Here is a 57,671-nt window from a genome sequence, read left to right on the forward strand (position 1 = left end):
GGGGCCACGTCAAGCAACATTTTTTTTGCAGTTCTTGCGCTCAGTCAGTTTACTTACTACAAGTAATGAGTACTATGTACGCCGGCCAGTTTCTCTTTTCCGAGAGATGGCTATTTAATAGAAAGTCCTTGAAGGGGAACACGATGAACAACGTTCTGAAATTCTCTGCTCTGGCTCTGGCCGCAGTTCTGGCTACCGGTTGCAGCAGCGTCTCCAAAGAAACTGAAGCTCGTCTGACTGCGACTGAAGACGCAGCTGCTCGCGCTCAAGCCCGTGCCGATGAAGCCTACCGTAAGGCTGACGACGCACTGGCAGCCGCTCAGAAGGCTCAGCAGACCGCTGACGAAGCCAACGAGCGCGCTCTGCGTATGCTGGACAAAGCCAGCCGCAAGTAATAATCCTTAAGGATTGTTAAGAAGCCGACCCACTTGTGGGTCGGCTTTTTTTTGCCTGCTCTTTGCCGGGCGTTGCGACTGTAACGAAAAGGCCCGCACAAAGGCGGGCCTCCCTGTACCGCCACTACCTTACTGCAGTTCTGGGGGAATGCTGGAAACCACCGGTGTGCCTGCCTGGTTTTCCACCGGTACGGCAATTTCTACCGGCATGCCATCTTCTGCAGCCACCACATCACGCACCATGTCCCAGTTCATGCGCAGGTTGTTGGCCAGGTCTTCGCGCTTGAGCAAGGCATTGATGACAGCGGTATGCTTGTCGACTACCGACGGATTGCCTTGGTCATCCAGCGGGGTGTGTGCCTCGAGGTACACCTTTCCGCCACTGATACCAAACTTGTAAGGCTCGTTGATGATGCGCACCGGCGTACCCACCGGCACCAGCTTGGACAGTTCCAACACGTTGTTGTTGAGCATGCGGAAGCAACCGTGGCTGGTGCGCATGCCGATACCGAACTTCTTGTTCGAACCGTGGATCAGGTAGCCCGGCACGCCCAAGGTGAACTTGAACGGCCCCAGTGGGTTGTCCGGGCCTGCCGGCACCACCGCAGGCAGGATATCGCCGTCTGCCGCGTGCTCTTTGCGGATGGATGCGGGCGGGGTCCAGGTCGGGTTCGGCGTCTTGGCGATGATCTTGGTGTTGGCGATCGGCGAACCCCAGCCTTCACGACCGATACCGAGCGGGAAGGTGTACACCACGTTTTGACCTTTCGGGTAGTAGTACAACCGGTACTCGGCCAGGTTGATGACCACGCCTTCGCGCGGGCCCGGTGGCAGGATGTAGCGGGTGGGCAGGATGATCTCGGTGCCGGCGCCCGGCAACCACGGGTCCACACCCGGGTTGGCAGCGATCATTTCCAGGTAGCCGAGGTCGTTGGCGGTGCCGATATCGGCGAAGGTGTCCTCGTACTTGGCCTTGATCACATGCACCTGGCCGACGATGTCTTCACCAGGAGGTGGCAGTGGCAGCTCCAGCGCAGCAGCGGGGCCTGCTACCAGCAGGGCGGCCAGGGACAGGCTACGGGTGACGGCAGGAAAGCGCGGCAACATCCGGTAAATCCTTCGAAAGGTGGGTCAAGATAATCGATTGTACACCTGCACTGGTGCCAGCGGGAGGCATTGCTGAGCGGCAAGCGTTTCAGATGATGAAAGGTGCGAGTCGTTCAGCTGCCGTGCAGCTCAGGCCACACCGGGCGCATGCCCCGCCGCTGGGCATCGAGGATGGCCCGGCACAGCTCGCACAGGCGGCCATCGCGATAGATCGAGCGCGGCACCCCCGACCAGCGCGGTTGCGCGGGCAGCAGCCCACCGCACAAGGTACGGTCTACCGGCACACCCAACTCGAGCTGCCGGGCCACCAGGTGCACGCGGACCTCCTGGCAGGCAAACAGGTCAAGCTGCTCATCGGGCTCGATCAATTGGTAGGCGTACAGGGACCAGGCGGGGCGCGGCATCGGTGGCACTCGAAACGGGGGGCGCAACATTAGCCGAAAGCTGCCCCCGTTTAAAGCATCACAGCAAGGGTTTTATCGCCGGCCAGGCATTTTCCAGCAAGCGCTGCTGGGCACCCTGGGCCGGATGAATGCCATCAGCCTGCATCAACTCTGGCACACCCCCTACCCCTTCAAGGAAAAACGGCACCAGCGAGACCTTTTTGTCCGCCGCCAACTGCTCATACACGTTGGCAAACGCACGGGTGTAGCGCACGCCGTAATTGGGCGGCAGGCGCATGCCCAGCAGCACCACTTTGGCGCCAGCCTGCCGCGAGCGCTCGATCATCGAAGCAAGATTTTGTTGCAATTGCGCAGGCGGCTGCCCGCGCAGACCATCGTTGCCGCCCAGCTCCAGTACCACCAGGCTGGGCTTATGCGCTGCAAGCAGCGCGGGCAAGCGCGCCTGGCCACCCGCACTGGTGTCGCCACTGATCGACGCGTTGACCACCTTGGCGTCGAAACCTTCCTTCTCCAGCCGGGTCTGCAACAGAGAGACCCACCCCTGGCGGCTATCCAGGCCAAAACCGGCGCTGATACTATCGCCAACCACCAGCAACGTTCCCGCCGCCGCGCTCTGGGCCAGGCAATACAGGGCCAGACCGGCACTCAGCCACCTTATTCGCATCGGATTCTCCATGGGCCCCAGCATTCTCGTTGCGCAGAACCTTAGCAAAGTGGTCCCCAGTGCGGAAGGTGACCTCGCCATCCTGCACGCCCTGTCCCTCGACCTGGCCCAGGGTGACAGCCTGGCCATCGTCGGCGCTTCGGGCTCGGGCAAGTCGACGCTGCTTGGCCTGCTCGCCGGCCTGGACCAACCCAGCGCTGGCAAGGTGATACTTGCCGGGCACGACCTCGGGCCGCTGGATGAAGACCAGCGCGCCCGGGTGCGCGCCGAACACGTCGGCTTCGTGTTCCAGTCATTCCAACTGCTGGACAGCCTCAACGCCCTGGAGAATGTCATGCTGCCGCTGGAGCTTGACGGGCGCAGCGATGCCCGCGAACAAGCACGCAACTTGCTTGAACGGGTCGGCCTTGGCGCGCGCCTCAGCCACACGCCACGCCAGCTGTCCGGGGGCGAGCAACAACGGGTGGCCATCGCCCGCGCCTTCGCCGCGCACCCTGCCGTGTTGTTCGCCGATGAACCCACCGGCAACCTGGACAGCCACACCGGCGAGCGTATCAGCGACCTGCTGTTCGAGCTGAACCAGGAGCGTGGTACCACGCTGGTGCTGGTTACCCATGACGAACGCCTGGCCCGCCGCTGCCGCCGCCAGATCCGGCTGGACGCAGGCCGCCTGGTGGCAGCGGTGGAGGCCTGATGAAGCACATGCCGCTGTCCCGCCTGTGCGGCCTGGCCCTGCGCCAGTTGCTTCGCGACCTTCGTGCCAGCGAAGTGCGGGTATTGTTCTTCGCCCTGCTGGTAGCGGTGGCAGCCAGCACCGCCATCGGCTATTTCGGTGCCCGCCTGAACGGCGCCATGCAACTGCGCGCCAGCGAATTCCTTGGCGCCGACCTGGTGTTGCAAGGCAGCGCCCCGGCCCGAGAACAACAACTCGCGGCCGGCCAGGCACTGGGCTTGCGCCACGCTCAGGTGGTCGAGTTCACCAGTGTGGTCGGCGGCGATAGCGGTATCCAGCTGTCCAGCGTGAAAGCGGCCGACAGCGCCTACCCCCTGCGTGGGCAGCTGCGCAGCGCCGCGGCCCCATATGGTGCTGAACGCCCGGGTGGCGGGCCGGCGCCCGGTGAAGCATGGGTGGAACCGCGCCTGTTGGCGGCCTTGGGGCTGTCGATAGGCGACAGCATCGACGTCGGCATGAAAACCCTGCGCATGAGCCGGGTACTGACCTATGAGCCGGACCGCGCCAACAACTTCTACAGCCTCACGCCGCGGGTGATGATCAACCTGGCCGACCTGCAGGCGACCGGGGTGATCCAGCCCGGCAGCCGGGTTACCTACCGCGACCTGTGGCGTGGCGACAGCGAAGCACTGGCGCAGTACCGCCAGGCAATTGAGAAAGGCCTGGCCGCCAACCAGCGCCTGCGCGATACCCGCGATGGCAACCAGCAGATCGGCGGCGCCCTGGGCAAGGCAGAACGCTACCTGAACATGGCCAGCCTGGTGGCAGTGTTGCTGGCCGGCGTGGCCGTAGCCTTGTCGGCCAGCCGCTACGCTGCACGGCGCCTGGACGCCAGTGCCCTGCTGCGTTGCCTGGGCCTGTCGCGCCGGCAGGCCCTTGGCCTGTACTGCCTGCAACTGGCCATGCTCGGCGTAGTAGCGGCGCTGGCCGGCGCGCTGCTGGGCTGGCTTGCCCAGCTGGGCCTGTTCCGCGTACTGCACGGCCTGCTTCCCAGCGTGGTCCCAGCCGGGGGCGTAATACCGGCCCTGGCCGGCATCGCCACAGGGCTGGTAGCACTGGCCGGCTTTGCCTTGCCACCGATCGCGGCGCTGGGCCAGGTGCCGCCATTGCGCGTACTGCGCCGCGACCTGTTGCCGATACCGCCCAGCAGTTGGCTGGTTTACGGTGCAGCCCTGTTCGCGCTAGGCGTGATCATGTGGCGGCTGAGCCTGGACCTGCTGCTGACCTTCGCCCTGCTGGCTGGCGGCCTGGTTGCTGCGCTGTTGCTCGGTGGCCTGCTGCTGCTCGGCTTGCGCAGCCTGCGCCGCTTGCTGGCCGGCGCCCCGCTGACCTGGCGCCTGGGGTTGGGCCAGTTGCTGCGTCACCCCATGGCCGCCGCTGGCCAGGCGTTGGCGTTCGGCCTGATCCTGCTGGCCATGGCCCTGGTCGCCCTGCTGCGGGCGGAATTGCTCGACACCTGGCAGGCCCAGCTACCCAAGGATGCGCCCAACTATTTCGCCCTGAATATCCTGCCAGACGACCGCGAGCCGTTCGCTCAGCACCTGCAGCAGGTCAACGCCGTCGCGGCCCCGCTGTACCCGGTGACACCGGGGCGGCTGGTGCAGATCAACCAACAACCGGTGCAGCAGATCGTCAGCAAGGATTCGGCAGGCGAGCGCGCCGTGCAGCGCGACCTCAGCCTGACCTGGGCCGCCGAACTGCCCGAAGGCAATGCGTTGACAGCCGGGACCTGGTGGCAAGCATTGCCCGGCGAACACGACACCCCCGGGGTATCGGTGGAGGCAGAGCTGGCCAAGAGCCTGAAGCTTCAGACTGGCGACCTGCTGACGTTCGATATCGGCGGCCAACAGCGCCAAGCCAGGGTCAGCAGCTTGCGCAGTGTGCATTGGGACAGCTTCCAGCCCAACTTCTACATGATCTTCCAACCCGGCACCCTGCAAGGTCTGCCGACCACCTACCTGACCAGCTTCTACCTGGCGCCGGGGCACGACCTCGACGTGGTGACCCTGTCACGTGCGTTCCCGGCAGTGACCATCCTGCAGGTCGATGCCCTGCTCGACCAACTGCGCAGCATCCTCGCCCAGGTGACCCTGGCCGTGGAATATGTGCTGCTGTTCGTGCTGGCGGCAGGGCTGGCGGTGCTGTTCGCCGGTTTGCAGGCAACGCTGGATGAGCGCATTCGCCAAGGCGCCCTGCTGCGTGCACTGGGCGCGCCCAGGCCGCTGCTGGTCAGGGCACGGCGGATCGAGTTCGGCCTGCTCGGGGCAGCCAGCGGGTTATTGGCGGCCGTGGGTTGCGAACTGATCACCCTGGTGCTTTACCGCTATGCCTTCAATCTGCAGTGGGGGCCGCACCCCTGGTTGCTGTTGCTGCCATTGACAGGGGCTTTGCTGGTAGGCGGCGCGGGGGTGATAGGCACGCGGCGGGCGCTCAATGCCAGCCCTTTGGCGGTACTGCGGGACACTTGAGGCTGCATGTGCCGGCCCGGCATCCGGGCCGGCACATGCAGCCGCAATTCACTGGCCGTAGCTGATGCTGTTCACATACCACGTGGCGTCACCGGTAGGTGTGTGTACCACCACCTCGTCACCCTCCTGCTTCTTCAGCAAGGCGCGGGCCATGGGTGAGTCGATCGAGATGTAGTCATTGCGGCCGTAGATTTCGTCATAACCCACGATGCGAAACTTCATGGTCTCGCCGTCGTCGTTCTCGATCTCGACCCAGGCGCCGAAAAACACCTTGCCTTCCTGCTCGGGCGAATAGGCCACCACCTTCACATCCTCAAGACGCTTGCGCAAATACCGCACCCGGCGGTCGATCTCGCGCAGCAGCTTCTTGTTGTACTGGTATTATCACCCCAACCTCAGAACTACTATTTCCCCTCCGATGGGCAGAATTCTCCGTAGCCGCGCACCCAATTCCTCCCCAGAAAGCCAGCCCCCTTCCCCCCTGGGCTGATGATTCCCCCGACCAGAACGCTCCGCAAGAAAGCACCCGCCACCACGGCGCGATGCGCGACCATAGAAAGAGTCGCCTGGGAGCACAGCCCTACGCCCAGACCATACGCTCGATCACTCTGCTAAAACATGATTCGCCATGAATGTCATTTTTCTGACGATCCGCCACGAGCGGCAAAGACTCAAAGCCCTACCTAAGCAACCCTGAGAAAAGCGGCTTCAGACGCAGCACCACGCCACCAGCCACCAGCCCCCCTTTTTAGAAATCTCTTCCACCCACCGGTGGACAGCGCCCTGCCGTAGCGCAACCTCTCTATATAGAGAAGCGCTTGTGGGTCAGGTGCGGTGGACGGATTGCATTCTCAAAGACTACGCGAACGGTTCCTCCTCCAAAACTCTACCTGAGGTAAGTGAGCATCAGCGATCCGACCGTGCAGCACTTCCACACTGGACGTACCCAGCACTTGCCGAACCCATCCAAGCAGCCTGAGGCGGCTTCACCCTGCCCGCATATTCTGGTGCGTCAAAGAGGGAGAGCTATTAAGCCAACCTCTGCAGCAGCAGGCGAACACCCATTCAGCAGCTCCGCTCGCACTAAAAAGCCGCTGAGTCACTCAAGAAGCGGTACCTCAGAAAGCCACCCGGAAGGTCATAGGCATAAGCCGGCAGCTCGATCGCAGCCGACACCTGAAAGACCTCGAGATTGCATCAGTGACCACCCCTGCTCCCCCCGGAGGCCATGGCATGACGCGCGCCTGGATGAGCCACCCACTGTTGAACAGACGCAAGTGAGGCACCCCGCTATCAATGACTCCAAGCCAGTGTTACCCCCCTCAATACCAACCAGACGAGACGGGCTCAGATCAGAGAGCAGAGGCTAAAGAGAGCGAGTGATCGAGGTGAGCCAGGCGCATAGGGACTAGGGTGCGGGTGCGGGTGCGGGTGCGGGTGCGGGTGCGGGTGCGGGTGCGGGTGCGGGTGCGGGTGCGGGTGCGGGTGCGGGTGCGGGTGCGGGTGCGGGTGCGGGTGCGGGTGCGGGTGCGGCAAAAAGTAGCCCGGACGGACTGTCTTTTGATGGCGCGCAATGATAACATCTTATACCAATGGACATTTGAATAGTACACCGAGTGTACTTAAGGCGTCAAGCATGTCAGCTGAGATTTTTTTCAGTGCAGCACGTCCCCCAGAGAAATCTGCCCTCCCCCACACCCAATCTGTGGTTGTTGAGACCAGCGTGCGCGCCCAGGGTGCTCGCCCTCAGCTTCAGCGACTGACTCGCTACCACGGCAAAAGCCAGCGTCGCCACGAGCAACGAGACGAACGCGAAGCAGGCCTACTCTCCATCCGCCAGGGGGAGCAGCGCTGAATGCATATTGTGCAGATGCCATTGCTGACATCCGTCAGATTGAAGGTCGACTACCAGAGCCCCACCCAGCTGAACACGATCCGCCTTCCGGCCTTGATGACCAGCCAGGGAATTCTTGTCTCGTTGCTGCAGTACCTGAGTGAGAAAAACAGGAGCAACTCATGGCGAGCGAAGGTGACCACTGCTGTAGGGACGCTCCTGGACTTCATCGCGCTGAGCGGTATTCCATTCGAAAACCCTACCATGCTTCTGAAATCGTTCCGCACCGCATTAAAGAGCGGCACCATTGATCTCGACCTGGAAGATCCGACCGGCCTGTATTGGCCCAACCGGAGCCATGAGCATGTGGATGACATTGTCAGTCTACTGACTGGGTACACGGACTGGTTGATCCTGCAGCCGGGACACAGCGGCGTTGTTCTGAACCCAATAAGGGAAGCTACAAAGCATGAGGAAAAATTAAACTGGTGCGCTTACCACCACCGCCAAGACAACAAGCTGCTCAGCCACCTGACATCAGATGAGGAGCGAGATCAGAATCGATTCAGACGTGAAGTAGGAAGAGAAAAATCCTCCCCTGTGATCTTGGACGAGGTGAAGCGTTTTCCGCAAGAGCACCTCGACACCCTACTTGATGAAGGCTTTGTAAGAGCCAGTTCTCGCAGTGTGCATAAGCACATGCGGATTGATTATAAAAGCCAAGCCATGACCCTTCTGATGAATGCTGGCGGGCTCCGTAAAAGCGAGCTGTTCCATATCTATCTTGACGATATCGAAATTGACGAGGAGCGCTGCGAGGCAATAGTTAGGGTACATCACCCCTCTAAAGGTAAAGCGCCTGAGAAAGGTTATAAGAACCGCCAAGACTATCTACTTCGCAAGTTCCGGATGAAACCGCGGACGGACTATCTCAAGTCCGAATCACTTCACGCTGGATGGAAAGCCCCGACGACCAACAAACGAATGTTTTTTGTCGTCCAATTCTATCCGCCACCCAGAGCCCAGGAATTTTTACTCGCCTTTCAAAACTATCTTTTGTATCAACGAGTGGATGCGAGAGGCAGACACCCCTATGCCTTTACCAACACAAAAGGTCGACCTGAGAGCATTAAAAACTTTCAACGCCTACACACACAAGCGGTAGAAAGAATTGGCCTTTCCTGTTGCAAATATCAAGGCACAAGCGAGCATGGCCACCGGCATGCCTACGGTTACCGGCTTGCAGAAATCGGGTTTACCCAAATCGACATTAAACATGCAATGCATCATGCACACCCTGACTCTTGTCTCGTGTACCTACAAAAAACAGATAAAGAAGTAAGGGAGACAATGCGCAAAACCGAGACCAGAAACAACTTCACCCCATCTGCCGAAACCTTCGAGCCGGAAGAGACGGAAACCTTTGGTCGCCCTATTGCCAGCTACCGAGGCATAACAAGATCTAGGAATTAGCGCGCCCTAAGCGCCAACCAACTTCTCAATCTGATGACCATTAGTGCCAAAAACTTCTGGCCAGAATAGCTTATAACCACTTTTGCGCACAAGGCTCAAGAACGAACCTGTTCGACTGAATTTTAGCTACATCTACCTGAGGAATAACAGCCATGAAACCCAAGCAAAAATTTTACGAAACATACAAAGAGGCGCGAGCAGCGTGCATTAAGCTGGAGATAAACACAGTTGTTGAGTACAATAAACGGCGCTATGAAGACCCCATGCTCCCTTCAGCTCCCTACCAAAAGTACGTCAATGACTGGAAGGGCTATGGTCATTATTTCGGCAGATCAGAAGTAAAAATATACGATTATGAAGAAGCTAAGGCTGCCGCACTTAGGCTGGGTATAACGTCTGCACAAAGCTATCAAGATACGTACAAACAAGATCCGCATCTACCCTCCCGCCCGGACGTGCAGTACGCAATACACTGGACGAGCTGGGACGAGTTTCTCGACAAAGAGGAAAAATACCAAGATTTTTTCGAAGCACGGCTGATTGCTCGTTCGTATAACTTCAGGACTATTCAAGACTACAGAGACACTTGCGCAAGTATTGACCCACAACTTTATGCAGCCCCTCATCTGATTTACAAAGAGTGGAACGGCTGGTATGACTATCTGGGCATTGAAAAACGCCCTACGCTGCTGACCTACGAAGACGCCAAGGCCTTTATTATTAAGAATGCTATCAAAACTCGTCGCCAATACATCGAATATAGGCAACTTCACCCAGAACTTCCTTCGAACCCTGACCTTTGTTACAAAAAGCACTGGGTGGACTGGCATACGTTCCTTCAGCAAAAGCCTGCCCCCTACAACCATTATCTCGAAGCACAACAGGCCGCAAGAGCCGCCGGCATAAGCACTCCTGAAGAATACGCTGCTTGCTATTTGGAGGAAGATCCGAAGCTCCCAAAAAACCCCGCCAAAACCTACAAAGATTGCTGGAGGGGCTGGGAAGAATTCCTAGGGACAGCACCAAAATACAAACATATTAATCAAGCGACTGAGGCCATTCAGACTCTTGGTATCAAAACCAAAGCCGAATACCTCAACCGATTCCGTGAGGATGCTCTACTGCCACGGTGTCCAGAAATTATCTACAAAGATCAGTGGCCCGAATCCGGCTGGAGAGTATTCCTTCACGGCGCATTCTATTCAACAATGCAATCTGCAGGTGCAGCTGCCAGGAAGCTTGGCGTTGTGACAATGAAAGATTACGCAGAGCTTGCGCATCTTGACCCTAAGCTTCCTCTTACTCCTTGCGCAGTGTACAAAGAGTGCAAATCATGGATTCAATTTATCCTTCCCGAACGATGCGGCAGCTATGAGGAAGCAAAGTTCGCCGTTAAAGTAATTGGCATAAAAAATAGTGCCGAGTATCGCCAGAAACAGTCACTCTACCCCTGCCTGCCCGCAAACCCACATCGTGACTTCTCCAACGACTGGGTTGATTGGTATGAGTTCTGCGATATCACTCAACCCTATTCTTTCGATGAAGCTAAAGAACTACTGAAAAACCTAAACATCACCTCCGCAGCTGATTACAAAAAGCATATCGTAGCCAGCAATGATCGCCGCTTTCCGCTAACACCAGATAAAGTATACCAAGCATCGTGGATTAACTGGGCTGATTATCTTGGGCGAGAGCAACCGTATACCATTGTCACGATCCCGAAAAGCCACGCAGCATGGCAATATGTCCTCGGATCGCACCTGAAAGCAGTAAAATCCGGTGTTGTGAAAGAAAACTATTTGGTGCGATTCGTGCGTGATTTCCTTGTGCCATTGAAAATCGGGCAGGATCCAATAGCGGTGTTCACCACGGACAGATTCACGCTGACTGAATTCGAGTTATTCATTGGGAGTATCAAGGATACCCAACAACGCAAAACTGTGCACGCGCTTCGAGAATTTGCAGAGTGTTTTATCAAAGAGAACCTGTGCATCATTTGCGAGGATACCGGGGAGCGCACGTTGATCCCAGGCGCGCGCGATCCGTTCGCGCCATTGAACAAAGAAATTGGAATCGCCATCTCGCCCACTGAGACGGTTAAACCCGCTCTGGCCTATCATTTTGTTGACGAACTGAAAAACTGGATCATTCCTCCAACCGCCAGTAGCTTCTCCGACCTGACTCACCTTCATAAATTTCAAGCGGATTGGTTTGATATTGACGAAGATAAAATTGATCATGACGATCCAGACTGCATTTGGAAGTGTGAGAAAGGGAAATATAAAATCTGGTTCCCTGGCTCTTGGATGCATACCTATGCGCTGGCCTCTGTTCCAGTTCGCGGAATCCAACTCGCCTACGTTGATTCCGGTGAAGGTGACGATGAAATCCCTGTATTCGAAGACGGCAAAATTTCTTGGATTCCCAATCCATCGCCATTTCGCGGCTGTAAGAAAAATCAGGGGTTTGTAAAAAAGTATCCTGATAATGAGCTCGGGATGCACATAACGACCAACAAGACGTCGCGTAAGAGACCGGAGTACGATGTTCCTTGGATTCCGGAATCGCTGGCAATCTGGTGCATCCGACTTCGAAACTGGCAAACAAAATACAACCCCATCAGTAAGCCCATGCGATGGGAAGACTGTGAAAACACCAATTTAAATCTTGAAGATCGAAAAGCAAAGGAAGAAAATTGCTTTTTATTCAGAGATCTTCACAAGGAAGAGTGCATCGAAAGCTTTGGCGTTCGATTAGGATGCCGCATTGCAATTGCACTTTATAATATCCAGCCACCTGAAATTGAGCTAGCCACGCTTCATGGCGATCCGGACAAAGTTAGCTCATATTCGTCCCGATACACCGCTCACACAATGAGGGTCAGCCTCATTACTGCATATGTCATGGAGTTCAGGCTGCCTCTTGCTGACATTGTCAAAATTGCCGGCCACAGCTCAGTAATCATGACCATCTATTACGTCAAAGCGAATGGCGAAATGTTGCGCATGAAGTTTGAAGAGGGTGAGAAACGGGCGCTAGCCGATCGAGCCAAAGCGGTTTGGCAGAAGGTTCAGCAAGGACGAACCAATGCAGTCAAAGGCCAGCTCATCACTAACAACGAGGAAGCTATCAAGCGCTTTGTTGGCGACATTGCCGCTGGTAGTGCACTGTTCCGCGATTACGGCCTCTGCACCTTTGCCGGTGGCCGCTGCCACGACGGTTACCTAAATGAGATTGGCAAAGCAATCGCAGTACCTGCCGGTTACTTGGGAAGCGATAATTGCATCCGTTGCCGTCATTTCGTCACCGGGCCTGTTTTTCTGGGCGGACTTCTCTCGCTCGGCAACGAAATCTCGCTTTCTGCCCGAATGCAATTTGACCACCTTGACAGCATGGAACAGGAAGTCGCTAAGATCGAAGATCGCCTGCGGGAGCTGGGCTTCCAGCAACATGATGCGGAGGCTGCAGGACTGGTGTTTGACGAAACGCCGATCAGCGAGCTTGAAATTGAAAAACTAGCTATCAAGGGACAGATAGAAACTGCCTCCCAGAAAGCAAACATGTATTTGTCAGACATGAACTCTATCAACCGGCTCGCCAAGCAATGCCAGGCCATCATGAACGAGCGCATTGAAAACGACGACAACGCCGACTCAACTCAGCTCATTATGCACAGCGACCATGAGACCACGCTTCAAATTGAAGAAACCTCATTCTTCCACCAGCTGAACGAAGTTTGTGAAAACGCAGAAATATATATTTCCGCCAAAGCTGAACTAGCAGTCACGCCTCGAACCCAGCTTCTGGATCGAATGATTCAGTTCAACGAAATGAAGCCGTCGCTTTTCATGCTAGACGCCAAACAACAACTGGCCATCGGCAACCAATTAACAAAGTTCATGTTATCTCGACTCAAGTCTTGGACGAAGCTTGATGCGGTCGTCGATGGGCGCATCTTGATGCGCGATCTTCCTGAGCATGAGCGATTGTCAGAGCACTCTATCCAACAATTAATTTCTGGCGCCAAGGCCCAGGAGTTGCTGGGTATAGAAAGCGACGATGGGTCGCACTTTAGCCACTCCAGCCGTCAGTCCAAAAATGCAAACAGCACGCTCCAGTCTCGAGTATTGATCGAATACGAAGAGGAGGTTTTCGTATGATGTCGCCTGAAGAAGTCCTGGAAAGCCTTAAGGCCAGCAGCCCGCCTCGCGTGCACAAGACCCTTGATGCTGTGTATCTGGCATGCAAAGAGCAGAAGGAACGAAAGAGCACCGACTTCAGCTATGCGATGATCGCGAAAGTCGGCAAAGTGTATGGCGTCCCAGCTAAACAGAGCCTTCACAATGAAGGCGGTGCCCGGTACCGCACCTTGATCGACGCGTTTGCAGCGGAAGTACCGCCAAAGCCAAAACCGGTTTCTGGCAAATACGCTTGGATTGAAGGGCTGCCCATTGGGGAGCAGAAGCTGCTGACGAAGATGCTGCTCGCAGAGTTGAAAGCTGCAGAGTTTAAGCTTAGGGAAATCTTACCGCCGAATAAGATCGTCAGTCTCGATACTCGTCAACAGCCCTCTGAGCTATTCAAGCTTTTGCCCGGTGAAAGGCGCGCCCTTGAGTACTTGATTTCTAGCGATTTCCTGTCCGAACGCTCACTGACGCTTGGTTCTCGCGGCGATGCGTATGGCCCTAACGGCGAGCAGTTGTTCCGCCCAGGCACCTTCAATGCCTTGAAAAAAGCGCTCGAGCATCTCTGATGCCGGCATACGGGCCTGGTAGGCTCGTCTCTAGCGGTCTCTCGCAATCGAATTGACCGCTTGAAGTGGCCAGTGCCAACGCTGTAGCACACACAATCATACCCCCGAGAGAACAACCAGCCTCATCTATGAGGCCCTAAGCACTGCCCTATCGGATGCTGTTCGAACAGCGATCCAAGGCGTGGTAGTCTCGCCAGGATCTGACTTGGATCATCATCTCGGCGGCGATTGCCTAAGGACTCTCCTGGTGACTCTCTCACCATGGATCCGGGTGCCACCATATCTGTATCAGGAGTAGAGGTTGCCGACCAACATCATCACCAGAGAAGGGCACGCTGCCCTGAAAGCTGAACTAGATCACCTCTGGCACACCTACCGTCCCGAAATCACTCAGAAGGTTACCTGGGCTGCCTCTCTAGGGGATCGGAGTGAGAACGCGGATTACCAATACAACAAAAAGCTTCTTCGAGAGATTGATCGTCGGATCAGATACCTCCGGAAGCGGTTGGAGGATATCCGGGTTGTCAACTATGCCCCCGAGCAAGAGGGCAAAGTCTTCTTTGGCGCCTGGGTTGAGATCGATAATGAAGATGGTGAGAGCAAGCGATTCCGAATCGTCGGGTACGATGAGATCTACGGTCGGAAGGACTACATCTCGATCGATTCCCCCATGGCCCGCGCCCTACTGAAGAAAGAGGAAGGGGACGAGGTCGTGGTGCAGACTCCGACGGGCGAAGCGACTTGGTTCATCGCTAGCATTTCCTACGAACAGCCTGCCTAGGGGTAGCCTCCCCCACCAGGATTCAGCAGCCTTGCTTGCTCCACGTGAGAGCCAGGTGTCTACCAAGGTCAGACAGGATCGGTTATCAGCAGAGATCGATCCTCCGAGGCTAAATAGACACACTCGCCTAGGCCACGACAGCTGACTTAGCAGGCCTACCGTCGCACCTCGGCTTACGCTCCTCCTCCTCCCGCCCACGAATGCCTTTTTCGTCCTGTTCTTCTGCCCGAATCCACCCCGCGGCCTATCCACGCACCAGAAATCATTCGATTCGAACCAGCGACGATGCGCTGCCCGAGAGGCTGTACCAGAAGCTGTACCCCGCTGAGGGCAAGTCCCTCCTAGCCACCCACCGGGAGCATGCCGTATCTTGTAGCGGCACGGTGCCACCTCCTCACCATACCCTCGTGACTCAGAGCGAGCGATCAGGAGTAGCCGAAAGGAATCTCACCACATGAAGCTTTGCAGTCTGCGGATCAGCGGTTTTCAGTCTTTTGGACAAGACGTCGCTGACATAACCTTCGACGGCGTTACATACCTCCTAGGGCCAAACGGCGCCGGGAAGACTGCGACGCTGCAGGCATTGGCGCGCATGTTTGGTTTCGAGCCAAGCCTACGTCGCCTGCGTCGATCAGATTTCCATGTCCCCTTGAACGAGCAGGAGGTGCCCGCTCAGCGCTCGCTCTGGATTGAGGCGGACTTCACGTTCGACGAAACACTCGATGATGAGGAGGACGACACAGTACCGCCGTTCTTCACGCAAATGACGCTGCAGACGGCTGATGGGGTTCCTCGTATTCGCTACCGCCTGGAAGGCACTCTCCACCCTGATGGCGAGGTAGAGGAGCGTTTACATTACGTGACTCGGATGGACGAGCATGGGAATCCAACGACGCTCAAGCCCGTAGCGAAGCGTGAACGAGACGAGATACACGTTCACTACCTACCTGCTCGCCGGGATCCTGCTGATCATATTGCTTTTGGTGCCAGCGCGCTTCTGGGCCGCCTCCTTCGAGCCGTCAATTGGAGTGATGATCGGGACTCAATCAAGCAGCTCACTGAGCAAATCACTGAGTGCTTGTCCGAAAACGAGTCGATCAAGACCTTGAGCACTAGCCTTAGCGGCGCATGGCAACGTCTTCACAAAGGCGATTTTTTCGCGAATCCATCACTTACCTTCGCGAACTCTGAAATCGAGGCCATCCTGCGACACCTCTCGATTTCCTTCACGCCCGGCCATGGTGAAAGCCACGTGGACTACGCCAGGCTGAGTGACGGGCAGAAATCGATGCTGTATCTCTCGCTTGTTCTCACATCCCTGACCATTGGCCGCGAGGTCAGATCAGGGCAGAACACCTCGTTCGATCCCCTCAAACTGAAACCTGCTGCCTACACGATTCTGGCGGTCGAGGAGCCTGAGAACAGCCTGTCCCCGCACTATTTGGGGCGCATCGTGAGCTCCCTGAAATCATGCGTAGACGTAGACGCACAAGCATTGATCGCCACGCAGGCCCCGTCGATGCTCAGACGAGTTGAACCTGACCAGATCAGGTATCTGCGTCTGAATTCAAAGCGAGAAACGGATGTGTCGACCATCGTGCTTCCAGACAAGCGCAGCGACGCGTACAAGTTCGTTAGAGAAGCCGTCCAGGCGTTTCCCGAGCTCTATTTCGCGCGTCTTGTGGTGCTTGGGGAGGGTGATAGTGAAGAAATCGTGCTACCTCGAATCCTTCAAGCCAAGGGAGCTCCCGTTGACGAGTACGCAGTGGCAATAGCCCCACTTGGGGGCCGCCATGTCAATCATTTCTGGCGGCTGCTGAACGCGCTAGGTACGCCTCATATCACCCTGCTCGGCCTCGACGTGGGGCGCCATCAAGGTGGCTGGGGACGAGTGAATTACGTACGTGACCAACTCGACAAGTTTGATCCCGCGCGTAGCATCCCCAGTCATTGGGAGCGCCCTGCATGGAATAATCCTCATTACCTGATAAGGAGTGCGCACTGCTTCCCAACGGGCAGTGAAGGCTCAAGAAGCATATTTGTGGAGCTAGAAAACCGAGACGTGTTTTTCTCGGATCCACTGGATCTAGACTTCGCGATGCTCAAAGCATTTCCCGCTGCTTTTGGTGCCGAGCTTTCAGCCCCTACACCGCACGATCACGTAACCGTACTTGGCAAGAGCCATTTCAATCCGGGGCAGTACGATGCTGATGAGCAGCAACTCTTCGCGGCCTACCACAAGCTGTTCAAGCTCAGCAGTAAGCCTGCAGCTCACCTAGATGCCTTGGGCAATCTCACTGACGCGCAGCTGTTGGCCTCACTACCACCATCTCTCAATCGGCTAGCAGACCGGGTCAAAGCCAAGCTTGAGGAATCTCCCGAGTGATTTCTCATGATCAATGGGCTCCCTCGCCTGGCGTGCGCTTGGAGAAAAATGCATGGAGCGTGGTTCGCGAGCTTGATCGGTCGATCTTGCTTACCGCGGGGCCAGGCGCCGGCAAGACCGAGGTGCTGGCCCAACGTGCCGATTACCTTCTGCGAACCAACAGCTGCCGCTTCCCCAAGCGAATCCTTGCGGTGTCGTTCAAGACAGATGCCAGCCGTAACCTGAAGGAACGGATTCAGCTCCGCTGTGGCTGGAACTTCGCATCACGCTTCGACAGTGTGACGTTCCATGGCTTCGCAAAACGGATCATCGACAAGTTCCTCCCCATCATTGCGGAGGAAGGCTTGAGTCCGGATTACGCAATCGGTGCAGAGGCCATCCCCGGCAAGCAGATAACCTTCAAGCAGCTTCTGCCCCTCGCCATCAAGATCATTCAGCGCAGCGAAGTTGCCCGGAACGCAATCCGCAAAACCTACGCGCATGTTTTCTTGGACGAGTTCCAGGACTGCACCGCTGACCAGTACGAGCTCATTAAGCTGCTCTTCCTCGGTACCAGCATCCACCTCACCGCGGTCGGAGATCGCAAGCAGATGATCATGGGGTGGGCGGGAGCGCTGGAGGGTATCTTCAAGACGTATGCGACTGACTTCGATGCCCTTCCCCTTCACCTCTACGCGAATTTCAGATCAAAGCCCAATCTGCTGCGTGTTCAGAATGAAATCATCCGTGAAATTGCCCCCTCAGCAGTGACGCCGGCAGAACTGATCTCGGGTGATGAAGGAGAGGTCTTGGCGGTTAATTTCCAGCATTCTTCACAAGAAGCGACGGTGCTGGCTGACAACATTCGCCAGTGGATCGAAGCGGGCGTTCCACCGCGAGAAATCGCAGTATTGATGCCTCGTCAGGTAGACGACTACGGGTCAGCCCTGATGGAGGAGCTTGGCAAACTGGGCATTGCTTCAAGAAACGACAGCGAGCTGCAGGACTTGCTGAAAGAGCCAGTAGCACGACTGGTTATCGACTACCTCACCTGTCTGTATGGAAAAGGCCAATCGGATGCATGGGCGCGTCTGATGGACTTATTCACCCCCTATGAGGAGGCCAGTCGTGACCACCTTCACAGGTTGTTTGAAACCACCTACCGCGCCCATTTGCGCCAGGTACGGGCCGCTAGCAAAACCGCTTCCCCGTATGAGGACTGGTGGACGCTTACAAGCAGCTTCATCCGAGATGTAGGGTATCCAATTCTGACGGCCCTCTCTGGTGACTACGAGTCGAAACCACGCTTGCATGAAATAGTGCGTGAGGTCAGAGATCGAATCGGTACGCTGCTCAGTAGCGAAAACACCATTCCCGGTGCCCTTGCCCGGCTTTCAGACGACCAGGCCGTACGCTTTCTCACAATCCACAAAAGCAAGGGGCTTGAGTTTCACACGGTCATCATTCTCGGTGTCGAAACCCAGGCATTTTGGGGCAAGCTCGCCGAAGAGCGCTGTGTCTATTTCGTGGGCATTTCACGGGCCAAGGAACGACTTATGATCACAACAGCAGAGTACCGACCCAAGCCTCAGAAAGCGGGCCGATGGACGGAACACCGCACACCGCATGGAGAGTTCGTTTCCCAAGTGACAAGACATCTTACGGGCCGCCTATAGGCTCTCAAGGTACCAGTTCGATGTGCCACACCCGGGTAGCAACTACGGCTCATCCCCCCTGTACCTCGGAATCGATTTCGAATACTGTACGCACATACAGTACGGGTCGCAGGTGCCCCATGCACACTCAACCAACTAAATTGATCACCATTCCGGAGTGGTACCACCTGCTCCAAGACACTGATGCGCTGATCAAGGAACCTAGGAAGCACCATCGAGAGCTGTTGCACCAGGCGTACGCGCTGCGCGATGCACATGCCGTGGATGCGGGAACCCTAACCGAAATGCTTGAATTAGCGGACGAAGCACTGGTGCACGCACACGAGGCTAACCCCGGCGGTCAGTGGTGAGAGGCTTGTGTCGGTGCCTTGGTAGGTAATCGTCTTCGGTAGCGGGACAGAGAAAGTCCATGAGGTTAATGCGCATCGTAGTAGCCCTTGATCGGCGATCAGAATCGTTGATCGGAATGAGACAAGGCTATGAAAACTAAGCTTTAGCTTAGTTTTTGCGTTCGCTGGAGGGCTTGGCCAGAGAATCGAAACCATAGTTTAGTTTTTAACGTCACAAGCCTAGGTCTATCGCGAACATGGCGTTCCGTAGGACGGGCAAACCTGGGCGCTCATGGACGACTCGACGCAACAGATAATCGTATAGATACGACCGAAGGCGTGAGCGTAGCTCGATGTACACATCCGAATGACCAAAGTCTCCGTTGGGCCATCGTAGTATCAACGCTGCTCTCAAAGTCACCAGCGCCTCATTCCCCACTGCACTGCAATGCAGGCGGGTCAAAACATCGAAGCCAGCAGACCGGGTGTAGCCCGCCAGTGCCTCGTTCAAAATCATGCCCAGCTGATCTCCGTAGACCTGCTTAGCCCAGTACCACACTTGTGTCTCTACGTCACAGTCCAATGCCTAGCCTCAATTTCACCTCGCCTCTTCACGGTATGCTGCGGTCAACTCAACCTGGCGATTGCTCATGGAGCGTAGATATGCACATCGAACTTGACCTCAATCAAAATGACGCAGAAGCCCTTCTGCGCCACTGCCAAACCCACAAGCCTGCCAGCGGTGACGCTCGGGAAGACCGACGCCTGGAGGACGCTCTGCAGGCTCTGGCGGAGGCTCTGATTTCTGCGAATTCGCCGCAGTGAAGGCCACGGCCCGTTCAATAGACCGGTAATTCGATGCACCAGTGCTACGACGACTCATCTGCATGGAGCTAGCCTGCCGCTTGACGCCATACGGCTTATTTTTCGATCCTTCCCGGGGGGGCTGAGCATCGGTTCCTGCACAGCCCAAATCACAAGGTGAGGATCTGCCAGCGTGAGCAGTCTTTACTCGCGGAGCAAAAACCAGGCAACCCGATTCGGGAAAAGAAGTGATGCGCAGACGGCGCCGATCCGCGTCGCTGGGTCTCGAAGCGACGGATCATTATCCATCTGCGGCTTGCACACCTCTACCCAACGTTGAGCAACATCTGCGACCGTCCACACCTTATGACCGATTTGAAACACATGGTTTATGCCGTTAGGAACAAAAGGCTGGCTGAACTCCAGGTAGCTTTGTGGAATGAAAATGTTGAGGTGCGCGTGGTCGAGACTGGCAAGGTTGTAATCCAACTCCTCCTCCAGCGAGTGACGCCCACTGATGAGTAATACAAGGGCCAGCGTTTCAGAGGGTGAATTGCTCAAAGTGCGTAGAGCAGGTGGATCCTGGTCTGCGCGTGCTTTGAGATATGCGTATACATCCTCTGCCGGCAGTAAGGGCTGGGCGAGCTGCCCCTCATGCTCAACAAGCGCATTGATCAATGTGCTGACCACCAATTCACCCAGGCCATTGAGGTCATCGGTTTTGATGGCCGTGAGGAACGCTGCCCAGTATGGGGCTTCGTCTTCGCTCATGCCGGCACACGTGCTTGCATAGTGCTCCATCAGAAGGACGCTCAGGTTCTCCAGTGCTTCTTGGAGTGGAGTTTCGCTGATGCCGAGCTCCCGAGCCAAATGCACCGCTGCGCCGGCCCAACCCAAAATCCGCGATATGCGCTGAGGAAGGTAGAACAGGTCGGGAATGCCATGACGGCACAACGAGCCAGAATTCTCGCGAAGGCCATCGACGATATCGATTATCAGGTGTTCAACATCCCCAACGATCTCGTGGGCAAGCGCCACGATACAGTCCCGTGAGGCGCTGTCCCGTTGAGAGGACTGGAGCAGCAGAGCTATACAGGTTGCGCTTAGCTCTACTCGAGAGAAGCTATTGGCATGGCGCGCTGTGCCCTTCTCCAGTGATTGCCAGATCCCTCCGATGAATGCCCCTACGGAGTTGGGTATGTCGGCCAAGCTATCTACGAACTTGGTGAGGACAGGAAAAAGCTTGTCCGGAGTGAGCTCGTGCTCCGGAGCGAACAAGAGCGTATAGAGCTCGGTGGAGTGGCTGCTGATGGCTTGTCCAGCTGGAGACGTGGGTAAGATCCCAGTGAGTCCCAACAACGAGGACGCAGGGTTGTCGGAAGCATGCGGATTTCCGAACAACGGCATGTGGCCGTAGAGATTGACGCCCCATACGGATGGCATTTGCCTGCCTTGGGTATGCTCTGCCACATACTCCGCAGCCGGTCGACCTATATCCACCAGATCAAGCATCCTGGCTCGCGATCCCGTATCAATCTCCCCATCCAGTACTTTGAGCAATGCGAGGGTTCCATACCCTCCTCTACTGGTCTCGCCGGCGTACTGATCTGCCGCGGACGACACGAAAAATGAGACACCGAATGTCTTGGCCTTACCAATCACTTCAGGCTTCAGCAGGATGCCCAGGTTCGACACCATGCCGCCTGCGTTGCACGCATCGACGATGACGTTGCAATGCGCGGCCTTGAGCTCGTTGAAGTATTCGAACAAACGGCTGAGTGCAAACCCAGTGGTTGATAAGCGATCACCTCGGGTGTCGCTCAGACAGAGAAAATAGCTGTCATTTGCCTCGCCGCCGTGCCCCGCAAAGAAGAGCGTAAAGCTCTCGATTTCATCGTAGCGATCTTGGATATCCAGGAGCATCGCGTCTAGCTGTTGCCGGGTCGGAGAGTTCAGCAGATAGGCGTGCACTGGGTTGATACTGCTCAAAGGCCCAGTGGAAAGCGCAGCATGGATCGAAAGCGCGTCACGCTCAGCCCCAGAAAGTCTACTAAGGGACTGATAGTCGTCACATCCAATGCACAACAATACCTTAGCCATCACTGCTCCCTGCTACGAAATTTGGATTTCCGCGAGGCTTCCTCTTCCAGTGCCTGTGCGATTTTGAGCTGCTTTACCTGCTCGGCCCTCGCCAGCAGCACGGGATCTTTGAGCGATGGATCTGATTGCAGACGCTTGACGAGGGTGGGGTGCATGCGAAACTCTGGAAGCGATACTTGCCCATCCCGATCCACTGAGTATGTGACTTGCTCTATAGCCTTGAGCATTCGTTCGCCCAAGCTCCCTGTGGAGCCATCTATGACGTTGCCGCTCTCTTCACACGTATCAGAAAGCATCTGGTAGAAGGCTTTGGCATAGCTGTCCGCCATGCAGTTGGAAATCTCCTCAACCATGCGCTCAATGACGTCGAGCCGGCCCTCCATGATGTCCTCAAGTCGTAGGATTGTTTCGTGCTCAATCGTCTGCATCTGATCGACACGGTCTGGTGCATAGCTGTGATGTGACTGCCACGATCCACCGTGACTAAAGCGCTGGACGTTCTCCCCGCCTCCCACTTGCCTGCGCGCCTGATCGAGCCGCTCCCACGTTGCTTCCCGGAACGCTTGCATAACGAGTCCCGCCTGCACATCAAACGGGAAAGGATGGGCTTTATCCCTCATGTCTCATTCCTCACTGCTCAAGCTTGAGTTGATCTACTACACCGCGTGGCATCGGGGCCAGAAACCTGCAGCTGCTTCCAACTCATGGCCGGTGCGATTGACGACCACGTCGGTCGCGCAAGCATCTGCATTTGCTTTGGAAAGAGATGGCAATTGTATGGCATCTGACGATGCATCGCCCGTTATCGAAAGGCACCAGAGCGCCCCTGATTACCGGAGCACTCATAGTGGGATCATCGATTGGGCGGCCTGGTCACACCGATCATGCTGAGCAATACCTTTGTGAGTACCGCAGTTGATGGTGAGCTGCACAACAAATGGCCAAGCTGAACCAACATGGCTGACATCTAGCAGGAAGTGCCGTCTTGGGGGATGGACGACCTGGCTCGGCAGCTCACCCACCGATACGGCAGCAGCAAAGCATGTGCCCGCTGCGTCGGCAGTCGCGTGAGAATATCCTTTCCGAGAGCATACGGGTCATGTCCATCAGGCTAAACAAAGGGATCTGAAAATACCCGTGCTAGACACATCTTTGGGTAATCCCCCTTGCACCCTTGCAAGGGGGTTGGTAGATTTCGACTCGCGTCAGGTAGGCGCATCTCACTCGTCAGTGGCAGCTGGAAACGGCACTACCTGCAATACCTCTTATGCATAGGCCGTGTTTTATCTGGCCCCTAGCGACGTAGACGAGTGGCGTAGCTCATGGGGAGGAGAAGAACATGAGCACTACTGATACACCCCCCTCTACCCTTCGTGGTATCCGGCGAAAAGCTACAAAGCTTAAGCGCGAAAAACACATCCCCCACAATGAAGCTCTTGATGCTGCTGCGCGTGAGTCTGGCTTCCAGGACTTCCATCACGCTCGGCGCTCGCTACAGCGCGGCTTTCCTGCGCCAGACCCAAAGCCAAACTCAACCCCGACCGAACCCCAAACATCCCCTGAAAAGACGCGCGAACAAGGAACAGTCATGGGCATCAAAATGAATCTCGCCAAAGACCAACATGGACGAGAGTGGGACGCAAACACCTACCACCGCGGGATGGGTGCGGAGCCCTTGATGTGCACGCATTGCGGTGTCGCGGTCACTCACAATCCATCTCACACGCGCGAGATGTACGACAAATCTGTTCTGGTGCCCGGGTACTTCCGACTGCTTCCGAAAGGCGCTCATGCTTCGCATTGTCGCTTTGGAGTGGACGAAGAGGTCGACAAGATTGCAATGGAATCTGAAGGTCTGATCGAAAGCATCCAGCGGAACAAATATCGTATGCGCCTAGTGATGATCAAAGAGGCATTGGAAGGAGGTAGCATCGCACAAGACCAGAATTCTGATGGTTCGCGAGCGAAGACGGGCCGCACCTACACCCGCAATCCCAACCTCCTGCCCGCCTACATCAACTCCGCGACCCGCGCCCTCAAGTTGAGGGCTCTCTGCGCGAGCAACCAAGACATCGAGCAGCATTTGGAGCTGATTTTCGAAGGCAATGTCAAGGTTAGCTGGGATCAGTTTTACTACGAAACGGAACGGCACATGGAAGCCTTCCACGCGGTATCACAAAACGTCGTTCAACACCCTATCGCCATCCAGGGCAATGTTAAAAGCGTTCGTAGGGGGCTAAAAGGAGATGCAAGCAAGAATGTGCTTAACCTGCAGATGAACCCCTTCCGCATCGATCAAGACGATGCTGATAACGGTATCGGCTTGGAAGTCAGCGTGTGGTCAAGGGAGACAGCCTGGTTCAATGGCATTGAGGATGGCGACGACGTTGTAGTGCTAGGCGTGTGGAAATCCAGCATTACCCCACCCTCTGCTGCGCCACGAGAAGGAGGAAGATTCAAGACCCTCACTAAGCGCAGGCTCAGCTTGAGCTTGGTACTCAAACCGCAGATATCGAAGGTTCAATGAGAATCCTGTTACTCGACCCAGTCTAACCTGGTGCAGGCCTCCCCAATATCGCCCCGGCTACGTCGGGGCATTCTGTTTATGGGTCGCATGGGTCACGCCACCGCATCTAAAAGCGCGGCCCGACGATAACCGAAACCCCTTAGTGATCCAGGTTGCGCGCATCGAATTCGATCTCACTCAGAAGGATTTGCAAAGTCCCTTACGCCTCTGTCGCACCGCTTGTCATGCTGTTGAAGCCCTGGGCAAGGCCCTGTGTATGCTAATGCATCACTCGGAACCATGGTCGTCCGCTGATGAGTCCGAAAACAAGCAATAGTTTGGTACCCAGCAACATCCTGCGAACTCAGCATATTGCCCCCCGAATTTTGGACGCAACAAGCCGTATCCAGAGCCTGTGTCCGACTCAAAATTTTTTTGCCTGTAAGAGACTCAATTTGTATTCAAAGCGCAGGCGGCGGCTTTGCCGCCGAAATGCCGACCTCCCCCCTCCCCTACCCCTTGCTGACTGATCTGTTCAGCTCGAAAACCGGACACCTCCAGATCACCATCAAGAGCAAAGGCAAAATCAGAGAAGCGAAAAGCAGGCTAGGTTTTTCCTGAAAAAACGTGGTGGCTGAGGCACCACCGCTTTTCTCTTGCCCTCGAATATAAAAACTCCGGCTCGCTTAAAATTTTTCAAGGGGGGTGGGTTATGAACTCGTCGCACTTTTGAAAGAAATGTCCCATCCAAGCAAGTTTGTCTGGAACTGACCCGACTAATCGCGCCATTTCACGGCGCCATTTGATGGACGCCAGGCCACAAGAATTTATCTGTCCCCGAAGACGAATCCCCCTGACCCGACCTCGATCACGATGGGTTTGCGGAGCTAGCCAAGTAGCGGCTTACCGCCATGATGGCAGTGGGCTAGAATGACCCATCTCTAAGTTTTGCGATGCGGATATGCCGAAGGATCGACCCTCCAAACGCTCTAAAACCGTTGTGGCTCCGCAACCCGCGAAACCCCGGAAAAAATTAGCAAGCCCTGCTGCAACGGGCGACCGGGGAGGCGCATTTGAGCGCCGCGTTCAGGCTGTCCGTCTTTTGGCCATGTGCCTCGGTGCAGCATGCTCAGGGGTTCGTCAGGACTTCACCGTCGTCAAACTGCAATTCCAGGGCCGCATCCACGAGCACAACACTGACGACTTGGTTGTGTCGACACACTGCTGCGCTACAGGTCAGACGGCGACGGTGCGGATGCAGATGAAACGGTCATTGAGGGCTACCGCCAACCCTGTCTTTGAAGAGGCCGTTGGATTAGCCTGGTTGGATTTTGAGAGCGCAGATTTCCAGCGCGAGCTTGATGAAACGCTGATTGTCTTTGATGTAGCTAGCACCGGCGCCATGAAGGGTGCAATCGAGGTAGTCAACTTCGCTCGGTCATCCACGTCTTTCGAGTCCTGGGACACGAAGGTTCACGCCCCAGGGTTTAGTAATGACGCTATCCGTACCGCCTACAGCGCGATAAAGGCAGCGGTCGAGACGTATAGCGAGAGCCTCGTCCGCCCAGAAGAACTGCATCAGTTCGTGCTTCATCTTCGGTTCCTTGCGCAGGATCTCGATTCAGACAGGGCCGATGGTGTAGAGACCCAAAAAACCCTTATACGCCACAGCCTGCCGGCACATGATGCCGACGCTGTATGGGCAAAGCTTATGGAGGTCTGCGCGGAACTCAATGGCCAAGCGGGTGAAGTAGATCTTCCATCACTTGGGCGTCACCTCGGGCAATTGGCAGATGTCTTCGCCTCCACTCGCAAGTTCCGGGCGGGCCTGATCAACCTAACCAGCGGAAAAACCAATGTCCACGTCGGTGAGAGCCCCGATCTGCAGGGGCTCATTGAGCTGCTCGCCCCATTGTTAGGAAAGAAATCCATAGCGAGTGTTCGGATGTCGACGGATGACCTGCCACCGTCCCGTCCAAATTCAGCGAACTCATCCGTTTCACGGCGCTTGGACAGGATCGGAGAATGGCAGAAAGATAATCGCTACAGTGATTCCCTCGAAGACCTGGAGTTGCTTGAGCCCGATTTTCCAGAGTTCGACGAGCATCAAAAAGCACGGTGGTATCTCCTTCGCGGTGCTGCTCACTGGCATCTGGGAGATAACGAAGCAGCTGCGGCAGACTTCGAGCTCGCACCGGCATTCTGCAACACGGACGACCGTGTATGCGCTGCGGGAATTCGAGCATTCATGCTTCGCAACGACTCGGAGCAAGCTGCGGCACTAGGGCGAACCCTTGTCGCTCGGTTCCCAGAGTCATTCATCGTCTGGATGGCCGCCACCAATGCCTTAATACAAAACGGCGAGCGTTTTACTGCATCTGACATACCTGAGCCCTTTCTCGAAAAAGCAGCTTCCTGGCAATTGGTCGCAAGCGCCTGCGAAAACGCCGAGGAAGATGAAGGGGCCGTTCAGGCCATTCAAATCGCAATGAGCAAAGCGGATGTCACGTTTTTTGTGCGTGAGAATTATCTGCGCCAGGTACTTCGGCTTATCGCTGGCAGCCCTATCCATGTGTTCAGCCGCGCTCTGCCAGAGGATCGCGCCGCACTTTTGGCCGACGCAGTATCGAGGTTTGATAACCGAGAGCAAGCGCTTTGGACTGTTCAGGTACCAAATGCTCAGAAGGAAGCAACTCTTCATCTTGCTTACGCACTGGTGCTACTGAGGAGACCTCAGGAATCCCTCGCGCTTATCGAGGAGGGCAGGCGACGTGGAATTGCCGAATCGCCTGAGATCCTTCGCTTCGAGCTTGAAGCGCTCTGCGACATGAAGCGCCTTGGGGACGCCGTCAACCGCTTCTCAGCCCGGTTAGAGGAGCTCCCAGACGAGGCGTTACTGGTATTTGCTGAGGCCTGCTTCAACTCCGACCATTACGAGCTCATCGAACGGGTGAACGCCGAGGTTCTGACACGGCCCCGATCCGAAACCATCAGAGTCACCCAAGAGAAACTCAAGTATCTACGCTGGGAATGGCTGCTGAAATGCCATGACAACGCGATTTTGCTGGATGAGATTGCGGAACGAGGAGTTACGCCGCGAAGCGATTGCATAGGTGACCTCGTGTTCGCGGCTCGTGCTCATATGGGCAAGAGTGGCGATGAAACGAAACGCTCAGCATTCATAGATCGAGTAGCTGAGCTTGTGCCAGATATCTCGGATCCGCATGAGTTGGCCATGGCCGGACAGCTGATGGCGCGGGTCAAGCGCTACCGGGATGCGATTGGCGCATTGGAGCGCTTGCTTCCAAACAACACCTTCACACCATTGCATGTATGTTTGCTCAACTGCTACGTCCATACAGAGCATCGTGCACGTGCACGTGATCTATTGGGCACCATGCCTGCGACGTGGATCAAATCGGGCGAGGCGCAGGATCTCGCGTTGACCCTTTACCGCGCAGCAGGCGATTGGGCCCGTATGCGCCTCGTGGCAGAAGCCGTTGTCCGATCCCTGCCCTCAGACTCATCTGCCTGGCTTCAGCTTGTCCAGATTGCGGCCAGCGAAAACGCCGATGATTTCGAGCAAATTCTCCACAGTGTTCCGGAGCGACTGGATGGCGATCCCAAGGACATCCTCCTAATTGCCAATGCTGAGCTTCGATATGGAGCGGTGGCAAAAGGACTGCAGAGGGTGTACCAGGTGATGCGCAACAACCTGGATGACGTAGAGATTGCTGCGACTCATTTATCAATGATGCTCGTGGCCCGGAAAGCGTCTGAAGAGATTCTCAATGCACCTACACAGGTGGGGCCAGGGTGCAGCGTGGAGGTGGTCGACGTCCGTGGCAACACTCACCATGTCACCATTGACCTGGAATGCGACCAAGATCTGCGCCCGAGTGCGGAATTCATAAGTCCATCAAGCGCACATGCTCAAGCGCTGCTGGGACTTCAGGTTCGGGAGTTCTCGCAAGCCAACCGGGGTGTAGCCACGTCTAGTCAATTCCAAATCAAAAGCATCACAACAGTTCACAAGCGCCTGATCGACCTATCCTATCGATGCGCTAACAACACCTTCAATCCCAGCACCACCATGACGGCGATTGAATTGCCAGAGAACGAGGATGGCAGCTACGATTTTTCTGAAATCCAGGAAATGTTGGAAAGCCGCAACGTTCAGGTCGCTCACACGCTTGATATCTACCAACACCACGCGGCCTCCCTGGGTCTAGTAGCGAAAATGCTCGGCCTTGATGTAATCGACATCATCTGCCGTTGGCCGGTTGACGCGCCGCCCCTTGAGGTATCAACGGGATTGCCGGAACGCCATGGGACATTTGCCTGCGCCGGCCAAGAACAAGGGCCTCTGGTCGTCGACCTTTCAATTCTCGTGGAGCTGGCACGGCTGGAAATGCTGGATGTGCTAGAGCACTTCCCAGCGGTGTTCGTGAGCTCCATGACTTTCCAGACATTGGTGGTAAAGCTTGAAAAAATTGCTGCCTTCCCAACCAGCGCCACCCTGTACTCACATGAGGGGCGACTAGGTTTTACAGAGCAGTCCGCAGACCAGTTGTCGCGTGACCATGCGCTCATCGAGGCAATCCTCCTCGCGATTTCCAGCTACTGCCAAGTGGTGCCTGCGTATGGGCCGGATGAACCTGAAACCAATCTGCCGTCCCTCAATCAGGTCTTGAGTGAGGAAGACTTCAGCTCACTCCTTATCTGTATGGAGCGTAAGGCCGGTCTGCTCGCACTTGATGGCCGGTTGCGGAAATTTGCTTACCTGCTGGAAATCCCCACGGCTTCTCCCCAAGATCTCTTGAAGTATTTGGTTGAACATCAGGCGCTGCGTGCGGCAGAGTACTCACGCGCCATCATGAAGATGGTCATCTCCCGCCGAAACTTCATCGAGATCAGCTCTGCAGATCTCGTCCGGATGATGGATCAAGGTACTGCGTTTGCGACCCAAGGCTTGAATGCTCTGCGTGACTACCTATCAACACCACTTGTGAGATTCAACTCAACATTTCGTGTGGTTCGGGATTTCGTATGTGACATGTATGCCGAGGTACGCTGCGATTTTGGTGCTATGTGTGAGTTGATTGAATACTGCCTTGAACCCCTGCTGAGGCATGATGACTGCCCTCCAGATCTCGACGGAAGGTTTCTCAACATGTTGAAGATCCGCCTTCGAGGTACCAACATTGACTGGAGTTTTCACCACCTGCTCAAGAAGGCAATCCAGCGAGCCAAGGAGCGATCTCTCCGACCAGTAACCCCCGTCGCCATGGTGGCGCAGCCCATCATGGGGCTATGCCCGCCGCTGTATTCAAGCCCGGATCCAATTTGGGAGATCCCGACAGGGTGATGAGTGTAGAGAGCTAAAGCGAGCATCAATTACCCTCACCGGTACATCCGGTAATCGCTACAGGATTTCAGAATGCTTGATCTAGCGCTGCTGGCTGCGACGATACTATGTCCCACATTGACCACCTTCTGGCTAGTCATCAGAAAACTCGGCGAGGGTCATGACTTAAATACCAAAGCACGCTCTGTCTTTGAGCTCAATACCGAGCATGGATTGATCAAGCAAGGTTTGCTGTGGTTAGCCATCGGCATTCCCTTGAGCCTAGGTTTCGCATTCGGCTTATGGACTTGGTCAGGTTATGAGGTAAGCCTCACACCCGAAGGGTATAAAAAGTTTGCTGAGATAAGTCTCCTTCCTCTGGCGCTCATGTCAATGTCACTGCCATTAGCCGCTTTGGTTGCGCGCTTTCACTCGACCCAGCAATCTGCCAGACAAATCGTGCTAAGCCGAACCAAGAACAACTTAGACGCTTACTATGCGCATCGAAAAGCCATGTTCGAATACTTCAAAGAAATAGACGACACAAAATATTTCAATCAATATACCTTCAGCTACAAAACCCATCCAGTGATCCATAAAAGATTTTTTATTGGCACACCTGAAGACGGCACGCCCGCCGCACATAAGCATGCCTTTGAACAAACTGAAAGATTTATACTCAGCGCCGCTAATCTTTTAAGCGGCGTACTGGACGGCAGCAACAATAACTCATTCAGCTTTTATCTGGCTGCAAGCACTGACATATATCACGCAGCAAGAAAACTAAACATCAAAAAAATATACATGACCATGAGAGAGCAAGGAGTGCATGTGCGATATGACGACGACTCCGACGCCCCGACTTTTGGAACAAGCACCTTAGAAACTTTGGCTGCACTCCGCTTTACCTTGGAGTACTACAACAATCTGTGCGATTTTTCGGGCAGAGATCGTATGGATATCCCTGCTGACTTAGAAGCCGTATTCACAAAAACCGAGTTCTGGCTGAACAAGGGGAAATTCATTGAGGCACTGCATGAGGGCCCAATTGCTCAGTTGGTAGCCAGCGGCAGCGCGAGCCTCGGAGAGCTGCATTACACGCTTGAACCTGGGTATGTCGGGCCACGGTAAGGACGGCAGTTACCTGCCGCCCCCCGCACAGTTCAACCTTAAGCGCCGAACCAAGTCATCTTCAGACCCGCTTCCAGAGAGGCCTTAAAGGAATAATCGCTGTGAGGGGAGGCATTGCTAGGGAAATGCGCAACTGGCCAATGAGCTCGCGCATTGGCGCCTTCCAACCACCAGATGGAAGTGACACCAAATCGCAGGAAGGTTGAGCATGCTCACGCAATAGTGTGTTCACCGGATTTTGGATACCAAGCCATTCGATCCAGAGCGGCTCTCACTATGACGATGAGAAAAAGGTAGGATGCTTATAAAAATGGGCCAAGGAGGAGCCCTAATGGCTGGCTGACGGGAAACAAAAGTATGAATGCGCCGGCGGAGCCTGGCCCGACCAACCTCCGCGCATAGCGCTTGGCGATCTGCTCACCGCTCCAGGCAATATCAGGGGTGTACTTTCGAATCTGAATCATCAGCGCATTCTCTGGTTTCTGATCTGGCCAGAGGCTACCAAATTGCTTGATGAATCAGCTGACTGCCAAGGTAACTGGCTGTGTCGTCAATTTGAAATTCTGTATGTGCAAAGCGCCCTAACAACGCTCAAGCACCAAATCCATGCTCCACCTTTGCCAACGTTTCCATCACGAGGAGATAGCCGTCCTCGGTTTCAGCGCATTCCAATGCCGACATCCCGCCGAACTGAGACTTAACCTGGACAGCCCATGCGGCAGCCCTCCCTTTGTCGCCAAACACTTTCTCCGCTCGGCTGAGTACCTGCTGGCGTTTGTCCACCTTGTACCTCCAGAGTCAATCTGTTCGGACATCACTGTAGCATTGCGGATGGGCACCCAAGCACTCGCAACTGGTATTCCGAGACAGCTTGGAACAGCTGCTCAGCCTGATGCCTCAACGCATCGAGCTCATCAGATGGCATTCTGCTTCCTTGGCCTCGTGCTAGCGCGTGAGCGCATCAAGCGCGCTGGTCATCAGTGGCTCGCCGGGCTCAAGGATGGCAAACACATCTTTGTTCATGAGCCTCAGTCCGATGGCAAGATTTCTGGCAGCTTAGCTCAGCAGCATCGCCTAGCGTATGCCCATTAGAGAAAAGTCCCGCAGAGCGGGGCCTTCGAGCTATTAGACCGAGGGGCAGCGATCAAGAAAGCCAGGACTCAACCACGTCTGAGCCATACTCAGCTTTCCACTGCTTGAGCACCGTGTGATTGCCGCCTTTGGTCTCAATACGCTCGCCGCTGTTCGGATTGACGTAGACCTTCAATTGGCGCTCCCGACGAGGAGCTTTACCTGCGACTGCAGGCGATACGGAACGAACGCCGCGCTGTGGATCCAAGATGTCGATGATGTGACGCAGGCTGAAGCCATACTCGTTCAGCAGGGCACGGAGTTTCTCTTCAAACGCAATTTCACGCTGCAATTCACTACTGCCCTTAAGAGCCTCCAACTCTGCCAGCTGAGCTGCCAAGGTTTGTTCCAGCTTACGGTATTCTGCCAAGCGCGACATTTGAAACCCTCAATCCTAGTGAATAATGAGATACAGGATATATCATTTAAACACCAACTAAACAATGGTTTTTCTATTTTTAAGCCCCTGGGGTTGCACATTGCAACATAGCGGATCGACAAGACGCCTTAGCGAGCACCCCACGGAACCAGCCCTCTACTTGCATATCAGCTTTTTAGTCCTCACGCGACCAACGACAGCTACTTATAGATATGAACTGCTGGATTGCCAAAGCCCCTCGTTCATTCCGGGCCTTGGATCCCGGCTTCATCAATGCCTCCTCCACTTTACCGCGAGTGGCTTCGTACATGGCGAATGCGTTAAATTCGTGGTCAAGCAACACCAGTAGTACAGTATCAAAGGTTTGCCTAAGATCAATAGCGCCCAAACGACCATTGATTTTTCCAGGCCATGCAACGCATCGCCCTTTGATCTGGATGGTGACTACTGCGCCCTGGCCAACCTCAGTCGCGTCATAGCCTGCCTGTCTAGCAGGATGCAGTTTCAGGTTGAGTTTTGTCGCTGCTTCATATTCCGCCACCTCACCAGTGATTCCTAGAGGTTTTCCAGTGAGTTTGTAATACCGCCTAGCTAGTACCTTTGCTTCACGCAATATTTCTAAAATTTCAGTTTGGGGCGATTCGGAGGCTTGAGCCCTGGCAAGTTCACTAACAGAATTCAATGATGCCTCCTATACACCAGGCGCCGGTTCGGTTCCTCGTGCTGTTCACATTGTGAAGACCTGCTTTTCACCCAATTTTCACAGCCCGTCAGTAAGCTGAAACCATCCCTACGTGATAGACCCTCGCCCGCCTCAGCGGGCATCTTTTTCCTTCACAACCACCTAAACCCAGACTTGGGTTAAACCATTCCTACGTCCAGACGCCCTCCTGAAGAATTTAGAACGTAAGCCCTTGGCTGTTCTCGGCTAGGTTCAGTACGGTTCTTGCTTAAGCTCTAGCGCTTAAATCCCTTACCGAGTGCAAGCTAAAGCAGCCAGACCCAAGGAGAGGTGATGAAATTAGACCGTCGGAGATTTGTCCAGCTCAGCTCAATCATAGGCGCAGGACTGATGCTTCCTGCATGCGCCTCAGGGGTGAGCACCCCATCTTCAACCCGGCTCGTGATTAGACGCTCATCACCATGGATCCTAAGCTAGGGGATTTGAAGAATACAGACATCTGGATTGAGAACGGCACGATCCGTGGCATAGGGAAAGGACTTGCCCCTGCCGATGCTCAAGTCTTGGAGGGTGATGGCATGCTAGTCCTTCCAGGTTTCATCAATACTCACTGGCATCTATGGAATAGCCTCCTGCGCAGCAGCGCACCTATTCCAGGCGGCCCCGCTTTTTTTGTCACTCAGCAAGGCACCAGCAAACGTTTCACACCGAGCCTGACCGAACTCAGCGTACAGGTAAGCTTGGCGGAGGCATTGCATGCGGGTTTCACCACGGTAATCCATTCATGCTGATGCAGACGTGTCTAAATCTAGCGATCGCAACCACTGGCAATGAGCAGACAATGACAGCTCGCGATGTGCTCAGGTGGGCCACACAAGGCGCGGCTGACGCGATGGCTCTGGGAGCCGAAATCGGTTCACTCACCGTGGGCAAACTAGCAGACCTCATCATGGTGAATGCTAAAAATATAGGCATGTTCCCGGTTATTGATCCCGTGGCATCCATCGTCCAGTCCGCATCTCCAGCTGATGTAGATACTGTTGTAGTCGGGGGGGAAAGTGGTGAAACGCAATGGACGACTGCTAGGCATTGACCTTGTCGCTTTGGAAAAGGCTGCAGCCTACGGAGCCCATGCACTCGTCAGCAGTTCATAAATAAGCAACCTTCGCCCTCACCAAAGAGGGCGAACATACCGCCGACTAGCCCATCAATCGTTGCACCTGCCCCACAGGGCTGCCGCTTGAGGTGGCAGCTTTTGGGCAGACCAGCATGATTTTTCACGCGCTCGGGAAGCGAATCAAATGGCAGACTTTACAAAATCGCCTTTGCGCTCAAACAGTAAACTAATTCACGTGAGGCCTAAATCCGGCCACTCCCGCTCATGCCCGCTCCACTCCCATTCGTTACAGGGGGTTGTAGCGACAAGCTTTGCCTTTAATATTCGCTCGAAAAAAGGTCATATTCAGGCCTACGCGAGCGCTCCGTAAAAACTATGATAGTTATCCCGCAGCGATCGCTCAGTAGTTTAGCCAAGCGTTGGGCGAAACGCTTACCCAACCCCATGCCAGCTATGTCCCTCGCGGTCGCACAGCAAAGCCCTAGCTTTATACTTTACAGTCATACCAAGTGCTTAGCGAGGAACCGGAAGCACCTCATAATCCAGGGTCAAGTAAGCATCCATATTATGCAGACGGTGCCAGTCCTTATTAGATTTCAGCATCACCTGCAGTGCAAATCTAGTACCTACATGATGATTAGCCATTTTCAGGCGAAAGCTGGTGCCTTCGCCCTTCTCAGCAAGGGTTGACGGAATATTACAAACCATCCATGTCACCGTATACTCGCTGGGAAGAAACGTAGAATCAACTTCCACTTCGAACCTGACTTCGTCACCTAGGTATAGCGATTCTGTTATCGAACGGTGGTCACTGGGTGGACTCGGATGCCAGACGGTGCCAAGAGAGTCAGAAAACCTAGTAAACACTGGGGCGGGGAATTTGTCTTGAGCATTCATCTTCGAGTAATATTTCTTGATTGGGGAAATCAGATCACTACAGTAGCATAGCGCTCGCTCAGCATCATGCAGCGATAGCGTGCCTGCATTAGCATGCGACAAAGCATTGCGAATAGGCACCAACAACCTCACTACATCTCTGATCTGCTGCGCCCCCATTGAAAACTCTTCACCCATGACTTCTTTGAAATACTTTTGATACACATCATACTTCCCGACAGCAGCACCAAGGTCGTCGAACAGCAAAGTATCAATTGGGCGAGAATACTGACCGGGGTTTGCAGCAATATAATTTTGAACGCGCTGCCTTGTAGAATTAGAAAATACTGACTGACCGCCCACCTCGGCTGCATTTATGTAATCATCACCAAATTCAGCCTTGAATTTATCATGAATAATTCTACGCAACCAGAGCTCACACGACTCGATTCGCTGACGACAGGAGGTATGAATATCGCTCGAGCTAAGCAAATGAAGCGCCATATTTTATTTTTCCTTAAACTTTAATCACCCCACCCGGCGACCATACGTAATTCTAAACCGAAACCATACCAACTCACAACCTCGGCATGACAACCTAATCATACATTTTAAACGGCATTCAATCCTATTTTAGATAAAAACAATGAGTGGGGCTTCGTCCCAACCCTAGCCATCAACTCTCCGAAATTCAGCTTCAGGTTATAAACCACAGCATATACACCCTGAATAGATCGAAAGCAATCCAGACACGGCGCGAAAGAACCGATCATTCGAAAGTGTCTTGCGACGGCGCTCATTCTCCGTCGGTGCGGATAACCCTAGGAGCACAATGGGGTAACAGTGTCCAGAGCGGTCATTCACATCGACCTCCCGGGGCATGGGCCACGCCGAAATCTGATCCTACGATAGCGGCACAGGCTAACCGAACCACAAGCCACCTGCTTATCGGACAGACGGCAGTCCAACAGCCGTCTGCTGACCGGTTGGGGCCAAACCCAGCTGCAACCGCTAATGCTGCGATTGGCGTTCTGGACGCGATTCAACACATGGCAAAGCCCGCTAGCGCTTAGCAGAGCACATCGCATTGGCGATCCATCTCTCGAATTACGTCGCCAATGCGATTACGTTTTGAGGTCAGTGGGGTCACCTCTTGAATTCAAAGAGATGGTGCAAGAGTTTGCGGACGCCGGCGCGTGGATGGCAGCACAGCTCCTATCAAGGTCAGAGAGGCGAACCGATACCACTGATGGCGATGAAGAACGCCCAGATCCTGAAGCCGATTGATGCGTAATCAGCAAACGGTCAAACCCAGGCCACCCTCCAACCTTAGTCGCAAACTGCTGCAGGAGCGTGCTCAAGCGCTGCAGACAACCATCAGGGTGGCGATACCCGGCTTAACGCTTTAAGGTCGCCATTTTGCCCACAAGGAATGACAGATGGCTGCAAGAGGTGGATTCTCGAACCGCGTTTACCAGGTTCAGGATATTTTCAGTCAGGCGCTGTACCCAAGAATGCGTGAGGAACCGCTGCTGAACGAAGCAGATGAGCTGGTAATTCCAGTGAGAAATATCGACAGTCCCCATTTCAGGCGGATTGGCCGGGCCTCCTTCGGCACGCGTCTAGGAAGAGGCGAAAACGACCCCACGCACGATAAATGCGTGAGCTTGCTGTACAAAAACATGAGTAGCGACACAATCAACCGTGTCTCGATCTCAGTCTACGTCTTCGATGACAACGGGGGATATCAGGAACAGGTAGTCTTTTCCACCCTGGCTGGGACAGATTACCGATGGTTCATGGAAAGCACCGCTCGCGTAGGCTTTCACGACGATAGGTACATCCAACCCGACCTCTCTGGGCGGGATGCCAACAAGTTCTTTCCCACCTCCAGCTCCCCTAACGTGATCATCGAGGTGATCCGTACCCACATTCCTGAAGAGACGACATTCGCGCGCTTACAGGAGCTCTCCAAGGCAAACACACTGGTGGTCTTCTACTTCATCAATGAGCAAGAGGATGGAAGCAAAATCAACAGGTATCGTAAAAGAGATGACCATTTGACGATACGTGTATCGAGGTACATGGTCGGCGGAGAGGTCTTTGTGAATGGATCGCCAGTGTTCGCTCAGCAGCCTGAGGAGAGCTTTTCACATTGGTATCGCTTCCTCTCCAACTCTTTCTTCGCTGAAGGCATGAGACAGGCAAAATAGCCTACGGCGTCAGGGGCTGGAGGATGCACTGGGCTTCTCGCACGATCTGCCCTACCACCCTCCTCTGGTGCGCTACCGCTTCCCAATATCCCTGACGCTCCGCCAGTGCCATTGCAAGTTCATAATCCTGCTGCCTGATGGCCAAGTCTGTGTACTTACGAACCACATCAGGTCGGACGGCAAACAACGTTTCCTCAGCCGAGCGGATCGCAGTCTCCTCATCCCTGACTATGGGAAAGCCTCCGCCATCGTCGATGGTGTAGCACCATGCGTGACTCTCACCGACCTGGTAATCAAGCCCAAAGCTGAAGGCCAAAGGGTCAACAAAGATCCCTACCTTGATAAATGGCAATCTTGGGTGTGGTCTAGCATCTCGCATCATGATCTCTCGCCGCCTCAAATGTCTGCGCCTCGCCCTAACATCACGTTGGAGCTGTGGCTTCGGTTGATTTGCTCTCATTTCAGTCTGCAGATGGAGCAGAACCGAGCTCAAGGGTTTGTGGTATGAAATATCGAGAGCAGCCGCGTCCCTGGCGCATAACCGCAACGGGTAGAAGGCATAGATGAGCAACAACAGTTTCAGAGTGTCTCGGAGCCGCGTCGTCAACCTACGTGCATTGCACGACCAGATTCTCCAATTGGCACGAGGAACGTCTCTGAAAGGCTGTTTCCGGCTATGGCGATCGCACGCCCCCTAGTACCAGCGTCCCCGGCTTTGATCAGGGAGCCTACTGCGCCCCCCTCACCAACATAAGGACTTAAGATGCTGCAATGGATTACCCGACGATTCCGACGGGCTCGTCAATACCTTCCCTCGAACCATTTTCAGGATATCCCTGGAAGCTACGAGCCCACGATTGATGACCTGAGAGCAGAAGCCATCAATTTCGACCAATATGTGAAAGCTTACATTGAGCGCGCGACGGGAAAAAAGCCGAAGGAATCACTAGGGGACTTGATTCGTCACGTACTAAAAGATCACCCGCAATTCCCTGAACACCCCGAAATTTGGTCGAAGTTCCTGGCTGAGGCGAGAGAGCTCAAAGACTATCGCAATAGCATCATCCACGCAGACACGAAAGGGCTACCTTCCCTACCAGAGCTCTATGTGCGATTTAAAGAAGCAAACGCATTTCTCCGACCGTTCAGAGTCTGCAGTGCCCGTCGCGACCGTTTCACGCAGTTCCGGTGGAAAATTGACTTTCTGAATTTCAAGATTGACGAGCAGCCTTTCAGTTTGTCCCATCAGGACATTGAAAACCTCCTAGCCGAACTGCACCCTTCTTCGCGAAGCAGGGTCTACTTCAAGGCCGGCAAGCAGGTTCATAGCGCAATGCTGGACGTCGAAAATATAGCCCGTACGTACTTCATAGAGGGCTACGAGCCTTTCAAACTGAGCGATGAGGAAGCCATGGCCCTGGACGACTTGCTGATCTGCTTCCTAGGGAACCCTGGGCTCAGGATGCCTTGACCAGAAGTGTTCGCCCCGCCGCTCAACCCCCTCCCCACGGCAGCCTCACTGCGAGTTTAAGCCAAAAGAGTACATTTGTACTCAAAGGCTCTGAGCCCGTCCCTGGCTGTTCTCAAATAGTTTGCCCACCAGCCCCTCCTCCTCAGTCGGTGTAGCTAAGTGCTATCGTACCCCTCTGTCATGGAGTGGATGTCCGAGTGAACGACTACGATTTTTCGCGCCTCAACGACAAAGAATTTGAGGTGCTATGCACTGATCTCATCAGCGCTGAAGAAGGCGTTCGTTTTGAACGTTTCAAACCAGGCAGAGATGGTGGTGTGGATGGCCGTTACTTCAGTCCCAATGAAGGCGAGTGGATCCTTCAGGCCAAGCACTGGGCCGCTACGCCCTTCCCTCGACTTGTAGCCCATCTCCGGTCTTCGGAAGCGCCCAAGGTGGCTGCGCTGGGGCCTGAGCGCTACGTGCTGGTGGTTTCGCATCCACTCTCGAGGTTGAACAAAGAGGAGCTGTTGAAAGCTCTTGACGCCTCTTGCCCTGTGAGCATCTACGGCAAGGAGGATCTGAACGATCTGCTGGCTAGGCATCGTGGGGTTGAGCAAAGGCACTTCAAGCTGTGGATTAGCAGCGCTACGGTGCTCGTTCACCTGCTCAACAATGCCATCATGGGCCGTAGCGATGCGATGATGAGCGAGATTGTTGAGAAGTCTAAAATCTTCGTCCAAACCCGCAATTTCGAATGGGCTGTAGATAAGCTCAATGAACTCGGAACGGTCATTATCACTGGCCAGGCAGGGATCGGGAAAACCACGCTCGCAGAGCAGCTTATCTTGCTCTACGCCAAAAATGGCTTCGAATTTCTTTCCATCAGCCATGACGTGCATGAAGCCGAACAAGCTTACGTGCCTGATAGGCCGCAGCTTTTCTATTTCGACGATTTCCTAGGGAAAAACTACCTAGAGGCACTAACCGGGCATGAAGGCAGCCAGATCGTCAATTTTATCAAGCGAATTAACCGCGACCGGGCGACTAAGAAATTTGTACTGACATCTCGATCTACCATCCTGAACCAGGGTCGCATTCTGAACGACGTCTTTGAACACAACCATGTCGATCGGAATGAGATGGAAATCAGGCTCCAATCGCTTTCCAATCTCGACAAGGCCCACATCCTGTACAACCACATCTGGCACTCAGGCCTGCCGCCAGATTACGTTGAGTCGTTCTATATTGAAAAGCGGTATCATGATGTCATTCGCCACCATAACTTCAACCCGCGCATAATACAGTTCATCACTGACCCGCAGCGGTTGGACGAGGTTCCCGTTGAAGCATATTGGGATCACATTTCTGATCTTTTGGATAACCCCACTAAGATTTGGGAACATCCATTTGAGGCTCAACTCGATGACTTTGGCCGATTCTTGGTGCTATTGGTCGCATTTAACGATGTCAACATTCTGGAGCAAGATTTAGCCAAGGCTTATGCCACAGGTCTACGCATGCCTGAGCATGCGGGCTTCAAGGGAAAACGTGAATTCACCTTTGTAGTTAGGCATCTCTCTAACTCCCTAATCACGCGAGTTATGTCTGGCGAGCAGCGCTTCTACAAATTGTTCAACCCATCCGTGGGGGATTACTTGATCCACCGCTATGCGAACGACGTCCTGCTGCTCAAAACAGTCTGCTGCTGCCTGCGCAGCCTCAGCTGTCTGATCATGCTTAAGGATTTGGCTCAAAATAAGCTGATTTCTTCAAAAACCATGCTCACCATATTTAAGTCGCTGTTTGAGCACGAAGAAGCTTTAGATTTCGAAGACAGCCAGCCGGAATATCTTTCAACCTTATATCAAAACATGTGGTCGAAGCTAGACGAATCGACAACCAAAAAACGACTTCAGCAAACCACTGATGTAATTTTGAGCCAGCCAATCTCTAGAGGCTACTTACACTGTCTAAAAACCTTAGCCGACGCTGTTGAAGACGAAATAGTGCCACCAGCATCGCTGCTCGACTTTGTACTGCAGATAATAGATCATGGTGTCAAGGAGAAGGAGTTTGCCGCGCTTGGAAATCTAGTCAACTCCCTTGAAGTCAATGAGATTACTGAGGCAACAGAACCATTCGCCGAATTGGCTCAAGGTTTAATGTATGATTCGCTGGACGAAATGTTCGAAGAATGCATTGTATTCGGCGACGGTGAGGACTTAGCAGCGGCAAACAAAACTCTCATGAACCTGATTGATGACAAGCTCACCAGCTGGCACATATCACCCTCAAGGTCGATGATCAATGAAATTGTTGAGGCCTATGACGTGCCATTCCGCATGCAAAGATACTTTGAGGAAGATGAACAGGAATACGTGTCACCTCGAGTTGAGCAAAACAGGCTGGAAGCGCTAGACATCGATGATCTTTTTAGCAGAAATTAGTAGTTGTCTGGAGGCCGGAGCCTAGCCATGGATCAGCCTCATCCGGCTCACACGCTGCCTTGTGCAATGGCACTTGTAAACTCAATCAGATTCTGGAAACGCCCTGTTCCTTTACGATCCAGGTGATGACCCTGAATGCCATATGAGCGCGGCCCGTACTGATCGCACCTTTTGGAGTCACCTATCATCAGCACATGATCACGTTCAAAGTCTAAGTTTTCACCAGGTGAAACATCAAGCATGTCGCAAACGCTCCGGTACATGCTCGGATCAGGCTTGAGGGCGCCTGTTTCAGCGCTCAACGAATAAGCATCCAACCCAGGGAGAAGACTTCTGACTCGTGAGCAGTAAGGCCCGGCCAAGTTAGAACACACCCCGACTTTGATACCATACCCTTGGAGGTGCTCGATAGCTGGCATAGCGTCGTCAAAACACCTAATCGATTCGAGTTCACAATCAAGCATATCCTGAAGCTCGATCAACTGGACAGATGAGAGTTTGATTCCAAATAAATGAGCGGCCTCCCGGAGGCCTCCATTGAGAGCCATCAAGGCACGCAGGTCAGAAGGCAGAGTCACTCGCCCCTGCTGCGAGCCAATCCGTAGCAGCCACTTGTAGGGATTCTGACGATTCTGAATTTCAATGAGTGTCCCGAAAGCATCGAAAATAACCGCAGTTGTCATTTGGCTCCTCATGAGCACTGAGCGCACTCAATCAATCTACCGACTAACGAACAGCAACACCATGAGTCGCAAGGTCTGCTACCAATGTTTTTCGACGCAACATTCCTGGAATCGTGAATACGCACCGATAGGCATAATAAAGAGCAAGCGGAATGAATAGCAAGCCCAAACCAAATGTAGCAACACCAATAACCGCTCCTGCAGGCACTGCCACCAACGCCATCAGGACACCTTTCAAGACAGTGGACTTTACAATTCGCTGCATATTATCAAGATCATGCTCTACCTTCCCATTCTCTTTCTCAATAGCAACAAGAACAATTGACTTCTTGGAGAAATGCTTGTAATACCAAGTTCGAGGACTATCAGTGACAAGTGCGCCATGCCTCTTCAAGTAATCGACCATCACAACTTGTTTGAAGTGGAAGGTATTCCCATCAGCATCCTCGCACCTGACTTGATCGTAGAGCGCATCCGAATCACCCCTAGCTTTAACGTTGTAATTTTTGACAATGAGCGTCTTTTTTTCAGATCAGACATATCTTTCCTTAATCATCACAGTATATTCCAAGAAGCGTTGCAGGCTGCTGAGCAGGCGTAGCAAGTCATCAGGCATAGGTAAGCGGTTCAGCCAACCGGATTCGTAAACTCACGCCCAGTGCGGCAGAAAAGTATGAGATGAGAGCGTTACGCGTCAGTTATTACGGGTAGCTCTGACACAATCACGTAATGGTCAAAACCGGTCAGACTGCGGACAAGAGTGAATCCGTCGACCTGACGGACAGACCGAACCGAAGGGGTTACAACGGTCATGCCATTGCTGTTCACGCGAGACAAGTCGCAGTAAACCATGGCGGTGAGCCGGTCACCGATTCGCGCTGCATTAGCCAGATACGCGTCAACCGTGACGCCCCAGTCAACACTTGTTGCCTGGACGACCTGCAATGGAAGTTCGATCAATTCACACGCACTCACGCTACTCACCTTTCCTCAAACAATTTCAATAGATCTTCCTGAGCCGATAGGCAGCTACTGCCGGATGTCTGTACAGACTCAGTAGCGACCTAAACTCACGCTCCGTGTCGTCCCCGAACTCGTGAGAGCATCAGATCGCCCGGTCGACAAGCAAGGCAAACGGTCGTGATCCGTCGCGCTAAATGCCCATCGCGTTCGTCCCCGGCGAGCTCGTCCAGCGGTCAACTGCGCAAACCTTGCACGGAATTCCAAATTTCAAATCTCGATCTCAAAGAATGGGTCAAAACGCGTATTTTCACCGGGATAGCCTTTCGGGTTGGAGATCACCCTGCATCCTGCCAGCTCAACATCGACGCTGTGATGCGTATGGCCAAACACCCACACATCAGCTTTCTCAATCAGCGCCGACCACTCATTGGTGTAGGCAGCGTTCAGGTGCCCCTCATCCTTCAGCCCAGCCACGAATGACGCTGGAGCATGGTGGGTGACGACGATCGTTTTGCCTTCAAATTCTTGGTCAAGCTGATCGATCAGCCAAGCCTTTGCAACATGATTGCGCCCCATGAGATCGTGAGGCCTGAGTCGCCTGTAATCGTCTACACGGATGTATCTGAAGTCGTTCATACACTCTTTGGCCATGCTGCAGGCCGCTACCAGGTCACCGCTACTCGTGAAATCTGTCCACGCGGTCGTCCCCAAGATCCGAACGCCGTTAATGATCATCGTCTCGTTTTCTAAGACGTGAACGTGACTGAGCGCAGCGCCCCTCATTTTTTGAAGCGTACGGTCGATGTGGCCATCATAGAATTCGTGATTTCCACAGACATATGCGACTGGGCAAGCGAAAGCCTCATTGGCCCACTTCACGCCGCGACCCTTCTTGTCGATATCACCGCCAAGGATCACCAAGCCCACGCCCGGGTCGAGGGGTGGCGGGTCGAAGCTGTGGAACTCTCTGTGCAAGTCAGAGTAAATCCGAATTCTCAAATACCAACCTCCATAGAACTGGCGGCCACTTCGTGGTAGCGACTACTGCGGTGCGATTTTGCTGTTAATTGCAGATGGTCATCCGCCCCACCTCTGGCGCACCGGAGGAGATGAGCGCCCCAGGGGCGTCAGTCGACGTGGTCTCATAACGCTCAACACAGCGCGGCTCGGAACGTCAATGACGGTCAGGGGTCAACACACTGAACAGTTTTATACATCATAGGCTGTGTAACTGTACACCTCGGCGTGGCTACATCCTCTATTTTTGAGGATATCGCGTTGCTGAAGTCGACGAGGCCTGCGCTGGCAGCAGTCATACGAGCAGTTCGAAGCAGCCTTGGCCTGACTCAGGAAGGTTTGGCTCACGCAACATCCCGCACCTACGTAGCCAAGATAGAGAATGCCCAGAGCACACCGACCTTGGACAAGTTCTCGGAGCTTGCCGATGCGCTCGGGGTTAGCCCGGTTGCACTGCTGTCCCTCGTTATTGCGACCCGGGACAATGTCCCCAGCGCGAGTTTGCTCGCTCAAGCCGCAGCCGAGCTTGAAGCTTTGGAAGGACGGATTAGCGCTGCGGATATCGCGGAGCAGCTTGACGGGATTGGCGTCTTGAAGCGACCGGCTGCACGACCAGTCAACGTTGTGAAACTCAAAAATGTGCTGCAATGCAAAGCATCAGGCTTGAGCCAATCTGAGACGGCACGGCAGCTGGGTATCAGCCGCTCCACGGTGAGTTTTCTGTGGAAGCGCTCACTGCCGGCTGAGGAATGAGTCACCACCCGACAGTACTGAGCTGTTAACCAAATTTTTATCGTGCTCCCACCTGGTCGAAACCAAGCCAAGCGAGGCGTAAAGCAATTGAAGCCACGCTGCGCGCCTTGGTGAAAACGGCGCGCTACGCGGATCCACACAGTTCAGGTAGGCCAGGATAATTGGAGCCTTCACGAAGCAAGCACCCACTAATCCTTAAGCTCTTCGTCCTTGCTCAAGGCACATGAATGCCGAAGTATTGAATAGCGGAGATCAGCCATGGGCGCTCCGTTTCAATGCAAATGATTGGCGGTGAGGTAAGTCAGCTTAACCGCCAGGCGTTGAAAATCCCGCAGACTCTGACGCCCGCCGTCCGAACGAAATGTGGCGATCACGTACCGGCTGTTTTCAGTCCTTAGCACCCAAAATCTCCCCTCCTTTGATACGTCCAGCACATCAGACGTGCGAATGATGTGGCAATCCGCAAAACGACCCAGCGAGTCCTGTCTCACATGTCCGTACACCACTCCAACGGCAGCCCGTGCCTGGATGATCACTCCTGTGAGATAGGCCGTGACAGGCTTTTTGAAGCCTTGGCATTTCGCCTTAAGGATACGTTGAAGATCAAAGTCAGAATGGCGCTTGCCGTGGTACTCGACTACTGCGGTATCAATCATTTCCGCTCCCATGCTTAGGCTCTCAACCATTTCCGGTGCTTCATGCATGTAGATTCCATTTCCTTGGACATTGGTGCGCTCTAACGTGTTGATATGCCCAAAAGGAGGGGAACCGCTCCAATGCAACGGGCTTATAGTGCAAGCCAACAGCCTACCTCAAAACCTCCAATCTAGAGACCGCGCAGTGCGATAGGTACAGGCTGCCAGCCATTTCAGCTCGCGCTGATCAGTTCATGTAAAGCGAATGACGTTCTTCGCCTTGTCATCGACTGCTACGCCAGCCGTCAACGCTTCCCCCCTTTCCTTGTCTCCGGTCTTGGGTTCCCCGCGCTCATGGTGGCCGGCCAAACGCACATCTGTACTCAAAGGCTTTGAGGTACTTCGTGGCTGGTTCCTTCCGGCTGGAGCTCGGGCTCCAGGCTATCAACGGGCAACCCGCTGCGCGACCAGTCAACGTTTCGAAACTCAAGAACGTGCTGCAATGCAAAGTATCTGGTTTGAGTCAATCGAAGACGGCACGACAGCTGAGTATCAACCGCTCCACGGTGAGCTTTCTGCAGAAGCGCTCACTGCCGGCTGAGGAATGAGACACCCCGCGACAGCATGGAACTGTTAACCAAATTTCTATCGTGTAAACCTCGTGGGTTTACGAGTCAAAAAAGTGGTTTACAGGTACTCTGGAGCATCTCGAGAATTTGGAAGCGGGTAACCGCTTAACGCTCCAACTCCCTTGAGATACGCTCGCTTGCAGTGCCAGCACACCGGGAACAGAGGGACGGCGCGCGTCATCGCGACCAAGCCTAGACGCCCCTCTCCCGAACGAGGTATGGCATAACTCAAGGGGAGCGCGCAGAGGTTAGGAGGAAGCCCGTAGGGCCAAGACCGGCCTTTGACGGCCTGGCTTGATTCACAACAGCGGGCCCGGTAGGGCACCGCAAACAGACGCCCTCACTTCCCATTAATATCCCTCGCCTTGCTCAGTGCCAATCACCAGCGATTGCCAGCGATTGCCAGCGCCATCCCAAGGTAATTGGTCTGGATGTGGTTGAACATGCACGAAACGTTAATGACACTACGATCAGAACGATCGCATAGGCGATATATGTATTCTTAGGGCAGCAGAAACTAAAACGCTACCGACAGTGAACTATCGGTAGCGGATAGGCAATTAGAATGTGAAGATGGGTGATCTATCAGCCATGGCGTAGTTAACCCCAAGACAGCTATGCGCTGACCGCACCAGCTCTAACGATCATCTTGACAGACGGAAGGGTTATCTCCTTCCCTTTCAAGATAGCATCCGCACGCTTAACCATTTCGGACTCAATTTCCGAAGCTGATTTGCGGCGAGACTCAAGGGCATTCAAATGGGCCTTAGCAAGTTTAAGTGCATTCATTGCAATCCTCCTGAGTTCAATACTATTCCAACTCTGATGCTAATTTTAGCATTTTTGACAGCTGATAGCAAATCGGTAGCATTAGCGAAACGAATTGTTGGCCCCGCTCCTGGCCTTTGAATATATTATCTTTATTACGATATATATTAAGCATCGCAATCACTTCGCCTTCAAACTCAATCGGTATGGAAAGAATCGACTGAGCTTCGCGCCGATTCTCATAGTAATTCCGGATACCTCTCGCATACTCATTGTGGTAGCGCGGCTCCGCGGTTGCCAAGCCATCCAGCCAGTGCTTCATCTCTTTGGTGGTATTGCCCACGTAGGAAGCAGATCGATTCACCACCCCCTCCGGCGCACCGGGAAGGTTGGGCTGAGCATTTACAGCCTGAGTTGAAAATGGCAGGCACAGAGGCTTCACCATGTCATCCGGCTCACTGGCGGCTACAAGCGAGCTCGCCGTGAAGGCCGAGTTTTCGATTATTAATAAGCCAGTCGAGTAGTCTATTCTCGACGCCAAGTTATCCCGATACAGGAAGAATGGACTCTCATTGATCAAGGTTTCAAAGGGATTGCCAGGCTCCTTGAGGCCGGCCATGCTATCGGGATGAATGACAATCATGATATTGGCGCGATAAACCATCGTATCCTTTTCAGACGCCACGCCATCCCACAACTTCGCAAGACCAAGCACTACCTTGAGCACACTGCGAACAGAATGTTCTAGTGCCTCTTTCGAGAGTTTTCCTTCCCGATATAAAATCTTTGTATTTCGACGAACGTCACCCACTTCCTTGATGGCCGTCCCATATACATCGAGAAAGCTCTGCGGGGGCAAGGTGGAAATTCTATCTTCAAACTCTTTTGCACGACTTGTGACAACTGCACCCAAGGCCCTCTCACGGAGGAAGACAACAATCATAGCCGCAACTATAAGTAGCCCGGTGAGCTTTAGCTGCCAGTTTTTCGGAAGAGGAATATCGCCCCAGATAGCGGTTATTACCGTTCCACCTTGTTTGACGATGTCAGTGCTATAAATCGATACGCAGGACGCAGCAAATACGCCGACGATTGCAACAACCGTAGCGCCCAACGCGCCTGCAAAATAGCCATCTTTACGCTTGGTGGTTGTTGCCCCGGCTGTCGCAACAGGACTTATATGGGCAGTCCCACCGTGTCTGCGCTGAGCACGAAACCGCGTCAGCGAGAGAGCCGCACGTTTTTGTGATACGAAATGCCGTAATTTGGATGGCGGGCCAGCCTCGCTCTCTCCATCCTTGGGTGCATGACTCATGCAGTGAAATCCTGTCGATAGCTTCTAACGGCGCCTTGGTGACATTCGACCCGCGCGCTCAATACCTGCATTTTGCCATCATCGGCGTACCCTGGGGTAGAGATGGCGTCCGGTATCGACTACTCCTCTTCTCCAAGTCCCGCATCCGCGTTCTCAGTGCCCTCAGCCTCTCCCCCACCCTCTGCACCGAGCTCATCGTGCTCGTGCGCCGGTTTCGCAATGATTTCCAGGGCTACAGGAATGTCCAGTTGCTCTATTCGATCCACCGCGGCTTGCAGGCTGACCTTGCTGAAAAAGGGAAGATCCAGGTCGCCGTTTCTGTAGGGTTTTCGCATCACGCCATAAACGACAGTGTAATCAGCCCGTGCCACGCGGCCATTGATGGCAGGCAGCAGAGCCAGGGCCGCGCTTCTACGAGTGCTCACGACTTTACGCAGCTTCTTGCGGAAATCCGCATCACTCACCAGCGATTCCGCACTGACAACGCCTTGCGACCATAGATGGCTGATGGGGCCTGACGAATGCCCGTCCTTCAAATGAATGAACTGCCTCGCATTCGATAGGAAGTCACAGGGCTCAATGTTGGCATAGCGAACCCCTAGCGGGTTGATCTTCACCTGATCCAGGCACAGCAGGTCAGCCCGGCTATCCTCTAGGTGAGCGATGAGCTCTCGCTCATTTCGGCAGTGCGTCGGCCCGATAATGGTCACCCTCGGGATAGCCTGGTAACGAGCCTCCACCTGCCGTTTGAAATTGCGCTCGACGCAGTACCATTGCCCCGAGAACAAGACGTAGCTGTTGCTGACTCCGTCAGTGCGGATGCTCGTCTCAAACGTGAAGCAATGGTAGACGCGCCACTGGACTTTGAAGACCTCAGAATCTGGAGCCTTGGCCTTGATGTAATGGCGGTCTCGGATGTCATCGATGGTGCCGTGGAAGCCGCAGCGATCAAGCTCAGCCACGTAGTCCTCGATCGAAAGACTGTGAAAATCAGTCCCGCTGCTGCCGAAACCGTTGTAGTGCAACAGGCACCCCTCCTGATAATCCACGATCTCAGGTGGTGCCATGTGAAGCTCGCTCTCGCCGCCACCACGCAATGCCGTTATCGCGGCGAAAAGCTTTCGATCAAGGGCGCTCAGGGTGGCCCTATCCCGGACGACCTGCATGTTGTCGATCCAGGGGAAGCGCTGCTTATAGGTGTTGCTGCGATAGACCTGCATGATCTGCTCGCATTTACTGAGCAAATCTTCAGACGCGAGCTTGCAGGTAATAGAGAGGCTGTCACGCCCGGCAACGAATTTTGCAAAGCTCGCTTCGCTAGGAGTACCACCAGCGACGCGGGCAAGATCCCTCAGCACGTCGACCCCGAAGTCTTGGACGTCGCTGTCTTTGCTGGCCTGTACACGCTTCTGGAACGTCACGGCGTCAGGGGTTGCCAGATCAAGCGTGCGCAACCCATCGCGCGGTACCGAATTCAGCGTGACCTTGAGGCCGAACTGGCGTTCAAACGCCTCGTCTTCCAGTGCTATGTGGATGTGCCCAAAGCAGACCGCAAAGATCCGGTCATCCACTGGCAGGAACAACACGCCACCAGCGCCGCTGGCAATGAGGTTATCTGGCTGCGTGCCTGCTTGCTCTTCTACGAAGGAAATCCAGCCTGGCCTACTGGTGAAGATCTGGCCCACCAATAACTCCGCGCCTTCGATACCTGGCCAAGCGCTTCGCGTAAGTCGATTGCGACGCCCTCCTGATACGTACTCCTCCTTGAGAGCCTCGTCGGCTGCGCACTCACTACGCAGTAGCCGTATGGAAAGCGTCCTTACTTTTTCCAGCTTGGGCAAGGCAGCACTCCCTTGGTGATATGGGCTCGGGTTGGTTTTGGTTGGCGGCCTGAGCCAGGGCTTTCAGCTTGGCCCAGATTTACGCACGATCTAGCCACGGGCACGGGCGAAGCCGGCAAAGGGCCAGTATGAATATGGGTCAGAAACCGCATTTTTTCCAGGACGAACAAATGGGCCGAGAAGATATCTGCGAGACGGGGCTACGGGTAGCAGTGCGGGGGTAGCCCTGGGGTAGCGATCAGGATGGTGCGCTGACTGACGGTTTATTGACGCCTCATTGAGCTGTCAATTGTCGATTAATTTGGGAGATCGATGGTGCAGATACCAAAGCAACAATGGACTGCGTAATGCCTTTAGGGCGGGGAAGCGTAAGGAGCTTCCGGCTTGGTCAGGGAGGAAAGTCGGTGGCGTTCTTGAGGGGCTTGAACCTGTGCCGGGTTGGAAGTCACGCAAGCTTGCGGGAACAATTCGGCTGTCAGAGCATGGACAACCCCTCAAAGCAGCTAGATTTCCTACTCGAAAGAGTAGGTCTGAAATAGTAGGCCTACTATTTCTACAGACCTACTGGGTCAAGGGCTGCGCTGGAAATAGTAGTTCCGTTGGGGTGCCTGAGAGAAGTCGGCATTCTCGCTACGGTCACCCAGCGACGCCGCCCAGGCGACCTTCTGGGTGATCTCGGGGCGATAGACCCGCCACAGGTGGTCCAGCTCTTTCTTCAGCGCCGCATGGCCTTCGCTGGTGATGATGTTGGTGCTCAACAAACGCTCCTCAGCGGCGGGTGATCAGGCCCTGGCGCGCGATACGGGTGAGGTGGCCGATGACCTCGGCAGCGTCCTGCGGGCCGGGCGACTGAATGACCGCAAGGTCGAAACGGTCCTGCCCATACTGCGCAAGATTGCAGGCGTCATCGGCGAACTGGATCAGGAATGCGCGTGCCTGGCCCTTGCGCCGGGACAGGCCTTCGAGGTGACGCAAAAGAGTGGGCTGATGCTGGCCGCCGAGCAGGATGCGCGGCGTGCGGGATGCCTGGTGTGCAGGCAGAGGGCTCAAACAGACACTGGTACGTGGGCAACTCATGGTGCTTCTCTCCGCCTCGCGAATCCCGCTGGGCAGCGGTGGGAGGCGTCACCGAACCAGCGCTTTAGCGGTATTTCGGACGAGCCGCACAAGGGGCTCTCCTGCGCCCCGCAAGTAGCTGTTTAAATCGGCGCAGGCGGTATGCTAGAGCGATGAGCTTCAAGTTGCAAGCGACAAGCCGCAAGCAGAAGCAGGCCGAGGAAAGGCCCGCCCCTGCTTGCGGCTTGTCGCTCACAGCTTGCAACGGGTCAGCGGGCGATCAGGCGGTCCAGCGAGAAGCGCCCGGCGCCCTCGATCATCACGGCAACGGTACCGGCCAACAGCGCCAGGGCAAACTCGTAGCCGTTGTTGGACATGAACAAGCCATTGCCAATGTGCACCGAGAAAATCGCCACTATCAGGGTCACGCTCAGTGCCAGCGCCGCCGGGCGCGCCAGCAGCCCCAGCACCAGGGCCAACCCGCCGAAGAACTCGGCGCTACCGGACAACAGGGCCATCAGATAACCCGGCGCCAGGCCGATGCTTTCCATCCACTGGCCGGTGCCTTCCAGGCCATAGCCGCCAAACATGCCGAACAGCTTTTGCGCACCATGCGCCATGAAGATGATGCCGACCAGTATGCGGATAATGCTCAGGCCAGCGCCGGCACGGGTGGAAAACAGGGCATTGAGCGTGGTGTTGTTCATAGCGAAGCGTCCTTGGGGGGTGCAGTTGTGTTGAGATGGACGCCATCTTAATCAGTTTCGCAGATATTGAAATCGCAAAAAACCCAGCTCACCTATCTATTGATTCGATACTTTATCGCTTGGCTACCCGCTCTAGCGCTGCACGTTCGCGGTTGAATGCCAGGTAGTACTTGTTGACACTGTTGACGAAGTTCACCGGCCCCATGCCCACCTGCTCCATGGCAATACGCTCGGTCTGGAAGAACCATTGGTTGCCATTGAGCCCGCGTCGGCGAGCTTCGGCGCGCATGGCTTGAACACGTTCGGGGCCAAGGTTGTAGGCAGCAAGCACGAACGCCATGCGCTCGCGCTCGTTGATTTTGGGGCTGGCGAAAAACGTGCGGCGGATCAGCGCCAGGTAGCGCGCGCTGGCCAGCACGTTGCCGTCTACCGTGGCCGTGTTGCTCACCCCCACACGCTGGGCTGCTGCCGGGGTGATCTGCATCAGCCCATGGGCGCCACCGCTGCCGCGTGCGGTCGGGTTCAGTGTCGACTCCTTGAACGCCAGCGCCGCCAGGTTCAGCCAGTCGATCTGTTGCGCCTGCCCATGCTTCTGCAACACCGCCCGCAGCGCTGCCAGACGCCGGCGGTCCTTGCTGGCCAACGGGTTGTGCACCCGATACTGGCGGCGGTAAATCCGCTCGAACGCGGCATCCTGGTTGTCTGGCGCCCGGTAACCCTTGAGGAAGCGATCGACTGCAGCGAGCAACTGCGGCGCATCACGCCCGACATACCAGCGCATGGCCTGCGGCGGCCCCAGCCGCACACCGCTGTGCAGGCGCAGGCGCGGCATCACCCGCGCCCAACGCCGGGCAATAGGCTGCTCCACCACGGTCAGGTGGTAGATGCCGGCCTGGACCATCTCCAGCACATCTTCCACGGCCAATGTCGAGTCGACCCACTCCACCTTGATCGGCGGTCGCTTGCGCAGGGCCAATTGCTGGTTGGCCTGCTGGATGAATGGGCCCGCCGCGCTGGCACTGGTCAATGCCACGGTTCGCCCCGACAGCTGCTCGAGCTTGCTGAAGCTGCGCTCGCCTTTGCGCCCGACCAGTGTCAGCGGCACCTGATCGAGTAGCGGTGCGCTGCTGCTGACACCGCGCACAGTGCCGGGGTCCAGCAGCTCGCCCGGTGCAGCAAGGTCGCCCTCGCCACGCGCCAGGGCGCCGAGCAATTGCTCCTTGGCCCGCGGTATGAGCTGCAGCTCGATCTGTTGATCGTCGTCGCGGCGCGCGTTGAGGAAGTGTTCCAGGGCCCGCAGGCGGTAATACTCGATGCCGACCGGTTCGCCCTTGACCTCGCCCGAGCTATTGCGGCTTTGGTTGACCAGCACCCGCAGCACCTTGCTGCTGCGGATCTGCTGCAAGTCGCGAACCTTGGCAGGCGCAGGGTTATGTTGCGGCCCTTGGGTTTGCGCAAGGGCCGCCCCGGACAAGACCAGCCCGAGCGCCAACAGGAAAGTGAGCCAGAATCGCATGCGCAAAAAGATCCCTTCGGGGGCGGCACCCAGGGTCGCACGCCAAGTGATAAATGACGGCAAAAGACCCCGGCCACAGCATGAAGTTCTTGGTTTTGTTCAGAAAAACCCGGTTTTTGCTATGCTGGCCGCTCCGCGGCACGAGAGACCACCATGCAACTGATCGATATCGGCGTCAACCTGACCAACAGCAGCTTCCACGACCAGCAGGCGGCCGTCGTCGAGCGCGCCATCGAAGCCGGGGTGACCCAGATGGTGCTGACCGGCACCAGCCTGGCAGTCAGCGAACAGGCACTGGAGCTGTGCCAGCAACTGGACGCCAGTGGCGCGCATCTGTTTGCCACTGCCGGCGTGCACCCCCACGATGCCAAGACATGGGAGGCCGGTAGCGAAGGCCGACTGCGCCAACTGCTAAGCGAGGCACGGGTACGTGCTGTGGGCGAATGCGGCCTGGACTTCAACCGTGATTTCTCCCCTCGCCCCGTGCAAGAAAAAGCCCTGGAAGCCCAGTTGGCGCTGGCCGTTGAGCTACGCCTGCCGGTGTTCCTGCATGAGCGCGATGCCAGCGAGCGCTTGCTGGCCATTCTCAAGGATTACCGCGACCACCTGAGCGCGGCGGTCGTGCATTGTTTCACTGGGGAGCGTGAGGCGCTGTTCGCCTACCTCGACATGGACCTGCACATCGGTATCACCGGCTGGATCTGCGACGAGCGCCGGGGGACGCACCTGCACGCGCTGGTGGGCAACATTGCCGAAGGCCGGCTGATGCTGGAAAGCGATGCCCCCTATCTGCTGCCCCGCACCCTGCGCCCCAAACCCAAGAACGGCCGTAATGAGCCGGCCTTCTTGCCGCAAGTACTGCATGAAGTGGCCTTGCACCGGGGTGAATCGGTCGAACACACGGCAGCGCACACCACGGCCACGGCACGGGCGTTCTTCCAGATCTGAGCTGACGGGGCCGGTTGAGGCAGGAAAACACCCCGCAGTTTTTTCTTGATACACATCAAGAAAGGCCCTGGCACGAGCCGGCACAATGATGGCACCTTGCCAATATTGTTTCCGCTCAACTCAGAGAAGACCTGCCCATGGGTGCCTGGCTTAGCAATGTTTCCTTGAAGTACAAATTCTGGGCCGTCAACGCGGTGGCCTTTGTCACGACCTTGCTGCTGGTGGTGTATGCCGTGCACCTGGAGCAACGCGCCCGCGCCGAGGTGGCCCAGGTACAGGCGTTGCAGCAAGCCGAGCTGCTGGCTGCCTGGCCAAGCCAGCAGCCAATACCGCGCCAGGCCAATGTGATCAGCTGGTCAGCCGGGCAAACGCCCACCTTTGCCGGTGAACCGCTCGAGCCCCTGCGCGACGGCCAGGGCTGGGTGGACCTGCCAAGTGCCTGGGTGCTGGGCGACAACCCGGTGCGCGGCGCACAGGTCGTGCACAGCGGCAATCAGTACATGGCGGTAGTGGCTCCGTCGCCCAGCCTGTGCCAGGTGTTCTTCGAACGCTTCAGCAATTACGCGGTGTGTGTCCTGATTCTGATGCTGGCCATGCTCGCTGCCTCGCAACTGCTCATCCGTTTTCTGCTCAGCCAGCTCAATACCCTCAAGGATGTGATGCTGCACGTGGAAAAAACCGGCGACCTGGCAGCCCGTGTGCCACTGGCCTGTGGTGACGAGGTCGGCCAGATGGCCGGTGCCTTCAATGCCATGCAGGCCACTTACCACCGCGTCGTCAGCACCGTCGCCCACACTGCCGCACAGCTGGACTCGGGCGCTGCGCGCCTGGCCGCCAGCATGAATGATGTGCGCCGCGGCATGCTTGGCCAGCAAAGCGAGACCGACCAGGCGGCCACCGCCATCAACGAAATGTCGGCAACCGTGCACCACATCGCCCAGCATGCCGGCGCTACCCGTGACCTGTCCCAAACCGCCGACACCCTGGCCGGCAGCGGCAAAGAGGTGGTAAGCCGGGTCCAGGATTCGATTGCCGGGCTGTCCAGCGGTGTTCAGCAAACCGCCGAGATGATTCGCCAGTTGGCCGATGACAGCCAGAACATCAACGGGGTCGTCAATGTGATTCACAGCATCGCCGAACAAACCAACCTGCTTGCGCTAAACGCCGCCATCGAAGCCGCACGCGCCGGCGACCTGGGGCGCGGGTTTGCCGTGGTCGCCGATGAGGTGCGCAACCTGGCCAAGCGCGTGCAAACCTCCACTGACGAAATCACCACAATGGTCTCGGCTTTGCAGTCGGGTACCCGTGATGCGGTGGAGTTCATGCAGGAAAGTTCGTACAAGGCTGATGATTGCGTGCGCCAGGCTCAGGAAGCCGGTGCAGCCCTGGCCGAGATCACCGGTGCCGTGGCGCAGATGCGCGAGAGCAACACGCAGATTGCCGTGGCAGCCGAGCAACAAAGCCAGGTGGCCGAGGAAATGAACCGCGCGGTGGTGAGCATTCGTGACGTCACCGAACAGACCGTGCAACAGACGGTGGGCTCGGCCACCACCAGTAGCGAGCTGGCGACCTTGGCTGGGGCGCTCAACAAGGCCATCGGCCAGCTCAAGCTATAGCCACCATAGCCAGCCTCGATTGGCCCCCCTGCGCGGGCAGCACTAAGCTTTGGGCATTGGATGAGGAAATGCCCATGAGTAAACGTCTGCCCAACCTGCCCGCCTGGCAATGGCGCGGCTACCACCATAACCACCGTCACCCGACAAACCTGGTGCTGCACCTGATTGCCGTCCCGTTGTTCATTCTGGGCGCGCTGCTGGTACTGTCGGGCCTGTTCGGGCTCGACCTGAGCCAGATCGCGGTGGGTATCATTGCCTTGATTGCCGGCTTGGGCCTGCAGCGCCAGGGGCACCGCCTGGAAGCTCAGCAACCTGAGCCGTTCGCTAACCGCCAGGATGCCGTGCAGCGCCTGCTGACGGAGCAGTTCATCACGTTCCCGCGTTTTGTTTTCAGTGGCGCCTGGCTGAAGGCATGGCGGGAGCGCCACAAGCACCGGCGCTGAGCCGATGGCCCTGTGCCGGCCTGTCAGGCGAACACGGTGACAGTCTGCCGGCTCAGCGCCAGCAATTCACCTTGAGCGGTCCACAGTGCTGCTGCCGCATGGCCATAGCCATCCCGGGCGTATTCGGTTTCAACGCAATAGCGGCACCAGTCCTGGGTAGACACCGTGACCACAGGCTGAATGAACTCGATCGTCCAGGTCAGCGTGCTGCCAGCTGCGGGTTGCTTCAGGAACGGCATCAAGCTCGGCGGCCACGCATCGACCAAGGCAAGCAGGTGCGCCTCATTGATGCGTTCGTCGGCGACATCGCGCAAGCGCACCCAACCGCCCATCTTCCTCGAGTGATTACCACTGAACGGCAGCCCGCCCACGGCCCAGCGCAAGGCAACATGGCGCATGAATTCCGGCGTGACCCCCTTGATATAGGGCAGCTCCGGTGCCGCCTCTTCGAGCGCCTTCATTTCCGTAGCCGGTAACGCCGGTACCTGCACGACCGAAGGCCGCCCTGCCCCGAAGCTGCCTTGCAACAGCGTCACCACCTGGCCCGCCTGTACCGCGCGGCCAAGCAAGGTGCTGACCGCCTTGCCCTCGCGCAGCACCTCCACCTCGAAGCGGATAGGTACGTCTGCCGCTGCAGGGGCCACGAAGGTGATGGCCAGGGAGCGCGCTGGGCGGCTGTCACACAGCTTGAGGCGCATCGCCTCGTACACAAGGGCCGCCATGAGGCCGCCAAATGCCGCCCGGCCTTGCGCCCAGGTCGGCGGAATGCTGACTGCGTCGGGGTTGGCCCGCACAGCGTCGAGCAGTTGATTGAAATTCATGGACCGGCTCCTGCGTGCGGCGAAAAGGGTGTGCCCATCCTAGCCAGCTAACGCGGGACGAACAGCCCTCATTTCGGTCATTTCCCGGGCTGGCGACGTGCAATGGCCTTGCCCAGCGCAGCCAGGGTCACATCGGCGCTTTGCTCGGCCTCCTGCAACTGCTGCTGCCAAACGGCTTGGCAAGGTGCCAGGTCGGCGTGCTCACGCGCCTGGAGCAACCACTGCAAGCGATCGTGCCAGTCGCCCAGGTCGGCCTGGGCTTTTTTCAGCAGACGCTGCAGTTTCTGGCTGGCATGCTGGAATTGCGGGTAGGCCTCGTCGCCATAGCGCGCACGCTTGATCAACAAACGTAGCCGGTGACGGTCGTGGTTGGGGTCCTGCAAGGCGTGGTGCAGTTTGTGCCACTGCTTGACCAAGCGCTTGTCGACGCGTTTGCCCAATGCCTTGGCCAGGCCTTCGCGGCCCGCTGCGCGCAGGAACAGTGGAAAGGCATCTGCAATCGCCAGCACCCGGGCCAGCTGCTGGCTGCGGGCAACGCTGGCGTATGCACTGCCGCGGCCTTGCATGCGGCGTTGCCCAGCTTCGGTGTAACCGCTAGCGATCAGTTGCGCTGCCAATACTTCCTGGTCACGCAAGGGCGTGGTCAGGGCCCCCAGCGCGCTTGCAGCGGCCTCCAGCTGCTCCACCCCTGGCAGCCCCCTCAGGGGCCGCAGCAGGCTGCGCAGCCGCCGTACGGCAATACGCAGGTCATGCAGGGCCTCGCTGTCGGTATCGGCAGCCAGGCGTTCGCGA

Annotated in this window: 44 protein-coding genes and 2 pseudogenes (1 of these 46 only partly in view); 23 read left to right on the top strand and 23 right to left on the bottom strand. The window is 55.6% G+C overall.

Going from position 1 to position 57,671, the window contains the following annotated elements:
* Window positions 1-143 precede the first annotated feature (143 nt).
* Complete coding sequence (oprI, locus tag K4A76_RS14580; protein WP_003259780.1) at window positions 144-395, top strand: outer membrane lipoprotei OprI; 252 nt, start codon at window positions 144-146, stop codon at window positions 393-395.
* A 129-nt stretch (window positions 396-524) separates the two neighbouring features.
* Here oprI and K4A76_RS14585 read toward each other — a convergent pair whose 3' ends face one another.
* From K4A76_RS14585 to K4A76_RS14595, 3 genes are all read right to left on the bottom strand, one after another.
* Window positions 525-1,502, bottom strand: coding sequence for a L,D-transpeptidase family protein (locus K4A76_RS14585; protein WP_054912008.1), 978 nt, complete (start codon window positions 1,500-1,502; stop codon window positions 525-527).
* A gap of 113 nt (window positions 1,503-1,615) precedes the next feature.
* The gene (locus K4A76_RS14590) at window positions 1,616-1,906 is read right to left on the bottom strand and encodes a hypothetical protein (protein ID WP_009683845.1); all 291 of its coding nucleotides are present in this window, start codon (window positions 1,904-1,906) and stop codon (window positions 1,616-1,618) included.
* Window positions 1,907-1,964: 58 nt separating this feature from the next.
* Window positions 1,965-2,570 (bottom strand): arylesterase, encoded by a 606-nt coding sequence (locus K4A76_RS14595; RefSeq protein WP_274410555.1) that lies wholly within the window; start codon window positions 2,568-2,570, stop codon window positions 1,965-1,967.
* Between the two features lie 10 nt (window positions 2,571-2,580).
* Here K4A76_RS14595 and K4A76_RS14600 point away from each other — a divergent pair, with 10 nt between their 5' ends.
* On the top strand, window positions 2,581-3,264 hold the full coding sequence (locus K4A76_RS14600; RefSeq protein WP_054905364.1) for an ABC transporter ATP-binding protein: 684 nt from the start codon (window positions 2,581-2,583) through the stop codon (window positions 3,262-3,264).
* Window positions 3,264-5,771 carry an ABC transporter permease gene (locus K4A76_RS14605; RefSeq protein ID WP_274410556.1) on the top strand — a complete coding sequence of 836 codons (2,508 nt, stop codon included), beginning with the start codon at window positions 3,264-3,266 and terminating at the stop codon, window positions 5,769-5,771. The genes K4A76_RS14600 and K4A76_RS14605 overlap by 1 nt, the downstream gene beginning before the upstream one ends.
* Before the next feature lie 48 nt (window positions 5,772-5,819).
* Here K4A76_RS14605 and greB (K4A76_RS14610) read toward each other — a convergent pair.
* Window positions 5,820-6,152, bottom strand: a pseudogene (greB, locus tag K4A76_RS14610) (transcription elongation factor GreB); the annotation flags it as partial.
* 1,474 nt (window positions 6,153-7,626) lie between these two features.
* On the opposite strand from greB (K4A76_RS14610), the gene gmtY reads away from it, so the two are divergent.
* The 8 genes from gmtY (at window position 7,627) to K4A76_RS14650 (ending at window position 19,807) form a co-directional block, all read left to right on the top strand.
* A complete protein-coding gene (gene gmtY, locus K4A76_RS14615; RefSeq protein WP_274410557.1) occupies window positions 7,627-9,078 on the top strand; it encodes a gamma-mobile-trio recombinase GmtY in 1,452 nt (483 codons plus the stop codon).
* A 152-nt stretch (window positions 9,079-9,230) separates the two neighbouring features.
* Window positions 9,231-13,238 carry a gamma-mobile-trio integrase GmtZ gene (gene gmtZ, locus K4A76_RS14620; protein WP_274410558.1) on the top strand — a complete coding sequence of 1,336 codons (4,008 nt, stop codon included), beginning with the start codon at window positions 9,231-9,233 and terminating at the stop codon, window positions 13,236-13,238.
* On the top strand, window positions 13,235-13,831 hold the full coding sequence (gene gmtX / locus K4A76_RS14625; protein WP_273913373.1) for a gamma-mobile-trio protein GmtX: 597 nt from the start codon (window positions 13,235-13,237) through the stop codon (window positions 13,829-13,831). The genes gmtZ and gmtX overlap by 4 nt, the downstream gene beginning before the upstream one ends.
* A 301-nt stretch (window positions 13,832-14,132) precedes the next feature.
* A complete protein-coding gene (gene greB, locus K4A76_RS14630; protein ID WP_274410559.1) occupies window positions 14,133-14,612 on the top strand; it encodes a transcription elongation factor GreB in 480 nt (159 codons plus the stop codon).
* Window positions 14,613-15,066: 454 nt separating this feature from the next.
* On the top strand, window positions 15,067-16,998 hold the full coding sequence (locus tag K4A76_RS14635) for an ATP-dependent nuclease (protein ID WP_274410560.1): 1,932 nt from the start codon (window positions 15,067-15,069) through the stop codon (window positions 16,996-16,998).
* Complete coding sequence (locus K4A76_RS14640) at window positions 16,995-18,653, top strand: ATP-dependent helicase (RefSeq protein WP_274410561.1); 1,659 nt, start codon at window positions 16,995-16,997, stop codon at window positions 18,651-18,653. Before K4A76_RS14635 ends, K4A76_RS14640 begins: the two co-directional genes overlap by 4 nt.
* 119 nt (window positions 18,654-18,772) lie before the next feature.
* A complete protein-coding gene (locus tag K4A76_RS14645; RefSeq protein WP_274410562.1) occupies window positions 18,773-19,003 on the top strand; it encodes a hypothetical protein in 231 nt (76 codons plus the stop codon).
* Between the two features lie 642 nt (window positions 19,004-19,645).
* The gene (locus K4A76_RS14650; protein ID WP_274410563.1) at window positions 19,646-19,807 is read left to right on the top strand and encodes a hypothetical protein; all 162 of its coding nucleotides are present in this window, start codon (window positions 19,646-19,648) and stop codon (window positions 19,805-19,807) included.
* Between the two features lie 183 nt (window positions 19,808-19,990).
* Here K4A76_RS14650 and K4A76_RS14655 read toward each other — a convergent pair whose 3' ends face one another.
* Window positions 19,991-21,886 (bottom strand): caspase family protein, encoded by a 1,896-nt coding sequence (locus K4A76_RS14655; RefSeq protein WP_274410564.1) that lies wholly within the window; start codon window positions 21,884-21,886, stop codon window positions 19,991-19,993.
* Entirely contained in the window at window positions 21,886-22,506 is a 621-nt protein-coding gene (locus tag K4A76_RS14660; protein WP_274410565.1) for a hypothetical protein, read from the bottom strand. Before K4A76_RS14660 ends, K4A76_RS14655 begins: the two co-directional genes overlap by 1 nt.
* 719 nt (window positions 22,507-23,225) lie before the next feature.
* Here K4A76_RS14660 and K4A76_RS14665 point away from each other — a divergent pair.
* The 3 genes from K4A76_RS14665 (at window position 23,226) to K4A76_RS14675 (ending at window position 30,870) form a co-directional block, all read left to right on the top strand.
* The gene (locus tag K4A76_RS14665; protein ID WP_274410566.1) at window positions 23,226-24,413 is read left to right on the top strand and encodes a hypothetical protein; all 1,188 of its coding nucleotides are present in this window, start codon (window positions 23,226-23,228) and stop codon (window positions 24,411-24,413) included.
* Window positions 24,414-25,353: 940 nt separating this feature from the next.
* Window positions 25,354-29,760: a tetratricopeptide repeat protein gene (locus K4A76_RS14670; protein ID WP_274410567.1), complete on the top strand. Its 4,407-nt coding sequence runs from the start codon at window positions 25,354-25,356 to the stop codon at window positions 29,758-29,760.
* A gap of 72 nt (window positions 29,761-29,832) precedes the next feature.
* Window positions 29,833-30,870 (top strand): hypothetical protein, encoded by a 1,038-nt coding sequence (locus K4A76_RS14675; protein ID WP_274410568.1) that lies wholly within the window; start codon window positions 29,833-29,835, stop codon window positions 30,868-30,870.
* A gap of 591 nt (window positions 30,871-31,461) precedes the next feature.
* Here K4A76_RS14675 and K4A76_RS14680 read toward each other — a convergent pair.
* From K4A76_RS14680 to K4A76_RS14690, 3 genes are all read right to left on the bottom strand, one after another.
* Entirely contained in the window at window positions 31,462-31,653 is a 192-nt protein-coding gene (locus tag K4A76_RS14680) for an MbcA/ParS/Xre antitoxin family protein (protein WP_274410569.1), read from the bottom strand.
* A gap of 361 nt (window positions 31,654-32,014) precedes the next feature.
* Entirely contained in the window at window positions 32,015-32,380 is a 366-nt protein-coding gene (locus K4A76_RS14685; protein WP_274410570.1) for a histone-like nucleoid-structuring protein, MvaT/MvaU family, read from the bottom strand.
* Between the two features lie 175 nt (window positions 32,381-32,555).
* Window positions 32,556-33,062: a hypothetical protein gene (locus K4A76_RS14690; RefSeq protein ID WP_274410571.1), complete on the bottom strand. Its 507-nt coding sequence runs from the start codon at window positions 33,060-33,062 to the stop codon at window positions 32,556-32,558.
* Window positions 33,063-33,523: 461 nt separating this feature from the next.
* Here K4A76_RS14690 and K4A76_RS14695 point away from each other — a divergent pair, with 461 nt between their 5' ends.
* Together K4A76_RS14695 and K4A76_RS14700 are read left to right on the top strand one after the other, a co-directional pair.
* Window positions 33,524-33,853, top strand: a complete 330-nt coding sequence (locus tag K4A76_RS14695; protein ID WP_274410572.1) for an amidohydrolase family protein — start codon at window positions 33,524-33,526, stop codon at window positions 33,851-33,853.
* Window positions 33,847-34,155 carry an amidohydrolase family protein gene (locus K4A76_RS14700; protein WP_274410573.1) on the top strand — a complete coding sequence of 103 codons (309 nt, stop codon included), beginning with the start codon at window positions 33,847-33,849 and terminating at the stop codon, window positions 34,153-34,155. The genes K4A76_RS14695 and K4A76_RS14700 overlap by 7 nt, the downstream gene beginning before the upstream one ends.
* Window positions 34,156-34,692: 537 nt before the next feature.
* Here K4A76_RS14700 and K4A76_RS14705 read toward each other — a convergent pair.
* Window positions 34,693-35,559, bottom strand: a complete 867-nt coding sequence (locus K4A76_RS14705; protein ID WP_274410574.1) for a hypothetical protein — start codon at window positions 35,557-35,559, stop codon at window positions 34,693-34,695.
* Between the two features lie 935 nt (window positions 35,560-36,494).
* On the opposite strand from K4A76_RS14705, the gene K4A76_RS14710 reads away from it, so the two are divergent.
* The 3 genes from K4A76_RS14710 to K4A76_RS14720 all read left to right on the top strand — a co-directional run bounded on the left by K4A76_RS14710 (window position 36,495) and on the right by K4A76_RS14720 (window position 41,168).
* Entirely contained in the window at window positions 36,495-37,268 is a 774-nt protein-coding gene (locus tag K4A76_RS14710) for a hypothetical protein (RefSeq protein WP_274410575.1), read from the top strand.
* A 763-nt stretch (window positions 37,269-38,031) separates the two neighbouring features.
* Window positions 38,032-38,739 carry a hypothetical protein gene (locus K4A76_RS14715; protein ID WP_274410576.1) on the top strand — a complete coding sequence of 236 codons (708 nt, stop codon included), beginning with the start codon at window positions 38,032-38,034 and terminating at the stop codon, window positions 38,737-38,739.
* Window positions 38,740-38,936: 197 nt separating this feature from the next.
* Window positions 38,937-41,168 (top strand): restriction endonuclease, encoded by a 2,232-nt coding sequence (locus tag K4A76_RS14720; RefSeq protein WP_274410577.1) that lies wholly within the window; start codon window positions 38,937-38,939, stop codon window positions 41,166-41,168.
* A gap of 47 nt (window positions 41,169-41,215) precedes the next feature.
* Here the strand turns inward: K4A76_RS14720 and K4A76_RS14725 are convergent, their stop codons facing one another.
* The 3 genes from K4A76_RS14725 to K4A76_RS14735 all read right to left on the bottom strand — a co-directional run bounded on the left by K4A76_RS14725 (window position 41,216) and on the right by K4A76_RS14735 (window position 43,813).
* The gene (locus K4A76_RS14725; protein WP_274410578.1) at window positions 41,216-41,851 is read right to left on the bottom strand and encodes an HAD family hydrolase; all 636 of its coding nucleotides are present in this window, start codon (window positions 41,849-41,851) and stop codon (window positions 41,216-41,218) included.
* Between the two features lie 43 nt (window positions 41,852-41,894).
* Window positions 41,895-42,257, bottom strand: coding sequence for a hypothetical protein (locus tag K4A76_RS14730; protein ID WP_443218402.1), 363 nt, complete (start codon window positions 42,255-42,257; stop codon window positions 41,895-41,897).
* Window positions 42,258-43,081: 824 nt separating this feature from the next.
* On the bottom strand, window positions 43,082-43,813 hold the full coding sequence (locus K4A76_RS14735) for a metallophosphoesterase (RefSeq protein ID WP_274410579.1): 732 nt from the start codon (window positions 43,811-43,813) through the stop codon (window positions 43,082-43,084).
* Window positions 43,814-44,092: 279 nt separating this feature from the next.
* Here K4A76_RS14735 and K4A76_RS14740 point away from each other — a divergent pair, with 279 nt between their 5' ends.
* Window positions 44,093-44,584 carry a helix-turn-helix domain-containing protein gene (locus tag K4A76_RS14740; protein WP_274410580.1) on the top strand — a complete coding sequence of 164 codons (492 nt, stop codon included), beginning with the start codon at window positions 44,093-44,095 and terminating at the stop codon, window positions 44,582-44,584.
* A 272-nt stretch (window positions 44,585-44,856) separates the two neighbouring features.
* Here the strand turns inward: K4A76_RS14740 and K4A76_RS14745 are convergent, their stop codons facing one another.
* The 8 genes and pseudogenes from K4A76_RS14745 to K4A76_RS14780 form a co-directional block, all read right to left on the bottom strand.
* Window positions 44,857-45,240 carry a hypothetical protein gene (locus K4A76_RS14745; RefSeq protein WP_274412301.1) on the bottom strand — a complete coding sequence of 128 codons (384 nt, stop codon included), beginning with the start codon at window positions 45,238-45,240 and terminating at the stop codon, window positions 44,857-44,859.
* 1,223 nt (window positions 45,241-46,463) lie between these two features.
* A complete protein-coding gene (locus K4A76_RS14750; RefSeq protein ID WP_162882948.1) occupies window positions 46,464-46,637 on the bottom strand; it encodes a hypothetical protein in 174 nt (57 codons plus the stop codon).
* 22 nt (window positions 46,638-46,659) lie between these two features.
* On the bottom strand, window positions 46,660-47,931 hold the full coding sequence (locus K4A76_RS14755) for a GAF domain-containing protein (protein WP_274410581.1): 1,272 nt from the start codon (window positions 47,929-47,931) through the stop codon (window positions 46,660-46,662).
* A gap of 119 nt (window positions 47,932-48,050) precedes the next feature.
* Window positions 48,051-49,772: a DUF6119 family protein gene (locus K4A76_RS14760; RefSeq protein ID WP_274410582.1), complete on the bottom strand. Its 1,722-nt coding sequence runs from the start codon at window positions 49,770-49,772 to the stop codon at window positions 48,051-48,053.
* 614 nt (window positions 49,773-50,386) lie between these two features.
* Window positions 50,387-50,530, bottom strand: a pseudogene (greB, locus tag K4A76_RS14765) (transcription elongation factor GreB); the annotation flags it as partial.
* 10 nt (window positions 50,531-50,540) lie between these two features.
* Window positions 50,541-50,849, bottom strand: coding sequence for a hypothetical protein (locus K4A76_RS14770; RefSeq protein ID WP_009683839.1), 309 nt, complete (start codon window positions 50,847-50,849; stop codon window positions 50,541-50,543).
* A 248-nt stretch (window positions 50,850-51,097) separates the two neighbouring features.
* Window positions 51,098-51,535, bottom strand: a complete 438-nt coding sequence (locus K4A76_RS14775; protein ID WP_173890057.1) for a DoxX family protein — start codon at window positions 51,533-51,535, stop codon at window positions 51,098-51,100.
* A gap of 112 nt (window positions 51,536-51,647) precedes the next feature.
* Window positions 51,648-53,051: a transglycosylase SLT domain-containing protein gene (locus K4A76_RS14780; RefSeq protein WP_274410583.1), complete on the bottom strand. Its 1,404-nt coding sequence runs from the start codon at window positions 53,049-53,051 to the stop codon at window positions 51,648-51,650.
* 153 nt (window positions 53,052-53,204) lie between these two features.
* On the opposite strand from K4A76_RS14780, the gene K4A76_RS14785 reads away from it, so the two are divergent.
* The 3 genes from K4A76_RS14785 (at window position 53,205) to K4A76_RS14795 (ending at window position 56,058) form a co-directional block, all read left to right on the top strand.
* Window positions 53,205-53,999 (top strand): TatD family hydrolase, encoded by a 795-nt coding sequence (locus K4A76_RS14785; protein WP_274410584.1) that lies wholly within the window; start codon window positions 53,205-53,207, stop codon window positions 53,997-53,999.
* A gap of 137 nt (window positions 54,000-54,136) precedes the next feature.
* A complete protein-coding gene (locus K4A76_RS14790; RefSeq protein WP_274410585.1) occupies window positions 54,137-55,615 on the top strand; it encodes a methyl-accepting chemotaxis protein in 1,479 nt (492 codons plus the stop codon).
* Window positions 55,616-55,689: 74 nt separating this feature from the next.
* Window positions 55,690-56,058, top strand: a complete 369-nt coding sequence (locus tag K4A76_RS14795; protein ID WP_009683834.1) for an Mpo1-like protein — start codon at window positions 55,690-55,692, stop codon at window positions 56,056-56,058.
* A 23-nt stretch (window positions 56,059-56,081) separates the two neighbouring features.
* Here the strand turns inward: K4A76_RS14795 and K4A76_RS14800 are convergent, their stop codons facing one another.
* Together K4A76_RS14800 and K4A76_RS14805 are read right to left on the bottom strand one after the other, a co-directional pair.
* Entirely contained in the window at window positions 56,082-56,879 is a 798-nt protein-coding gene (locus K4A76_RS14800; protein WP_274410586.1) for an acyl-CoA thioesterase, read from the bottom strand.
* 77 nt (window positions 56,880-56,956) lie between these two features.
* A protein-coding gene (locus K4A76_RS14805; protein ID WP_054912001.1) for a CHAD domain-containing protein crosses the window boundary here: on the bottom strand, window positions 56,957-57,671 show its 3' portion. The gene runs 65 nt beyond the window's last position; 715 of the gene's 780 nt are visible here — the last part of the coding sequence; its start codon lies beyond the right edge, outside the window; its stop codon occupies window positions 56,957-56,959.

The organism is Pseudomonas sp. NEEL19, from assembly GCF_028751975.1.
Lineage (GTDB): Bacteria > Pseudomonadota > Gammaproteobacteria > Pseudomonadales > Pseudomonadaceae > Aquipseudomonas > Aquipseudomonas juntendi.

Excerpts from the sequence above, each read along its gene's own strand:
- oprI (WP_003259780.1), top strand. The coding sequence starts at position 144 with ATGAACAACGTTCTGAAATTCTCTGCTCTGGCTCTGGCCGCAGTTCTG.
- K4A76_RS14585 (WP_054912008.1), bottom strand. The coding sequence starts at position 1,502 with ATGTTGCCGCGCTTTCCTGCCGTCACCCGTAGCCTGTCCCTGGCCGCC.
- K4A76_RS14590 (WP_009683845.1), bottom strand. The coding sequence starts at position 1,906 with ATGCCGCGCCCCGCCTGGTCCCTGTACGCCTACCAATTGATCGAGCCC.
- K4A76_RS14595 (WP_274410555.1), bottom strand. The coding sequence starts at position 2,570 with ATGCGAATAAGGTGGCTGAGTGCCGGTCTGGCCCTGTATTGCCTGGCC.
- K4A76_RS14600 (WP_054905364.1), top strand. The coding sequence starts at position 2,581 with ATGGGCCCCAGCATTCTCGTTGCGCAGAACCTTAGCAAAGTGGTCCCC.
- K4A76_RS14605 (WP_274410556.1), top strand. The coding sequence starts at position 3,264 with ATGAAGCACATGCCGCTGTCCCGCCTGTGCGGCCTGGCCCTGCGCCAG.
- gmtY (WP_274410557.1), top strand. The coding sequence starts at position 7,627 with ATGCATATTGTGCAGATGCCATTGCTGACATCCGTCAGATTGAAGGTC.
- gmtZ (WP_274410558.1), top strand. The coding sequence starts at position 9,231 with ATGAAACCCAAGCAAAAATTTTACGAAACATACAAAGAGGCGCGAGCA.
- gmtX (WP_273913373.1), top strand. The coding sequence starts at position 13,235 with ATGATGTCGCCTGAAGAAGTCCTGGAAAGCCTTAAGGCCAGCAGCCCG.
- K4A76_RS14635 (WP_274410560.1), top strand. The coding sequence starts at position 15,067 with ATGAAGCTTTGCAGTCTGCGGATCAGCGGTTTTCAGTCTTTTGGACAA.
- K4A76_RS14645 (WP_274410562.1), top strand. The coding sequence starts at position 18,773 with ATGCACACTCAACCAACTAAATTGATCACCATTCCGGAGTGGTACCAC.
- K4A76_RS14650 (WP_274410563.1), top strand. The coding sequence starts at position 19,646 with ATGCACATCGAACTTGACCTCAATCAAAATGACGCAGAAGCCCTTCTG.
- K4A76_RS14655 (WP_274410564.1), bottom strand. The coding sequence starts at position 21,886 with ATGGCTAAGGTATTGTTGTGCATTGGATGTGACGACTATCAGTCCCTT.
- K4A76_RS14660 (WP_274410565.1), bottom strand. The coding sequence starts at position 22,506 with ATGAGGGATAAAGCCCATCCTTTCCCGTTTGATGTGCAGGCGGGACTC.
- K4A76_RS14665 (WP_274410566.1), top strand. The coding sequence starts at position 23,226 with ATGAGCACTACTGATACACCCCCCTCTACCCTTCGTGGTATCCGGCGA.
- K4A76_RS14670 (WP_274410567.1), top strand. The coding sequence starts at position 25,354 with ATGCCGAAGGATCGACCCTCCAAACGCTCTAAAACCGTTGTGGCTCCG.
- K4A76_RS14675 (WP_274410568.1), top strand. The coding sequence starts at position 29,833 with ATGCTTGATCTAGCGCTGCTGGCTGCGACGATACTATGTCCCACATTG.
- K4A76_RS14685 (WP_274410570.1), bottom strand. The coding sequence starts at position 32,380 with ATGTCGCGCTTGGCAGAATACCGTAAGCTGGAACAAACCTTGGCAGCT.
- K4A76_RS14695 (WP_274410572.1), top strand. The coding sequence starts at position 33,524 with ATGGATCCTAAGCTAGGGGATTTGAAGAATACAGACATCTGGATTGAG.
- K4A76_RS14700 (WP_274410573.1), top strand. The coding sequence starts at position 33,847 with ATGCTGATGCAGACGTGTCTAAATCTAGCGATCGCAACCACTGGCAAT.
- K4A76_RS14705 (WP_274410574.1), bottom strand. The coding sequence starts at position 35,559 with ATGGCGCTTCATTTGCTTAGCTCGAGCGATATTCATACCTCCTGTCGT.
- K4A76_RS14710 (WP_274410575.1), top strand. The coding sequence starts at position 36,495 with ATGGCTGCAAGAGGTGGATTCTCGAACCGCGTTTACCAGGTTCAGGAT.
- K4A76_RS14715 (WP_274410576.1), top strand. The coding sequence starts at position 38,032 with ATGCTGCAATGGATTACCCGACGATTCCGACGGGCTCGTCAATACCTT.
- K4A76_RS14725 (WP_274410578.1), bottom strand. The coding sequence starts at position 41,851 with ATGACAACTGCGGTTATTTTCGATGCTTTCGGGACACTCATTGAAATT.
- K4A76_RS14730 (WP_443218402.1), bottom strand. The coding sequence starts at position 42,257 with ATGGTCGATTACTTGAAGAGGCATGGCGCACTTGTCACTGATAGTCCT.
- K4A76_RS14745 (WP_274412301.1), bottom strand. The coding sequence starts at position 45,240 with ATGATTGATACCGCAGTAGTCGAGTACCACGGCAAGCGCCATTCTGAC.
- K4A76_RS14750 (WP_162882948.1), bottom strand. The coding sequence starts at position 46,637 with ATGAATGCACTTAAACTTGCTAAGGCCCATTTGAATGCCCTTGAGTCT.
- K4A76_RS14755 (WP_274410581.1), bottom strand. The coding sequence starts at position 47,931 with ATGAGTCATGCACCCAAGGATGGAGAGAGCGAGGCTGGCCCGCCATCC.
- K4A76_RS14770 (WP_009683839.1), bottom strand. The coding sequence starts at position 50,849 with ATGAGTTGCCCACGTACCAGTGTCTGTTTGAGCCCTCTGCCTGCACAC.
- K4A76_RS14775 (WP_173890057.1), bottom strand. The coding sequence starts at position 51,535 with ATGAACAACACCACGCTCAATGCCCTGTTTTCCACCCGTGCCGGCGCT.
- K4A76_RS14780 (WP_274410583.1), bottom strand. The coding sequence starts at position 53,051 with ATGCGATTCTGGCTCACTTTCCTGTTGGCGCTCGGGCTGGTCTTGTCC.
- K4A76_RS14785 (WP_274410584.1), top strand. The coding sequence starts at position 53,205 with ATGCAACTGATCGATATCGGCGTCAACCTGACCAACAGCAGCTTCCAC.
- K4A76_RS14790 (WP_274410585.1), top strand. The coding sequence starts at position 54,137 with ATGGGTGCCTGGCTTAGCAATGTTTCCTTGAAGTACAAATTCTGGGCC.
- K4A76_RS14795 (WP_009683834.1), top strand. The coding sequence starts at position 55,690 with ATGAGTAAACGTCTGCCCAACCTGCCCGCCTGGCAATGGCGCGGCTAC.
- K4A76_RS14800 (WP_274410586.1), bottom strand. The coding sequence starts at position 56,879 with ATGAATTTCAATCAACTGCTCGACGCTGTGCGGGCCAACCCCGACGCA.